The organism is Microlunatus flavus (genome assembly GCF_900110855.1).
In the GTDB taxonomy this organism is placed as follows: Bacteria; Actinomycetota; Actinomycetes; order Propionibacteriales; family Propionibacteriaceae; genus Microlunatus; species Microlunatus flavus.
This window is the reverse complement of the sequence record NZ_FOFA01000008.1, coordinates 68,521-126,191: the sequence shown is the minus strand read 5'-3', so window position 1 is coordinate 126,191 and position 57,671 is coordinate 68,521. Positions and strand designations below refer to the sequence as shown.

Below are 57,671 nucleotides of genomic sequence, written 5' to 3'. Positions count from 1 at the left end.
CTCCCGTCGCCGCGCCGGGCCGTCAGCGGGCGAGGAAGCCGCCGTCGACGACGAGCTCGGTGCCCGTCACGAAGGACGCGTCGGGGGAGAGCAGGAAGGCCACGGCGGCGGACAGCTCGGAGACGTGCGCGCGGCGGCCGAGCGGGGTGTCGGGGACGACCCCGCCCTCCTTCTCGTGCTCGTTCATCGGGGTGCTGACCCCGCCGGGCACGAGGGTGTTGACCCGGATCTTGTCGGGTGCGAGCTCGAGCGCCGCGACCTTGGTCAGGGCGGTGAGCGCGCCCTTGCTGGCGCAGTAGGCCGCGTAGCCGGGGGCCCCGACCGCGCCGAAGATCGACGCGACGTTGACGACGGCCGGACGGCTGCTGCGGCGCAGCAGCGGGAGTGCGGCCTGCAGCCCGAGCAGGGCGCCGGTGACGTTGACCGCGAGCAGCCCGTTCCAGGCCTCGAGGGTCTCCTCGGCGAGGGGGTTCACGTGGATGATCCCGGCGTTGTTGACGAGCCCGTCGAGGCGGCCGTGCGCGGTCTCGATCTCCGCGGCCACGGCGGCCCACGCCTCGGGGCTGGTGACGTCGAGGTGGCGGTAGCGCACGTCGAGGCCGTCGCCCTCGAGCCGGGCCGCGAGCGCCGCGCCGTCCTCGTCGAGCACGTCGCAGGCCCAGACCGTCGCGCCCTCGCAGGCCAGCCGCTGGGCGTGCGAGGCGCCCTGGCCCCGGGCGCCCCCGGTGACGAGGACGACGTGGCCCTCGAGTCGCTGCGCGCGGACGTCGGTGAGGGCGTGGGAGGCGGGCACGCGCGTAGCGTACGGGTGTCCGCCCTGGTCAAAGCAGGGGTGCGGTGCGATCGACCGGGCGAGGCGTCAGGACGGTTCGGCCGGCGCGTCCCCGGAATCGTGCTCGTCGCGCTCGGCCCACTCCAGCAGGGTGTCGAGCGCATACGGGTGGTCGTCGATGTCGGCGTGCAGGTCGCCGATGCGGGCGTAGCGCTCCGGCATGGTGGCGATGGTGAAGTCGTGCGGGTCGACGTCGGCGACCTCGTCCCAGGTGACCGGCGCGGACACGAGCCCCTCGGGCGTGCCGCGCACGGAGTAGGCGCTGGCGATCGTGTGGTCGCGGGCGTTCTGGTTGTAGTCGACGAAGATCGCGCCGGGGTCGCGGTCCTTGCGCCACCACGTCGTGTCGACCCCGCCCGCGCTGCGCCGCTCGACCTCCCGCGCGAACGCCCACGCCGCGCGCCGGACGTCGGCGAAGCCGTGGTCGGGGTGGATCCGGACGTACACGTGGAGCCCCTTGCCGCCCGAGGTCTTCGGGTAGCCGACCGCCCCGAGCTCGGCGAGCAGCTCGCGCACGATCCCGGCCGTCTCCTGCACGTCCGCGAACGTCGCCAGCGGCATCGGGTCGAGGTCGATGCGCCACTCGTCGGGCGACTCGACGTCGTCGCGCCGCGAGTTCCAGGGGTGGAACTCGACCGTGGACATCTGCACGGCCCAGACCACGTCGGCGACGTGGTCGACGCACAGCTCGTCGGCGTCACGGTCGTAGCGAGGGAAGTGCACGCGCACGGTCTGCACCCACGGCGGCGCCCCCTTGGGCAGCCGCTTCTGGTGGACCTTCTCGCCGTCGACCCCGTCGGGGAAGCGGTGCAGCATGCACGGGCGGTGCCGCAGCGCGTTGACGATCCCGTCGCCCACCGAGAGGTAGTAGTGCGCCAGGTCGAGCTTGGTCTCCCCGCGCGCGGAGAAGTAGACGCGACGGGGGTTGCTGATCGAGACCGTACGGCCGTCGACGTCGAGCTCCACGCGTTCGGTGGCCACGGGTGGAGCCTAGGCGGCGGCCCGGTCGGGCTCGCGGCGCGTCGCCGGCTCCGCCATCAGGGCGTGCAGCGTCAGGAACCGCACGCACGTCGCGATGCCCTGCGCCACGACGAGCACCGCCACCTCCGCGGCGCGGCCGGCACCCGGGTCGAGGTGGTGCAGCAGCCAGAGCGCCCCCGCCGAGAGGCCGAGCCCGAAGGCGAACGCGGCCAGCCCGCCCAGCTGGTGGCCCAGGGCGCCCTTCGAACCGCGGAGGCCGAAGGTGAGGCGCCGGTTGGTCGCGGTGTTGGCGACCTGCGTGGTCACGAGGGCGACGACGTTCGCGACCTGCGCCCCGACGAGGGTGCGGAGCAGGAGGTAGAGCAGCAGGTACGCCGCCGCGCTCGCCGCGCCGATCACCGCGAAGCGGACCAGCTGGCGGGACGTCGGACGGGTACGCACGAGGACCATCCTCGCTGCCACCACGACAACGGGTGAGTTCTTGCACCATGGTGGTGCAGGAACCCACCCGTTGTCGTCGCGGCGACGGCTCAGCGGCGGTGCGCCATCAGCTGCCGCAGCGCGAGGAACCGCACCAGCGTCGAGATCGCGTTCGCGAGGACGAGGACGGCGACCTCGAGCACGCGGTTCGGCTCGGGGGACAGCGTGTGCAGCGCCCACAGCGACCCGCTCGTCAGCCCCAGCCCCACGCCGAAGGCGATGAGGCCGCCCGCGTGGTGGCGCAGGGCGCCGTCGCTGCCCCGGACGCCGAACGTGACCCGACGGTTCGCGGCGGTGTTGGCGACGGCGGTCACGAGCAGCGCGACCAGGTTCGCGGCCTGGGGGCCGGTCCAGTCGCGCAGGGCGAGGTAGAGCACGAAGTAGGCGAGCGTGCTCAGCACCCCGACCCCGCCGAAGCGCAGCAGCTGGCCGAACATCCCGCGCGGCACCCCGGGCACCGCGGACGGCACCTCGGCGTCGCGGCCGAGCTCGGCCCGCAGCCGCGCCACCGGGATCCGGCCGCGGGCGAAGCCGCGGAGCAGCCGGACCACCCCGTGGAGGTCCTCCTTGGCGGTGGCGACGACGTCCACCCGGCTGTCGGGGTCGTCCACCCAGTCGACGGGCACCTCGTGGATCCGCAGCCCGGCCCGCTGCGCCAGGACGAGCAGCTCGGTGTCGAAGAACCAGTTCACGTCCTCGACGAGCGGGAGCAGGTCGCGGGCGACGTCGGCCCGGATCGCCTTGAACCCGCACTGCGCGTCGGAGAAGGACACCGACAGCGTCCCGCGCAGCAGCAGGTTGTAGGTGCGGGAGATGATCTCGCGCTTCGGCCCGCGCACGACCCGGCTGGAGCGCGCCAGCCGGGTCCCGATGGCGAGGTCGGAGTGGCCGGAGATGAGCGGCGCCACGAGGGGCAGGAGCGCGCGGAGGTCGGTGGACAGGTCGACGTCCATGTACGCCAGGACGGCTGCGTCGGACGCCGACCAGACCGCCTTGAGCGCGCGGCCCCGGCCCTTGGCGTCGAGGTGCACCGCCCGTACGTGCTCGAGCTCGGCGGCGAGGGCCTGGGCCTCCGCCCACGTCGCGTCGGTGCTGGCGTTGTCGGCGATCGTGATGCGGAACCCGTACGGCAGCTCGGCGGCGAGGAAGGCGTGCAGCCTGCTCACCGAGGGGCGCAGGTCGGTCTCCTCGTTGAAGACGGGGACGACCACGTCCACGACGACCTCGGTGGGCCGGTGGCCCTCGGCGGACCGGGACGGGAGGGGACGGATGGCCGCGGTGCGGCCGTCGACGAGCAGGTCGCTCATGGGTGTCTGCTTCCTGGGCATGGCGAGCGGGGCGGGAGTCGGTGCCGCTGACGGCTCAGGAGGCGGGCTTGGTGAGGTCGTAGACGGTGACCCCGCCGACCGTCGTGGCCGTGTAGTGCTCCGAGACCCAGGTGGAGATCTCCGCGGAGGTCCCGCGGTCGCGGCCGCCGCCCATGCCGCCGCCGGCGACGAAGTAGTGGACGTCTCCGGCCGCGACGTACGCCTGGAACTGCGCGAGGGTCGGGCTCGGGTCGCTGCCGGTGAAGCCGCCGATGGCCATCACCGGGCTGCCGCTCGCCAGCTGGTAGGTCGCCGCGCCCTGCGAGCCGATGGTGGCGGCGGCCCAGCGGTAGGACCCCGCGTCGTCCTGCAGCAGCTGGACGAGCTCGGTGCTGGCCGTGCCGCCCTCCGGGCCACCGCGGCCCGGCGCCTGCCCCTGCGTCGGCGCCTGGCCCGGTGCCTGGCCCTGCGGGAGAGTCCCGTCCGGGCGCTGCCCGTCGCGGGGGAAGCGGCCGTCCGCGCGGGCGCCGCCGAAGCCGTTCTCGGAACGCACGGGTCCGGCCGTGACGATCGAGCCGGTGTGCGGGGTGGCGACCGTGTTGAGCGTGTACGCCGTCGGCCCCGTCACCGCTCCGGCGAGCGCGACGGCCAGGACCACGCCGGAGACGGCCCGGGGGAGCCGGTGCGCCAGCAGGAGCCCGGCGGCGGCGAGGACGCCGACCACGAGCACCGGCCAGCGCAGCGCCTCGTAGACCCCGGTCGCCCGACCGAGCAGCACGAAGGCCCACACGGCGCTCAGCGCCGTCGCCGCGGTCAGGCCGCTCCGGCCGAGCCAGGTGTGCCGGCGACCCCAGAGGACGCTGCCGCCGACGGCGACCCCGGCCGCGATCGCCGGGGCCAGCGCCACGACGTAGTAGTCGTGGTAGGTCCCCTCCATCAGCGAGAAGGTCAGCCCCGTCACCACCGTCCAGGCGGTCCACAGCACCAGGGCGGCGCGGGTGCCGTCGGTGCGCGGCAGGCGACCGAGCGCGATCGCCGCGACGACCGCCAGCAGCAGCGCGGCCGGCAGCAGCCAGGTGACCATGCCGGCGGAGACCTGGTCGAAGAGCCGGGTGATGCCCGCCGACCCGCCGAACCCGCCCCCGCCGCCGAACCCGCCGGCCTGGCTCGTGGAGCCCGAGACGCTGACCGAGCGCCCGAAGATCCGGGCCAGCCCGTTGTAGCCGACGACGAGGTCGAGGACCGAGTCGTTCGTCGAACCGCCGACGTACGGGCGCCACGACGCGGGGACGAGCTCGACCACGGCGACCCACCAGCCGAGCGAGACGACCATGGCGGCGAAGGCGCCGAGCAGGTGGAGCAGCCGCCTGCGCAGCGTGGTCGGCGCGGCCAGGAGGTAGACGAGGACGAACGCCGGCAGCACGAGGAAGGCCTGCAGCATCTTGGTGAGGAAGGCGAGGCCGATCAGCACGCCGGCCCACGCGAGCGTCTTGCCGCTGGCCTTCTCGGTGGCCCGCAGCACCACGTACGCGGCGAGCGTCATGAGGAAGACGAGCAGCGCGTCGGGGTTGTCGAAGCGGAACATCAGCGCGGCGGCGGGCGTCAGCGCGAGCAGCGCACCGGCGACCAGCCCGGCCCGATGGGCGTCCGAGCGCCGCTCCTCAAGCGGTGCGTCACCCCGCCGCTCGAGGGTCCGGCGCACGGAGGCGTACGTGACGCCGACGGTGGCGACGCCCAGCAGCGCCTGCGGGGCGAGGACGCTCCACGAGCTGAGCCCGAAGACCCGTACGGACAGGGCCATCAGCCACAGCGAGGCCGGCGGCTTGTCGACGGTGATCGCGTTGCCTGCGTCGAGGGAGCCGAAGAAGAAGGCCTTCCAGCTCTGCGAGCCAGCCTGGACGGCCGCGGCGTAGAAGGAGTTGCCGTAGCCGGACGCCGAGAGGTCCCACAGGTAGAGCACCGCGGTCGCGGCAAGGAGCACCAGCACGGCCACGCCGCGGCCGCTCAGCGGTCGGCGGCGTCGTGCGGTCACCGCGGGGTCCGTCCCGTCCGGGTCGGAGGGAGGGATGGGCGCGCCCTCGGCGGCCTGCGTGGTCGTGGAGCCCGGACGGGTCGTCCCGGGGAGCGTCGAGAGCGTCATGCCCCACACCCTCGGAGCGCGCGCTGTGCTGACGACCGGGCAGCGCTATGGCGTCTCTGTGAGCAGGGGCTGAGCGTTCCGGAGTGCCCTCTGGCGGGTCCGAGGTGGCCCGTGGCGACCGGTCGAGGGGCCGTCCGCCCGGTTCCGTCGCCCCAGGCGGGAAGGACGGGAACGGTTCCGGGGTTGTCGATTCGTCAGTGCCGCCGCCTACCGTGAGGTCGGCGGTCGAGGGCGATCAGGAGGAGACCGGGCATGAGCATGGAGGGTGTGGCCTGGTCGGCCGTCTACCGGGTCTCGACGGCGCAGCAGGAGCGGCGTCCGTTCTCGTGGGCGACGGTGCGGCGGATCTGGGGCTTCGCGCGTGCGCAACGCGGCGTGCTGGCCGTGTTCCTGGTCCTGAGCGTGGTGACGGCGTTCCTCGCGATCGCGACCCCGCTGCTCGCCGGGCAGGTCGTCGACGCCATCAACACCCGCTCGGCGCCGGCCGTGGTCGTCCGCCTCGCGGTCCTCATCGCCGTCATCGCCCTGGCCGAGGCCGGGGTCGGGCTGGTGGTCCGCTGGCTCTCCTCGCGCATCGGGGAGACGCTCATCCTCGACCTGCGGCGCGCCGTCTTCGACCACGTGCAGACGATGCCCGTGGCCTTCTTCACGCGCACACGCACCGGCGCGCTGGTCAGCCGGCTCAACAACGACGTGATCGGCGCGCAGCGCGCCTTCTCCGACACCCTCTCGGGCGTCGTGACGAACATCGTCGCCGTCACCCTGGCCCTCATCGCCATGCTGTCGATCTCGTGGCAGATCACGGTGCTGGCGCTCGTGCTGCTCCCGGTCTTCGTGCTGCCCGCCCGCCGGATGGGCACGCGGCTCGCCCGCATGCGTCTCGAGGCGGCCAACCTCAACTCCGTCATGAGCACGCAGATGACCGAGCGCTTCTCCGCGCCCGGCGCGACGCTGGTCAAGCTGTTCTCCCGGCCCGAGCGCGAGTCGGCCGAGTTCAGCGAGCGGGCCAGCCGCGTCCGTGACATCGGCGTCCGCTCGACGATGCTGCAGATGGTCTTCGTCACCGCGCTGACCCTGGTCTCGGCCCTGGCGCTCGCCCTCGTCTACGGGCTCGGCGGCTGGTTCGCGCTGCGCGGGACGCTCGAGGCCGGCGCGGTCGTCACCATGGCGCTGCTGCTGACCCGCCTGTACGCGCCGCTCACGCAGCTCGCCGGCGCGCGGGTCGAGGTGATGAGCGCGCTGGTCAGCTTCGAGCGCGTCTTCGAGATCCTCGACCTCAAGCCCCTCATCACCGAGGCCGAGCACCCGGTCGCCGTGCCGCCGGGTCCCGTGTCGGTCACCTTCGACCACGTCCGCTTCGCCTACCCGACCGCCGACAAGGTCTCGCTCGCCTCGCTGGAGGAGGTCGCGGTCCTCGACAACCGGGGCGGCGTCGAGGTCATCCACGACGTGTCGTTCGCCGCCGAGCCGGGGCAGATGATCGCGCTCGTCGGGTCGTCCGGCGCGGGCAAGTCGACGATCGCGTCGCTGCTGTCGCGGCTCTACGACGTCGACGAGGGCTCGGTCCGACTGGGCGGCGTCGACGTGCGCGAGCTGAGCTTCGAGGCGCTCCGCACCACGCTGGGCATGGTCACCCAGGACGGGCACCTCTTCCACGACTCCATCCGGGCCAACCTGCTCCTCGCCAACGAGGACGCGTCCGAGGAGGAGCTGTGGTCGGCGCTGCGCCGGGCCCGCCTCGCGGACCTCATCGCCAGCCTCCCGGCCGGTCTCGACACCGTGGTCGGGGAGCGCGGCTACCGCCTCTCCGGCGGCGAGCGCCAGCGCCTCACCATCGCGCGGCTGCTGCTGGCCCACCCACGCGTGGTCATCCTCGACGAGGCCACCGCCTCGCTCGACTCGACCTCCGAGGCCGCGGTCACGGCCGCGCTCGGCGAGGCGCTCGAGGGGCGTACGGCGCTCGTCATCGCGCACCGGCTCTCCACCGTCCGGGCGGCCGACTCGATCGTCGTGCTCGAGGACGGTCGTGTCGTCGAGCAGGGGCGCCACGCCGAGCTGCTCGCGCTCGGCGGGCGCTACGCCGAGCTCTACCGCACCCAGTTCGCGACGAGCGAGGCCGAGGCCGAGCTCGAGCAGCAGGAGCTGCAGAGCCTGCGCTGAGGCCCGGCCGGTGTCAGGCCACGCCGGCCGTCGGGCGGCCCGCGAAGGCGTTGTCGGCGGGAGCGAGGGGGAGCGTCACCGTGAACTCGGTCCGCCCGGGCTCGCTGCGCACGCCGACGGACCCGTGGTGGGCCTCGACGACGGCCGCGACGATCGCCAGGCCGAGCCCGGTGCTGCGGCCGGTGGCGGCGCCCGGCGTACGGACCCGGCTGACCTCCGCACGGGTGAAGCGCTCGAAGACGCGCGACCGGATGTCCTCGGGGATGCCGGGACCGGTGTCGGCGACGACGATGACGGCGTCGGTCCCGTGCACGGCCACCGAAGCGCGGACCTGCGTCCCCGTCGGGGTGTGCGTGCGCGCGTTCGCCAGCAGGTTGGCCACCACCTGGTGCAGGCGGAAGCGGTCGCCGAGCGCGACCACCGGCTCGCTCGGCAGGTCCAGCTGCCACACGTGCTCCGGGCCCGCGGCCCGCGCGTCCGACACGGCGTTGATGACGACCTCGCTGAGGTCGACCGGGCGTACGTCGACGTCCGGCCCCGAGTCGAGGCGGGCGAGCAGCAGCAGGTCCTCGACCAGGTACGACATCCGCTCGGCCTCGGCCTCGACGCGGTTCAGGGCGAACGCGGCGTTCTCCGACATGGTGTCGCGCTCCCGGCGCGTCAGCTCGGCGTAGCCCCGGATCGCGGCCAGCGGGTTGCGCAGCTCGTGCGAGGCGTCGGCGACGAACTGCCGCACCTTGGTCTCGCTCGCCTGCCGGGCCGCCAGCGCGTCCTCGACGTTGTTGAGCATGTGGTTGAAGGCCTGGCCTACGCGCCCCACCTCGGACCTGGGGTCCGCGTCCTCGGGCGGGACCCTGACGGCGAGGGCCACCTCGCCGCGGTCGAGCGGGAGCTGCGACACCTGCTGAGCCGTCGCCGCGACGCGGTTGAGGGGCCGCAGGCTGCGCCGGACGACGGTGCGGGAGACGGCCACCGCCCCGACGATCGCCAGGAGGCTGAGCAGCGCCTCGAGGCCGACGACGTTGGCCATGAGGCGGTCGACGTCGCGCAGCGGCACGCCCACGACGGCCCGGCCCGACACGGTCTCGTTGGTGTTGACCACGTAGAGCTCGGTCTCGTACGTGACCACCCGGTAGCGGCCGAGGCCCGCGAGCTCGACGGACTGCTTGTGGTCGGTGACCTGCAGCTGGCCCAGCTGCACCACGACGGAGTCGGGCAGGGACGCGGGTCGGCCCGACCCGCCGTTGCGGGCGATGCCACTCGTGGAGCGTCCGTCGTCGGCGAAGCCCGCGAAGATCGAGTCCTGCGGGTTGCCGAGCTGGACGAGTCCGGCGCTGTCGCCGGGGCGCCCGTTCGGCGGCCCGGCCCGCAGCCGGCCGGCCACGCTGTCGACCTGCCGGTCGAGCTGCTGCAGGAGCAGCTCGCGCGTGGCGAGCGCCGTGAACGTGCTGATCAGGATCGCGGTGAGCGCGACGAGGGCGGTGACCCGGATGACGAGCCGGCGGCCGAGGGTGCCGCGGCCGAAGGGCTCGAGCGGCGCCATGGCCTGGGTGCCCGCCACCGGCGGCGGCCACGAGGCGGGGGATGCAGGGGAGCCAGCCCGGGGGGCAGAGGGAGTGGTCGGCGCTTCGGCGGGCGCGGGCGTCGGCGCGGCCGGACCGGTCCCGCTCGTCGCGCGGCCCGGCTCGAGGAACTCGGGTCCCGCCGACGCCATCAGCTCGCGGGGCGCAGCACGTAGCCCGCGCCCCGCATGGTGTGGATCATCGGCGGACGGTCGACGTCGATCTTCTTGCGCAGGTAGGAGATGTAGAGCTCGACGACGTTGGCCTGGCCGCCGAAGTCGTAGTTCCAGACGCGGTCGAGGATCTGGGCCTTCGACAGCACCCGGCGCGGGTTGCGCATGAGGTAGCGCAGCAGCTCGAACTCCGTCGCGGTCAGCGAGATCTCCGTGCCGCCGCGCGTCACCTCATGGCTGTCCTCGTCGAGGGTGAGGTCGCCGACGACCAGGGTCGAGTCGCTCCGGGCCGAGGTCGCCCCGCTGCGGCGCAGCAGGGCGCGCAGGCGGGCGATGACCTCCTCGAGGCTGAAGGGCTTGGTCACGTAGTCGTCGCCGCCGGCGGTGAGGCCGCCGATCCGGTCCTCGACCGCGTCCTTCGCCGTGAGGAAGATGACCGGCACGTCCGGGTCCTCCGCGCGGATGCGCCGCATGACCTCGAGCCCGTCGAAGTCGGGCAGCATCATGTCGAGCACGATCGCGTCCGGGCGCACCTCGCGCGCCGCCTTGACCGCGGTCGTCCCGGAGCTGGCGGTGGTGACCTGCCAGCCCTCGTAGCGCATGGCCATCGACAGCAGCTCGGTCAGGCTCGGCTCGTCGTCCACCGCGAGCACGCGGATGGGCGTGCCGTCGGGACGGGTGAGGGGCGCGGTGGCGGTGTCGGTGCGGGCCATGACCTCAGGGTGGCAGCGGGGGGTGGCGTTGGGCTGTGGTGATTCTGTCAAGTTCCTGTGACCTGTGCACCGCCTCGCCGTGGGCTGTCCACAGCGTGTCCCCGGCTGTCAGCCCGGCGGGTTAGCGTCACGGCGTGCCGGGGCTGCCGCCGTTCGACCGCGTGGTGGCCGAGCACGGCCCTGTGGTGCTGCGGGTCTGCCGTGCGGTGCTCGGGTCGGCGACGGACGCCGACGACGCCTGGCAGGAGACGTTCCTGGCCGCGCTGCAGGCCTACCCCCGCCTCGAGGCGGGCACCGACCTGCAGGCCTGGCTGGTGACGGTGGCGCACCGCAAGGCGGTGGACGTCGTGCGCGGGCGCGAGCGGCGGGGGACCCTGGCGGCCGACCCGGGTGCGGAGCGAGCCGACGAGCGCGACGACCCCGCGCGGGCGCCGGAGGTGCGCGAGCTGCGCTCGGCCGTGGCCGCGCTGCCGGAGCGTCAGCGTTGGGCCGTCGCGCTGCACCACCTCGGCGGGCTCACCTACGCCGAGGTGGCGGCGGTCGTCGGCGGGACGGAGGAGGCGGCCCGTCGGGCCGGGGCCGACGGGGTCGCCGCGCTGCGGCGTACGGGCGGGTGGCGCTGAGCCTGCTCGGCGCGCCGGCTCAGAGGCCGACGCGGACCGGGAAGGAGCTGGTCGTCTCGGTGGCGTCCGCCTCGGCGTCCTCGCCCTCGAGCTCGTCGGCGGCCGGCTTCTTGCGGCGGAACACGCGGTCCAGGCTCACCACGCCGCCCCCGAACACGAGGAAGAGCAGGCCGAGCAGGCCGAGGGCGACCGAGTACTCGAAGCCGCCGTGGTAGGTCCCGTCGGCGTTGAGGAGGTTCGGGCCCTTGTAGTAGCTGGTCCAGACCACGGTCAGCACCTGCTGCACCAGCACGCCGAGCCCGACGAGCGGGACGAGCGCGCCGAGGACGAGGAACACCCCGCCGACGATCTCGAACGTCGTCGCCCCGTACGCGGCGTAGCGCGCGTACGGCGTGCCGAACTGGGCGAGGTACTCGGCCTGGGCCGTCATGCCCGACTGCCAGCGCGCGGCACCGTGGAGCAGCAGGATGGCCCCGAGCCCCAGGCGCGCGACGAGCAGCGCGAAGTGACGCCAGAAGGCGACGAACCGGCTCATGAGGACCCCCTGTGCGGCACGACCGTGTGGGCGTTCACGCTAGTCAGCAGGCGTGTCGCGAGGGCTTCGCCACGCCGTGGGTGAGGTCGCCCGTGCGGATGGGCCTCTGCGGTCGTTCGGCCCCGGGCTCGGGCCGGCGGGGGACGCTGACCTCTTCGAGGCCCTTCGACAGGCTCAGGGAGCGTTCCCCGGCGTCCCGCCCAAGCTCAGGGAGCGTTCCCCGGCGTCCCGCCAAAGCTCAGGGAGCGTTCCCCGGCGTCCCGCCAAAGCTCAGGGAGCGTTCCCCGGCCTCCCGCCAAAGCTCGGTGGGCGTCTCGCGGGGTGGTGGCGGGCTCGAGGGTGCACCCTGGTTGAGCCCCGAGGACTCAACCTCGATTGAGGGAATGATCCTGCCGGTGGCATAGTTGAGCCAAGTGCACTCAAGGACCACCGGGCAGACCCGGGGCGGGTCCAGCAGCACCGGAACACAGCACCGGATCGACCACTCCCTATCTGGAGGAACACACACCATGGCTCGTGCAGTCGGCATCGACCTCGGGACGACCAACTCCGTCGTCGCCGTGCTCGAGGGTGGGGAACCCACCGTCATCCCCAACGCCGAGGGCGCTCGGACCACCCCGTCGGTGGTCGCCTTCGCCAAGGGCGGCGAGGTCCTGGTCGGCGAGGTCGCCAAGCGCCAGGCCGTCACCAACGTCGAGCGCACCATCCGTTCGGTCAAGCGCCACATGGGCACCGACTGGACGACGAAGATCGACGACAAGACCTACCGCCCGCAGCAGATCAGCGCGTTCGTGCTGCAGAAGCTGAAGCGGGACGCCGAGGCCTACCTCGGTGAGTCCGTCACCAACGCGGTCATCACCGTCCCGGCGTACTTCTCCGACGCCGAGCGCCAGGCCACGAAGGAGGCCGGCGAGATCGCGGGCCTGACCGTGGACCGCATCATCAACGAGCCGACCGCCGCCGCCCTCGCGTACGGGCTGGACAAGGGGGGCGCGGACCAGACCATCCTCGTCTTCGACCTCGGTGGTGGCACGTTCGACGTGTCGCTGCTGGAGATCGGTGACGGCGTCTTCGAGGTCAAGGCCACGAAGGGCGACAACCGCCTCGGCGGCGACGACTGGGACGGCCGCATCGTCGACTGGCTGGTCAAGCAGTTCAAGAACAAGAACGGCACCGACCTCAGCCAGGACAAGATCGCCAAGCAGCGCCTCCAGGAGGCCGCGGAGAAGGCGAAGATCGAGCTGTCGAGCGCGAGCGAGACCTCGATCAACCTGCCGTACATCACCCTCGGCGCCTCGGGCCCGCTGCACCTGGAGGAGAAGCTCACGCGCTCGGAGTTCCAGCGCCTGACCTCCGACCTGCTGGACCGCTGCCGCACGCCGTTCAACGCGGTGATCGCCGACGCGAACATCAGCGTGAGCAAGATCGACCACGTCATCCTGGTCGGCGGCTCCACCCGCATGCCCGCCGTCGCCGAGCTCGTCAAGGAGCTCACCGGTGGCAAGGACCCGAACAAGTCGGTCAACCCCGACGAGGTCGTCGCCCTCGGCGCCAGCCTGCAGGCCGGTGTCCTCAAGGGTGAGGTCAAGGACGTCCTGCTGCTCGACGTCACCCCGCTGAGCCTCGGCATCGAGACCAAGGGCGGCGTGATGACCAAGATCATCGAGCGCAACACGACGATCCCGACCAAGCGGTCCGAGGTCTTCACCACGGCCGACGACAACCAGCCGTCGGTGATGATCCAGGTCTACCAGGGCGAGCGTGACTTCGCCCGCGACAACAAGTCGCTCGGCAACTTCGAGCTGACCGGCCTGCCGCCGGCTCCCCGCGGTGTCCCGCAGGTCGAGGTCGCCTTCGACATCGACGCCAACGGCATCGTGCACGTCCACGCCAAGGACCTCGCCACCGGCAAGGAGCAGTCCATGACGGTGACCGGCGGTTCCGCGCTGGGCAAGGACGACATCAGCCGCATGGTGTCCGAGGCCGAGGCGCACGCCGAGGAGGACCGCAAGCGTCGCGAGGCCGTCGAGCTGCGCAACGAGGCGGACAACCTGGTCTTCCGCACCGAGAAGCTGATCAGCGAGAACGCCGACAAGATCGACGACTCGACCAAGCAGCCGGTCGAGGAGGCCATCGCCGAGGTCAAGACCGCGCTCGAGGGCACGGACGACGACGCGGTGAAGTCGGCCGTCGACAAGCTGAACACCGCCGCCGCCCAGCTGGGCCAGGCGATGTACGCGGCCGCCCAGGCCTCGCAGCAGCAGGGTTCCGCCGACGGTGGCAGCACCGACGGCGCGAGCACGGACGGCGCCCAGGGTGCGGCTGACGACGACGTCGTCGACGCCGAGATCATCGACGACGACACCAACGCCGGGACCGCCCGGTGAGTGATCACCCCGCTTCCGAGCACGAGGGCGAGCGCACCGGGCCCACGGTCCGCGACCGTCGCCGCATCGACCCGGAGACCTTCGAGGTGCGGGAGCCGCAGTCCGCGGCTCCCGCCCCCGCGGGGTCGACGGACGACACCACCAGCACCCCGGTCGACCAGGCCGGAGAGAAGGACACCCGCGTGAGCGAGCTGGAGACGGCCCTGGCCGAGCGGACCGCTGACCTGCAGCGGCTCCAGGCCGAGTACGTCAACTACAAGCGCCGGGTCGACCGTGACCGCGACGTGTCCCGCAAGACCGCGGTCGAGTCGGTCCTCAAGGACCTGCTCCCCGCGCTGGACGACATCCGGTCGGCCGGCGAGCACGGCGAGCTGACCGGTGCCTTCAAGGCCGTCGGCGACGCCGTCACCGGCGTCGCGGCCAAGCACGGGCTCGTCTCGTTCGGGGAGAAGGGCGACACCTTCGACCCGCACGTCCACGAGGCCCTGCTGCACTCGCTGTCGCCCGACGTCACGGGTCCGACCTGCGTCGAGATCCTGCAGCCCGGCTACCGCGTCGGCGAGCGGGTCCTGCGCCCGGCCCGCGTCGCCGTGGCCGAGCCGGACGGTTCGGCCCCGGCGGGCGACCCGGCGGCCGAGGCCCCCGGCGACGTGCCGGGCCAGCCCGGCCCGGCCGAGCAGGCCTGACCACCACACCAGCAGATCTCTGAGCGAAGGGAGGCGTCGAGATGAGCACCAAGGACTGGATCGAGAAGGACTTCTACAAGGTCCTGGGCGTGTCGAAGGACGCCAAGCCCGAGGAGATCAAGAAGGCCTACCGCAAGCTGGCCCGGGACAACCACCCGGACCAGAACCCCGGCAACCCGGCGGCGGAACAGCGCTTCAAGGACGTCTCCGAGGCGAACGACGTGCTCTCCAACCCGGAGAAGCGCAAGGAGTACGACGAGGCTCGCCGGCTCTTCGGCGGGGGCGGGTTCCGCTTCCCCGGGGCCAACGGCGGTGGGCGCACGAGCGGCGGCCCCTCGATGGAGGACCTGTTCCGCAACGCCTCCGGCGGTGACGCCGGGCTGGGCGACCTGTTCGGCGGCCTCTTCGGCGGCCAGGGCGGCGGCGCCGGCGGCCGTACGCAGCGCTACTCCACCCAGCGCGGCCCCCGTCGGGGCAGCGACGTGGAGGGCGAGGTGACTGTCGACTTCAGCGACTCCATCAACGGGGTCACGGTGCCGATGCAGATGGTGTCCGACGCCGCGTGCGACGCGTGCCACGGCACCGGCGCCAAGGCCGGGACGGTCCCGCGGGTCTGCCCGACCTGCGAGGGCAGCGGCATGCAGACCTCGGCGTCGGGCGGCGTCTTCGCCGTCACCGAGCCGTGCCGCGACTGCCGCGGCCGCGGCATGGTGGTCGACGACCCCTGCCCCGTGTGCCACGGCTCCGGCCGCGCCCGCTCGACGCGGACCATGCAGGTCCGGATCCCCGCGGGCGTGACCGACGGCCAGCGCATCCGGCTCAAGGGCAAGGGCGGGGCCGGCGAGAACGGCGGTGCGGCCGGCGACCTCTACGTCGTCGTGCACGTCAACCCGCACGCGATCTTCGGCCGCAAGGGCGACAACCTCACGCTCACCGCACCGGTGACGTTCAACGAGGCCGCCCTCGGGGCCGAGATCGAGGTGCCGACGCTCGACAGCGGTCCGGTCAAGCTCCGGGTCCCGCAGGGCACGCCCAACGGGCGCACCTTCCGGGTCCGCGGCAAGGGCGTGACCAAGCGCGACGGCGGCAAGGGCGACCTGCTCGTCACCGTCGAGGTGGTCGTGCCCCAGTCGCTGACCGAGCAGGCGCGCGAGGCCCTCACCTCGTACGGCGAGGCCGTCGGGGTCGGCAACCCGCGGGCCAAGCTGTTCGCCCGCACCTGAGCACCACCACGTAGCACCAGACGACACACCGGCGCGGAGGAGGAACGATGGCGGCAGAGCAGCACGCCGGGTCGCACCAGCTGCCCAGCCACATCGACCACGACGCGCCGGTGTTCGTCATCTCCGTCGCGGCGCAGCTCGCGGGCATGCACCCGCAGACGCTGCGGACGTACGACCGGATGGGTCTCGTCGTGCCGCGGCGCACCGCCAAGCGCGGCCGCCGCTACTCCCGGCGCGACGTCGCCCGGCTCCGGCTCGTGCAGCGCCTGAGCCAGGACGAGGGCGTCAACCTCGAGGGCATCCGGCGGGTGCTGGCCATGCAGGACGAGATCGACGACCTGCGGGCCAAGGTCAGCGACCTGACCCAGCTGCTGCAGCTCATCCGCAGCGCCCCGCCCGGCAGCCGGGTCTTCACGGCCGACCCCGCCGGCGGCGTGCACATGGGCGGTCCCGACCGCCCCTGGCGCGCCCCGCGCGCCATCGGCTCGCGCTGAGCCGCAGAGCAGCTCCAGCAACGGGAAGGCTTCCGCACCACCATGGTGCGGGAACCTTCCCGTTCCTGCTCCCGGCCGGTGACCGATACTCGAGGCATGGCCGACGAGGAGCGTGAGGGCGTCGCGCTGAGCCACCTCGACGCCGAGCTGTTCGACGGGGCCGGGGTCACCAAGCGCGACCTGGTCGACCACCTCGACGCGCTCGCCCCGCAGCTCCTGCCGGGCCTCGTCGACCGGCCGCTGTCCGTCGTGCGCGTGCGCCCCGGCTCGGCGCCCTTCATGCAGAAGAACCTCCCCGCGTACGCCCCCGCGTGGATCCGCCGCACCGCCTCCTGGGCCGAGGCATCCAAGCGCGAGGTCTCGTACGCCGTCGTCGAGGACCGGCGGGGGCTGGTGTGGTTCGCCAACCAGCGCGCGGTCGAGCTGCACGTGCCGCTGGTCCGGCTCGCCGACCCCGAGCACGTCGACTTCCTGGTCATGGACCTCGACCCGCCGGAGGGTGCCGGCTTCGCGCAGGTCGTCGCCGCCGCGCACCTGGTCCGCGCGACACTGGCCGAGGCGGGCCTGACCGGCGCGGTGAAGACCAGTGGGTCCAAGGGCGTGCACGTCTTCGTGCCGCTCGCCGGGACGCCGGTTTGGGATGCCGCAGCGGCCAGCCGCGCCGTCGCCGCGCGCGCCGAGCGGGCCGACCCGGCGCTCGCGACCACGGCGTACGTCAAGGACGAGCGCGAGGGCAAGGTGTTCCTGGACTCGACGCGCTCCGGCGGGGCGACCGTCGTCGCGACGTACAGCCCGCGGGCACGTCCGGGGCTGCCCGTGTCCTTCCCGGTGGCGTGGGACGACCTCGACGACGTCGCGCCCGCCGACTTCACCGTCCGCAACGCCGCTGCGCTCCTCGACGGCCGCGACCTCTGGCGCGAGCTGATGCCCCCGGCCCAGGGCCTGCCCGCCGACCTCGTCGCCGAGGGGAACGAGATCCCCGTCGCCCGCGTCGCCGCCATGCACGCCGGCAAGCGCCGTCGCCGGGCCGAGCGCGAAGGTTCCTGACCCCGGTTCCGCCGTCGTCCCGGGTCTGCCTGCTCGAACTTCCGGAGTCTGCGCGCTCAGCAGAGCGAGCAGGCTCGAGAAGGTCGAGCAGACGTGGCCGGGGGTGGCGGAGGGCCGACGGGCGTGGGAAGATTTAGCGTTCAACCAACGTTGGAGGCAGCATGAAGAAGATCGGCTTCCTGTCCTTCGGTCACTGGAACCCGTCGCCGCACTCGCAGACGCGGTCGGCCTCGGACGTCCTGCACCAGAGCATCGACCTCGCCGTCGGGGCGGAGGAGATCGGCGTCGACGGGGCGTACGTGCGCGTGCACCACTTCGCGCGCCAGCTCTCGTCGCCGTTCCCGCTGCTCGCCGCCATGGGTGCGCGCACCAAGACCATCGAGCTCGGCACCGGCGTGATCGACATGCGCTACGAGAACCCGCTCTACATGGCCGAGGACGCCGGCTCCGCGGACCTGATCAGCAACTCGCGCCTGCAGCTCGGCGTGAGCCGTGGGTCGCCCGAGCAGGTCGTCGACGGCTTCCGCTACTTCGGCCACGTGCCGCGCGAGGGCTCCGACGCCTCCGACATGGGCCGCGAGCACACGCAGATCCTCCTGCAGGTGCTGGAGGGCGAGGGCTTCGCCGAGCCCAGCCCGCGCCCGATGTTCGCGAACCCGCCCGGCCTGCTGCGCCTCGAGCCGCACTCCCCGGGCCTGCGCGACCGCATCTGGTGGGGCGCCGGCTCCCGCGCGACGGCCGAGTGGGCCGCCGAGCAGGGCATGAACCTCATGAGCTCCACGCTCCTCACCGAGGACACGGGCGTGCCGTTCCACCAGCTGCAGGCCGAGCAGATCCAGCGGTTCCGCGACGCGTGGAAGGCGGCCGGACACGAGCGCACCCCGCGGGTCTCGGTCAGCCGCAGCGTCTTCCCGATCGTCAACGAGATGGACCGGGCCTACTTCGGGCGCGAGACGCGCAGCGAGGACTCGGTCGGCTTCCTGGACGGCGGCAACGCGCGCTTCGGCAAGACGTACGCCGGCGAGATCGAGGACCTGATCCGCGACCTCAAGGAGGACGAGGCGGTCGACGCCGCGGACACCCTGCTGCTGACGATCCCCAACCAGCTGGGCGTGGACTACAACCTCCACATCCTCGAGTCGATCGTGAAGGACGTGGCCCCGGCCCTCGGCTGGCGCTGACCTCTCGACGCAGCTCACGCACGCAGGACCCGGCCGCGACCTCGCGGCCGGGTCCTTCGCGTCCTGCCGCCCGGCGCCGGACACGCCGGAACGTCGGCGGGGTCGGGCATCCTGGCGCCATGGGTCCCAGCGCCGTCGTCACCTCCGACGACCAGCCGTCGACGCGGGACCAGGCGTACGCCGTCCTGCAGGGCTGGAGCCGGGCGGCCGCCGGCTCGAACGTCCACCGGCTGCGCGCCGCGGTGGCTCACACCGTGCGGGGCGGCGACCCCGTGCTCCTGGCCGCCGTCGAGCGGCTGCTCGTCGACGAGCTGAGCGCCCGGGTCGCCCGGGCGTGGGAGGCCGGCTGGGAGCCGCGCGACCTGGTGCACGCCGCGAGCACCAGCTCACGGACGGGTGCGCACGTGCGGGCGCTCGTGGCGGTGCAGGCCGCGGCCGGCGGTGCGGTCGCGCGAGCGCCCCAGGCGTGGCGGGACCAGCTGGCCGACCTGGCGCCTGAGGACTGGTCGCCGGGGGGCTCGTGGCGGCCCGTGGACCCGGACGCGAGCACCAGCACGCGGATCCGGACCTTCACCGACCTGCTGCTGCTGCTCAAGCTGTTGGCCGGGCTGCGGCCGTTGGAGCCGCTGGGGCCGTCGCCCTCGCAGTGGGGACGCAGCCCGAGGTCGGCCGCGACGTCGACCGGATCCGCAGGGTCCGGGGCGGCGGCGTCGACCCCCGGGCGGGACCGGCTCCTCACGCGCATCCGCGGGCTGCTGGCCAAGGCCGAGGCCACCGACCACCCGGCCGAGGCCGAGACCTTCACCGAGAAGGCCCAGGAGCTGATGACGCGGCACGCCGTGGACGAGGCCGTGCTCCGCGGGCTCCAGCACGAGGACGTCCCGGTCGTCTCGCGCCGGGTGCACCTGCAGTCCCCGTACGCCAACGTCAAGGCCACCCTGCTGAACGCGGTCGCCGAGCCGAACCGCTGCCGGACCGTCCTGATGAGCGCGTACGACATCGCCGTGCTCGTCGGGACGCCGACCGACGTCGACCAGACCGAGCTGCTCTTCACCTCGCTGCTGGTCCAGGCCACCCGGGCCATGGGGGAGACGGGGCACCGCGGCGACGCCTCCTCCGACCGGTCGGCCACCTTCCGCCGCTCGTTCCTCCTCGCGTACGCCACCCGCATCGGCGAGCGGCTGCGCGAGGCGGACCGGTCGGCGGCGGCCACCTTCGGCACCGACCTCGTGCCGCTGCTGCGGCGCGAGGCGGACGCGGTGGACGCCGAGTTCGACCGGCAGTTCCCCCACGTGCGGCAGGGAGGCACCACCTCGGTCGACGTGCGCGGCTGGGAGGCGGGCCGGGCCGCGGCCGACCGCGCGAGCGTGGCCGGCGGGACCTCGGCCTGACGCGTCAGACCGGCTCGTGGCAGACGGCCTCGAGACTGACGCCGTCGGGGTCGAGGACGAACGCGCCGTAGTACGCCGGGTGGTACTCCTCGTGCACCGCCGGCGGCAGCTGAGGCCGCGCACCCGCGGCCAGCGCGGCGTCCCAGAAACGGTGCACACCGTCGCGGTCGTCGGAGGTGAAGGCCAGGTGCACGTTCTCGCCCATCCGGCCCTGCTCCACGAGCCAGAAGAAGGGCTTGTAGCCGACCCCGTAGCCGTGCATGGCCAGCTGGTCGTGGTCGGGGTCGGCGGGCACGGCGAGCAGGGTCGTGATGCCCAGCACCTCGAGCACCGGGGTGTAGAAGGCCACCGAGCGCTCGAGGTCGGGGACGGCGAGGTTGAGGTGGTCGATGCGCGAGCCGGCGAGGGATGCGGCCATGGTTCCTCCAAGCGGGTGGGCTGGCACGAGTCTGGCGGCGGGTCCTGACAGTTCTGCGAGCCGCGGCGACGACCCGCCCGAGGCGTCCGGGGCCACTCGTTACGGATGCTTCACCACACGTGGCAGCGATCGTCGCTTGTCGGCCCTCACCCTGCGCTGGCACGCTCCCGACCATGAGGGAGACGTTCGTCGTGCCGGGGGCGCCGCCACCCGCGGGCCACTACTCGCACGCGGTCCGGGTCGGGGACGTCGTCTACGTGTCCGGGCAGGTGCCGCGCGACAGCACCGGTGCCTACACCCCCGCCGACGTCGCGACGGAGACGAGGCTGACGCTGGGCAACCTCGCGACGGTCGCCGCTGCCGCCGGAGCCAGCCTGGCCGACGCCGTCAAGGTCACCGTCTACCTCGCCGACCTGGCGTACACGCCGGAGTTCAACCGGGCGTACGCAGAGTTCTTCCCCACCGCACCGCCGGTGCGGACGCTCGTGGCGGCCGGCTTGCGCGACGTCAAGGTCGAGGTGGACGCGATCCTGCACCTCGACCGCGGGTGAGCCGCGGGGAAGCCACCGCCCTGTACCTCGCACGGGCGCGGACCCTGTCGTCCTACCGCCTGCACCCCGATGACGGCGCGCTGTCCCCGCTCGCGGAGCTGGTGATGCCCAACGTGGTCCAGTCCGCCTGGGCGCACCCGAGGCTCCCGGTGCTCTACGTCAGCTGCGGCGAGCCGCCGCCCGGCTCGTCGGTCGGCGACTGGGTGTGCGCGGTCGCGCTCGATCCGGAGACGGGCGTCCGCGGCCTGCTCGGCGACCCCGTCCGGATCGCCGGTCGCGCGCTCGACCTCACGACGGATCCCGCGGGCGGGCACCTGCTCCTCGCGCACACCCGGCCGGCCTCGATCTCCGTGCGGCGCCTGGGCCCGGACGGGACGATCGGCGAGGTGGTCGAGCAGCAGACGGATCCCGGCCTCGGCGTGTTCCCGCACCAGGTCAGGGTGACGTCGGATGGTCGACGCTGTCTCTGCGTGTGCCGCGGGCTGGCGTCCCCGCACCCCTGGCGGGCGAGCCGCGACCCGCAGACCGAGCCCGGCTCGCTCCACGTGATCGACCTCGACGACGGCCGGCTCGGCGCGGCCACCACGCTGACCCTCGGCGACGGGCGGCACTTCGGTCCGCGCAACCTCGACACCGACGCGACCGGGACGACGTACTACCTCGGCCTGGAGACGCAGAACGAGGTCGTGGTCCTGAGCACGGCTGCCGGCGGCCGGCCCGAGCCCGTCCCGCGGCAGCGTCTGTCCACGCTCGCCCGCCCGGACGCCGAGATCCACCAGGGCCTCGGTCCGGTGCTGATGAACCCGGCGGGGACCGTGCTCTACGTCGCGAACCGCGCCTACCAGCCGCGACCCGACGCCGACCGGGTCCTCCCCGTGGACGCCGAGAACACGGTCGTCGTGTACGCCGTCGGCCCCCGGGACCGGCTGCTCACCGAGGTCCAGCGACTCGACTCCGGCGGGGTCTGCCCGCGCTCGCTGTCCCTGGACCTCGACGGTCGGACGCTCGTCGTCGCCAACTCCGAGACCTACCGGGTCGGCGACGTCACCGCGGCCGAGGTCGCGATGAACCTCGCGACGTTCCGGGTGCGCGACGACGGGCGGCTGGAGCCTCTCGCGCGCCACCCGGTCGGCGACGGTTCCGGAGCGCCGATCTCCTGGGCCGGCCTCGCCGCGACCTCCTGACCACCCGACCCGCGGGCCGTCGTGCCCGGCCGCAGAACGGAGCGCCATGCCGACCCCGAACTCCCCGTCCACCGAGGCGCGGGGCAGCCGACCCCCCTCCTGCGTCGTGACCGGCGCCGCTGACGGCATCGGCCGGGCCATCACGGAACGGCTGCTGGCCACCGGCTGGGGGGTCGCCGGGGTGGACGTGGACGCGGACCGGCTGGAACGCCTCGCCGAGGACCTCGGTGCGAGCAGCGCCTTCTCGCCCGTCGTCGGCGACGTCGCGGACCGGGAGACCCACCGCCGTGCCGGTGACGCCGCCGCTGCCCTCGGGGTCCTCGCCGGCTGGGTCAACAACGCCGGGGTCGAGATGGACGCGCCCGCACACCGGCTCGACGCCGACGCCGTACGCCGCCAGGTCGACGTCAACCTCGTCGGCACGATGTGGGGCTGCGCGGAGGCGGTGGAACGCTTCGTCGCAGCGCGCACCGGCGGGTCGGTGGTGTCGATCAGCTCGGTGCAGGGCATCCGCGGGTACCCCGGGGGCTTCGCCTACGCCGCGACGAAGGGCGGCATCAACGCGCTGACCCGGCAGCTCGCCGTCGAGTACGCCCCGCTCGGCGTCCGGGCGAACGCCGTGCTGCCTGGTCCGGTACGGACCACGATGAGCCTCACCGGCACGGTCCCCGAGGGCCACGACCAGGAGGCCCACGACCGGCAGCGCGCGGCCCGGCACCCCCGCGGCCGCATCGCCGAACCGGGTGAGATCGCCGCCGTCGTCGCCTTCCTGCTGTCGCAGGACGCCTCGTTCGTCTCGGGCCAGGAGGTCGGCGTGGACGGAGGGACGGCCGCCCGCTGCTCGGTCCTGCCGGTCGACCCTGACGTCCTCGCCGCCGCCGGCCGCTGAACCGCAGCGCGACGCGGCGCCCGGCCGCCGGTCCTGCGGAGAGGAGGCCTGACCGGGCTCGGCTGCGATGATGGCGCCATGCCCTCCCCTGTGCGTCGACGCGTGCCCGCACGCTGCGCCCCGGCCCCCTGGGCGGGAGGGTGAACGTCAGCCTGGCCGGTCTGCGGGCCATCGCGGCGCTGGCCGTGCACGGCTCGATGACGGCGGCGGCCGGCACCCTCGGCTACACCCCGTCCGCAGTCTCGCAGCAGATCGCCCGCCTGGAGCGCGACTCCCGCCAGGTCCTCATCGAGCGTCGCGGCCGCACCGTCACCCTGACCGACGCCGGGCGCATCATGGCCGAGTCAGCCGGACGGGTGATCAACGAGCTCGAGGCCATGGGCGCTCAGCTGCACGCCAACAGCGCGACGGTCCGCGGCGAGATGAAGGTGGCGGCCTTCGCGACCGCGGCCCGGGGGCTGCTGCCGGAGGCGGTCCGCGAGCTGACCCGCCGGCACCCCGAGCTCACGGTGCAGCTGCTCGAGGTCGACTCGCACCGCTCCGTCGAGCTCCTGACGCGCGGCTTCGTCGACCTGGCGATCGCGCACGACTGGCAGGGCGTGCCGCTGGAGCTGCCCGACGGCGCGGACGCGCGGCAGCTGGGTGACGACGTCTCCGACGTGCTCGTGCCGGTCGACCACCGGCTGGCCGGGGCCGACACCGTCGACTTCGAGGACCTGGCCGAGGACGCGTGGCTCTACGAACCGGGCTCGGTCGCCCACGACTTCCTGCTGCACGCCTACCGGCACGCCCCGCGGCAGGACCGGTTCGGTCACATGGTCACCGAGTACGCGACCCAGATCGCGATGGTCGACGCCGGGCTGGGCCTGGCGCTGGTGCCGCGGATGGGCCGTGGGCCGCTGCCCGGCGGCGTGCGGGCGCTGACCGTCTCCTCGGCCCCGGTGCGTCGCATCTACGGCGTCTGGCGGGTGGCCTCCGGCCCTCGTCCGGCGCTGCGAGCGACCCTCCAGACGCTGGCCGACGCGCTGCGCGTGCGGCAGCCGGCGGCGCCGGCCTGACGGGGCCGGTCGACGCTCGGTCGAGCTGACCTGTTAGCAGGACTTCATCCTGCGCGGAAGCAACCCGCGCTTGTGCACGGCCTGAGCGCGCCCTGAGGATGAGGGCATCGCGGCACCGACATCCTCCGGGAGGTGCGGGTACACCCCGTGGTGCAGGTGACGGTGACGTCGCCGAACGCCGGTCGTCGCCCCTGAACGCGGGCGACCGTCGGCCGGGTGCCCGGACGACCGGTGCTCCATCGAGGTCCTGCTCAGAGGAGAACGATCCGTGCCCCTCCGGTCCGCCGAGTCGGCCAGGCTGCGCCGCACCCACCTGCCCGAGCGCGCGTCGCTCATCGGGACGTCGGTCCGCGACGCCGACCTGTCGCTCCGGCTCGACGGCGCCGGGCACGGGCTGCTGGACACCACCCACTTCGACACGGTCCGCTTCCCGCCGCCGGCGTGGGCCCTGCCGACCTTCGGTGCCGCGGCCGAGGACGGCGCCCAGGCCTACACCGCCTACCGCGGGAACGACGAGGTCCGGCGGGTCTGCGCCGCCTCGGTGTCGGCCCTGCTGGGCGTCGAGGTCGACCCCGGACGGCACCTGGCGATGAGCACCGGCACCCAGGGCGGGCTCTTCTCCACCCTGAGCGCCCTGGTCGACGACGGCGACGTCGTGGCGCTGGCCGACCCCGAGTACCTCTTCGTCGAGCGGATGCTGCGCTTCCTCGGGGCCGAGGTCGTCCGGGTGCCGATGGTCGACTCGCCCGACGGCCCCCAGCTGGACCTGGAGGCGCTGGGCGCGCTGAGCGGCAGCCGGGGGATCCGGCTGCTCCTCTCCTCGAACCCGAACAACCCCACCGGCGCGGTCTACACCCCGGCGACGGTCGCCGGCATCGCGCGCCTCGCCGTGCGCGACGACTTCCTCGTCGTCGTCGACCAGCTCTACTGCCGCCTCGTCTACGACGAGGCGGTCTTCACCCACCTCGCGGCCCAGCCCGGCATGTTCGAGCGGACCGTCACGATGCTCGGCGGCTCGAAGACCGAGTCCCTGAGCGGCTACCGGGTGGGGGTCGTCGTCGCCGGCGCTGCCGTGATCGACGCCATCGAGCAGGTGATGGCGATGTCGTGCCTGCGGGCCCCCGCCTACGCCCAGCACGTGATGACCCGTTGGCTGGTGGACGACCACGACTTCGTCAACGACCGCGTCCTCGAGCTGAAGGCGATCCAGAAATCGACGGTCCAGGCACTGCTGGCCGTACCCGGTCTGCGGGTCGAGCCCGGCGCCGGCACCGCCTACCTGTGGCCGGACGTGTCCTCCCTCGGGATCAGCGACGTCGAGGTCGCGCGGGTGCTGCAGGCCGAGGCCGGTGTCGTCGTCAGCCCCGGCTACCAGTTCGGTCCGTCCGGGGCCGGCCACTTCCGGATCTGCTACGCCCGTGAGGAGGTCACCTGGGACGAGGCGCTGGACCGCATGGTCGCCGCCCTGACCCGCGTCGCCGGGAGCCGCGGATGAGCGCCGTCCCGACCGTCACCGTGGTGATCGCCTCCCCCCTCGAGGCCGAGCACGTCGCCACCATCAGGGCCGTCGACGAGCACCTCGAGGTGCTCTACGAGCCCGACCTGCTGGCGACGCCCCGCTACGTCTCCGACCACGGAGGCGAGCTGCCCGAGCTGACCGCCGAGCAGGACCGGCGCTGGCACGAGATGCTGGCGCGGGCCGAGGTGAGCTTCGACTTCGACCGGCGCGAGCCCACCCTGGCCGAGGTCAACTTCCCGAGGTTGCGCTGGGTCCAGGCGACCAGCGCCGGGGTCGGGCAGGTGGTCCCTCGGTTCTCCCTGGACCTGTCGCGGGTCGTCGTGACCACCGCCGCCGGCGTGCACGCCGTGCCCCTGGCCGAGTTCGCGGTCGCTTCCCTGCTGCACTTCGCGAAGGGCTTCCCGCAGCTGCGGGCGTGGCAGCAGGAGCACCGCTGGACCCGCTACACGAGCCGGAACCTCGCCGGGCAGCGGGTCCTGGTCGTCGGCCTCGGCTCGGTCGGCCGCGCGGTGGCCGCGAAGCTCGCGGCCCTGGACGTCCACGTCACCGCTGCGGTGCGGCCGGGAGGCACGAGCAGCGCCCCCGGGGTGGGTGCCGCCGTGGCCTTCTCCGACCTCCACCGGGTCCTGCCGGACATGGACGGCATCGTCCTGGCCTGCCCGCTGACCTCGGAGACCGAGAACCTCGTCGACGCCGCCGCCTTCGCGGCGATGAAGGCGGGTGCGGTGCTGGTGAACGTCGCCCGCGGTCAGGTCGTCGACGAGGAGGCCATGACCTCCGCGCTGGCCGACGGCCGGCTCGGCGGTGCCGCCCTCGATGTCGCCAGCCAGGAGCCGCTCCCGCCGACCTCGCCGCTGTGGGACTCCGACCGGGTCGTGATCTCCCCGCACTCGGCGTCGACCGTGGCGAGCGAGAACGCGCTCGTCACCGACCTGTTCTGCCGGAACCTCCGGCGCTGGCTCGACGGCGAGCCGCTCATCAACGTCTACGACCCGGAGCGGGGCTACTGATGCGCCGCCCGTCCGCACCTCCCGACGTCGACCACGCCCGCGCTCGTCCCTTCGCCCCGCACACAAGGAGCTCCATGCACACCTCCAGGCTGACCGCCGGCGTGACCGCACTGGTCGCGCTCGCCCTGCTGGCCACCGGTTGCTCGTCCGGCGACGAACCGCCGGGCGGAACGGAGGGCGGCGCCGGGGGAGCCGGCGGGACCCTGCGGATCTCGAACGCCATCACCACCGACCCGATCATCCCGATGACGGTGGACACCGCCACCACGCGCGTGATGGACATGGTGTGGACCGGGCTGGTCCGCTACGACGACAAGCTGGCGCCGTACAACGCCAACGCCGAGTCGATCAAGACCACCGACGCGACCACCTTCACGATCACGCTGAAGAAGGACTACACGTTCTCCGACGGCACCCCGGTCGACGCCGACAGCTACGTCGACGCCTGGAACTACTCGGCGTACGGGCCCAACGCGGCCCAGTCGGCCAGCTACTTCAGCCTCATCAAGGGCTACGACGCGGTGAATCCGGCCGCAGCGGACGGCTCGAGCACACCGCCCGCGCCGACGGCCAAGACCCTGTCCGGGCTGAAGAAGCTCGGGGACCTCGAGTTCTCGGTGACGTTGACGAAGCCGATGGCCAGCTTCCCCTCGATCCTCGGCTACTCGATCTTCTACCCCATGCCGAAGGCGTTCTTCGACGACCCGAAGACCTACGAGAAGCTGCCGGTGGGCAACGGGCCGTACACGATGAAGAGCCTGGTCCCCGGCCAGGAGGTCGACCTCGTCAAGACCCCCGGCTACAACCACGAGGACGCCGGCAAGGCCGACGGCATCAACTTCATCAGCTTCTCGGAGGACACGGCCGCCTACACCGCCGTGCAGGGCGACCAGCTCGACTACGCGCCGGTGCCGACCGCCTACCTTGCGACCTTCCAGAAGGACTTCCCGGACACCAGCGCCCTGGTCACCGGCACCAGCATGATGGACATGCAGGTCCCGCTCTACCAGCAGAAGTACGCCGACCCGAACGTCCGGATCGCGCTCTCGATGGCCATCGACCGCGAGAGCATCGTCAAGGCGCTGCTCCCCGGCGCGGCCACCCCGGCCGACGGCTGGGTCTCGCCGGCGCTGCCCGGCTACCAGAAGGGCGCCTGCGGCGAGAACTGCTCCTACAACCCGGAGAAGGCCAAGGAGCTGTGGGCGAAGGCGTCCTTCAGCGGTGACGTCGTGATCACCACGCTCGCGCCGCAGGCCACGCTGTTCACGTCGGTCTGCCAGAGCATCACCGACACCCTCGGCGTGGCCTGCAAGGTCAGCAACGTGGCCGACCGCACCACGTACAAGGGCATCGCGCAGGCGTTCGAGGCGCCGGGCCCGATCCGGTGGGGCTGGGCCATCGACTACCCGACGATGGAGAACATGCTGGTGCCCCGCTTCACCGCCGGCGGCTCCTCGAACTGGATGAAGTACGCGTCGCCGCAGTTCCAGGCCCTGATCGACAAGGCCAACGCCGCGACCGATCCCGCACAGGCGGCCACGCAGTTCAACGCCGCGCAGGCCGTGCTGGGGAAGGACATGCCCGACGTGCCGATCTACTTCCAGCAGGGTGCTGCGGTGTGGTCCGAGGGCACCGAGGGCATGGCCCTGACCGGCTTCGGCTGGCCGGACCTGCTCAAGGCCCACAAGACCGCCTGACCCGGTCGCACCTCGAGCGTGGGACGCGCCTGCCGTGCCGATCCGGTCCGGCAGGCGCGCGACGCGACCGGGTGCGTGCAGGGACGCACGGACGCACGGACGGTGGCGAGTGAGGAACAGGGGACGGGCGTGGTGACATGCTGAAGTACACGGGCCGACGGCTGGTGCAGTTCATCCCGGTGCTGATCGGCGCCACCATCATCTGCTGGGCGCTGGTCTGGGCGCTTCCAGGCGACCCGTTCCGGGGCCGCTGCGGCCAGGTCGCCTGCTCCCCGCAGTACATCCAGGCGATGACCGAGAAGTACGGCCTCGACAAGCCCCTCCCGGTCCAGTACCTGGTGTTCTTGAAGAACGTGTTCACGGGCAACCTCGGCCAGACGTTCTCAGGTCTGGAGATCTCCGACGTCATCGGTCGTGCGCTGCCGGTCACCGTGCGGCTCGCCCTGATCAGCGTCGCCATCCAGGTCGTGCTGTCCGCGGTCGTCGGCATCTGGTCCGGGCTGCGGGCCAACGGCGCGTTCGACGTGACCGCGCTCTTCACCTCGCTGATCTTGTTCTCGCTGCCCATCTTCGTCGTGGCGTTCATCGCGCAGTACGTGCTCGGGGTCCGGCTGGAGCTGGTCAAACCGACGGTGAGCACGGCGGCGCCGACCCGCGAGCTGATACTGCCGGCAGCCGTGCTCGCCATCGGGACCTTGGCGACGCTGATGCGCATCCTGCGCGCCTCGGTGGCCGAGGGCATGCACGCCGACTACCTGCGCACCGCCCGGGCGAAAGGCTTCACCGAGTCACGCGTCGTCGGCGTCCACCTCATGCGGAACGTGATGGCCCCGGCCCTGAACGTCCTCGGGCTCGAGTTCGCCGCGCTGCTCGGCGGCACCGTGATCGTCGAGGGCATCTTCAACATCAAGGGTGTCGGCGGGTTGATCTACCGCGCCATCCAGGACCGGGAGCAGCTCACCGTCTCCACGGTCGTCACCCTGGTCATCGTCTTCTACCTGGTGATCAACCTGGTCGTCGACGTCGCCTGCGCCCAGCTGGACCCGAGGAGCCGGAATGACTGACCCGGTCACCGTCGACGCGCTGGTCGACCCCGTCGCCGGCCTGGAACCCGCCACGACGACCACCGGGCCGGTCAGCCGCGCCGAGGCCGAGGCCGCCGACGACCGCAGCCACGGGGTCTGGATCGACGCCTGGCGGATCCTGCGCCGGAAGCCGGTGTTCCTGATCAGCGCCGGCGTGATCCTCCTCCTGGCGCTGATGGCGTTCTTCCCGGGCTGGTTCGCCTCCGGCGACCCCAACCGGGGGGTGCTCGCCCACAGCCTCCAGGGCCCGTCGGCGGACGGGTGGTTCGGCTTCGACGTCAACGGCCGCAACGTCTACACCCGCGTCGTCTACGGCACCCGCGCCTCGCTCACGGTCGGCTTCGCGTGCACCCTCGGCACCACGCTGATCGGCATCGTGCTCGGCGCGGTCGCCGCCTACTCGGGCGGTCTCGTCGACACGGTGATCTCGAGGGTCGCCGACATGCTGCTCGGCATCCCGTTCGCCCTGGCCGCGATCATCGTGCTGAGCACCCTGACGACCTTCACCACGCCGAACTGGCGGGTCGAGATCATCTTGATCCTGACCATCGTCGTCTTCGGGTGGCCCAGCATCGCGCGGGTCCTGCGGGCCACGGTGCTCACGACCCGCAACGCCGACTACGTGGTCGCTGGTCAGGCGCTCGGGCTGTCGGGGGTCCGGGTCCTCTTCCGGCACATCCTGCCCAACGCGGTGTCGCCCATCCTCGTGCTGTCGACCATGCGCGTCGGCGGCTACATCGCCACCGAGGCGTCGCTGTCCTACCTGGGTCTCGGCCTGCGGCCCCCGGCCGTCTCGTGGGGCCAGATGGTCAGCGACGGGCAGGCCTACCTGCGCACCGCGTTCCACGTCCTGCTGTTCCCCAGCATCTTCCTGGCCATCACGATCCTCGCGTTCGTGCTGGTCGGCGAGGCCTTGCGGGAAGCTCTCGACCCCGCCAACCGGAGGTGACCGTGCACACCCAGGACACGACCGGCCGGCGGGCCGGATCGACCGCGCCGGCCGCCTCGACCGACGGCCGCGACCCGCAGGAGCTGCTGTCGGTGCGCTCGCTCGGCGTCGAGATCCGTACGGGCGGCGAGACCATCGACATCGTCCGGGACGTCTCGTTCGACGTGCGGCGCGGCGAGACCGTCGCCATCCTCGGCGAGTCCGGCTCCGGCAAGACCATGACCGGCCACGCCGTGATGGGCATCCTGGACACGCCCCCGGCGTACGTCAGCGCCGGCTCGGTCCTGTTCCAGGGCCGCGACCTGCTGACCCTGCCCCGGCGCGAGCGCCGGGAGGTGTGCGGCCGCAACATCGGGATGGTCTTCCAGGACTCGCTCTCCGCGCTCAACCCGGTCTTCAGCGTCGGCTTCCAGATCGCCGAGCTCTTCCGCAAGCGCCAGGGGGCGAGCCGCCGCAAGGCCGACGCCAAGGCGGCCGAGCTGCTCGACCTCGTCGAGATCCCCAACGCCCGGCGGCGGCTCAGGGACTACCCGCACCAGTTCTCGGGCGGCATGCGGCAGCGGGTGATGATCGCGATGGCCATCGCGCTGGAGCCCGACCTCCTGATCGCCGACGAGCCGACGACCGCGCTCGACGTCACCATCCAGGCGCAGATCATGGACATGCTGGCGCGGCTGTGCGACGAGCGGCAGATGGGCCTCATCCTCATCACCCACGACCTGGGTGTGGTCAGCGAGTTCGCCGACCGCATCATCCTCATGTACGCCGGTCGGGTCGTCGAGTCCTCCTCGGCCGCCGCCCTCTTCACCGCCTCCGCGCACCCCTACTCACGGGCGCTGCTGGAGTCGGTGCCGAAGCTGGCCGACCAGCACAGCGGGCTGAAGGTGATCCCCGGGTCCCCGCCCGACCCGCGAGACGTGGGGCCGGGCTGCTCCTTCGCCCCGCGCTGCTCCCACGCAGTCCCGGCCTGCCTGGCCGGCGTGCCGCCCACCCTGCAGGTCGCCCCGGACCACCTGTCCGCCTGCCTGTTCGCCGAGGAGGTCGTCGCCCATGCCTGAGCAGCCGACGAGCACCGCCGCCGCGCCGGGCGGCGAGCCGGCGCTCGAGGCCCGCGACGTGGTCAAGCACTTCCACCCCGGTCGCAGCCTCTTCCCGTCGCGGAGGCAGACCCTGCGCGCGGTGGACGGCATCTCGTTCACCCTGGAGCGCGGCCAGACGCTGGGGATCGTGGGCGAGAGCGGGTGCGGGAAGTCCACCCTGGCCCGCATGGCTCTCGGGCTGGAGACCCCGACGGCGGGCGAGATCCGGCTCCAGGGCCGCGAGCTCTCGTCGGTGAGCCGGTACTGGCGCAGCAGCGTCATCCAGCTGGTGATGCAGGACCCCTACTCCTCGCTCAACCCCCGGATGACGATCTACGACATCGTCGCCGAAGCCTTCGTCGCCCACCCGGAGCTCGTGCAGGGGGCTCGACGGCGTGACCTGGTCGTCGAGATGCTGTCGCTCGTCGGGCTCGGCGCCCACCACCTCAACAAGTTCCCGCACCAGCTCAGCGGTGGCCAGCGGCAGCGGGTGGGCATCGCCAGGGCTCTGGCGCCGAAGCCGTCCATCGTCGTCTGCGACGAGCCCGTGTCGGCGTTGGACGTCTCGGTGCAGGCGCAGGTGATCAACCTGCTGGGGTCGCTGCAGGACGAGCTGGCGCTCTCCTACCTCTTCATCTCCCACGACCTGTCCATCGTCCGGCACGTGTCGGACCGGATCGCGGTGATCTACCTCGGCCGGATCGTCGAGGAGGGACCGGCCGAGGTGGTCTACAACGCCCCCGCCCACCCGTACACGCAGGCCCTGCTGGCGAGCATCGCCACGACCCGGCTCGACGCCGACGGCGCCGAGGTCGCCAAGCCGGCCCGGATCCGGGGCGAGCTGCCCGACCCGCTGAAGCCGCCGTCGGGCTGCCCGTTCCGCAGCCGTTGCTTCAAGGCCCGCGACCGGTGCGCCGCCGAGGTCCCGCTGCCGCAGCCGGTAGGCCCTGACGGGCACCTCACCCGCTGCCACTTCCCGACCGTCGAGGACTCGTCCCCGACCGCTGCAGTGGCCTAGGGACAGGGCTCGTCGAGCCGGACCGGGAGGGAGACCGGGCCCGGGTCGGCCACGGGTCGGGTCCATAGGAAGCCTCTGGAACCTTCCTGCCCCGACGCTCGTTCGACCGGTCGGCGTCCAGGGTGGGCCGAGCAGGTGTCCGAGAGGTGTCGTCATGGCACAGGTGGCAGCGGTTCGTGGGTCGGGTCGGTCGGAGCGGCAGGGGCTGCAGCGGACCGTCGGGTTCTGGGGGCTGACGTTCGTCTCCCTGGGCTCGATCATCGGGTCCGGCTGGCTCCTGGGGGCCCTGACCGCGGCGGGGTACGCCGGCGGCGGGGGCTCGCTCATCTCGTGGGTGCTCGCCGCGGTGATGCTCATCGTCCTGGCGCTCATCCACGCCGACCTCGGGGCGGCGTACCCGGTGGCCGGGGGCACCTCGCGCTACCCGGCGTACGCGTTCGGGACCTTCGGCGGCTTCACGGCGGGCTGGACGACCTACCTCCAGGCCGTGGCCATCGCGCCGCTGGAGGTCGAGGCGTCGCTGAGCTACGTGAACTCCGTGGGGTCGGTCCGCACGACCTTCCCGCTCGTGCACACCGACGGGACGCTCACTGGGCCGGGCGTCGTCATCGGCATCCTCGCCATGGCGCTGTTCGCCTTCATCAACCTCGGCGGGGCGCGCTGGCTGTCGGACAGCAACACCGGCATCGTGCTGTGGAAGCTCTTCGTGCCGGTCCTCACCATCGTCACGCTGCTGCTGATCGACTTCCACCCCGGCAACTTCACGGCCAACGGCGGCTTCGCCCCGTTCGGCTTCCACGGGGTCTTCGCCGCGCTGCCCGCGGGCGTCGTCTTCGCGCTGCAGGGCTTCGAGCAGGCCACGCAGATGGCCGGCGAGTCGGTCAACCCGAAGAAGCACGTCTCCCGCGCGATCATCCTGGCGATGCTCGTCGGCGCCGTCGTCTACATCGGCCTCGAGATCGCCTTCGTCGGCGCCCTCGACCCGCACCAGCTGACGACGCAGGGCTGGGCCCAGCCGATCGGCGCCGGGGACTACGGGCCCTACTACACGCTCGCCATCCAGTCCGGCGTCGCCTGGCTGGCCGTCGTCCTGATCGTCGACGCGGTGATCTCCCCGGGCGGCACCGGGCTGATCTACGTCGGCACGACCGCCCGCATCTCGTACGCGCTCGGCCTGCCGGACGCGCTGACGCGGGTGTCGAAGCGGGGCGTGCCGGTGTGGTCGGTCGTCGTCGCCACCGTCTTCGGCGTGGTCTTCCTGGCGCCGGCGCCGAGCTGGCAGCAGCTCGTCTCGCTGATCACCGGGGCGACGGCGATCATGTACGCCTTCGCGCCCGTCTCGCTGGGCGCCCTGATGAAGAACGACCCGGACCGGGAGCACCCGTACCTGGTCCCGTTCCCCCGGGTGCTGCTGCCGCTCGGGTTCGCGTTCGCGAACCTGATCATCTACTGGGGCGGCTTCGCGGCGACCTGGAAGCTCGCCCTCGGCCTGCTCCTCGGACAGCTGATCTTCGTCCTGGCCGCCCGGCTGCGCGCGCGCAACCTCGACGTCGGACGCGCCCGGGCGCTGCGCTTCAGCGCCTGGATGTGGCCCTGGCAGCTCGGCCTCGTGGTGCTCGGGCTCCTCGGCAACTACGGCGACGGCGCCCTGAAGATCTTCCCCGACGAGTGGGACGCCCTGGTCGTCGCGGTCTTCTCCGTCGTCGTCTACTACGTCGCCGTGCGCCAGGTCCAGCCCACGGCCGACATCGCGCCGATTGTGGAGGAGGACCTGCACGACCCGGACCGGGCGCTGACCGCGACGCCTGGCGTCTGAGGGCGACGGCCTCAGCGGACGGCCGCGGCGTGCGGGCCCGGAACCTCCCCGCTGCCGCGCTCGACGAGGCGCACGGGCAGGACGAGCCGGGCCGGCGTACCGGTCGACCCCGCCACCCGGGCGAGGAGCAGCTCCACGGCGGCCGCGGCCATCCGCTCGGGGTCGGTGGCCACGACGGTCAGCGGGACCGGGAGCAGGTCGGCGAGCGGGAAGTCGTCGAAGCCCACGACGGCGAGCGGGTGCCGCGGCCCCAGCGCGCGCAGCGCGCCCTGCGCGAGGAACCCCGTCGTGCAGAACAGCGCGGTGGGCGGGTCGTCGAGCGCGAGGAGCTCCCGGGTCGCCGCCTGCGCCTCGTGCGGCGTCCCGTGGCGCAGCGTGACCACGAGCCGCTCGTCGACGCCGAGCCCGGCCTCCCGCAGCGCCCGCCGGTAGCCGCGCAGGCGCCGCCCGGTCGTCCAGTACGACGGGGCCACCAGGACGGCGACACGGCGGTGGCCGTGGGTGACCAGGTGCGCCGTGGCCATCCGTGCCCCGCCCTCGTTGTCGAGCACGACGCTGTCGCCGTCCGCACCCGTGCTGGGCCGGTCGACGAAGACCACGGGCAGCGGCCGCCGCCCGGTCGCCTCGCGCAGGAAGCGGTAGTCGCCCTGGTCGGGCACGATCACCAGCCCGGCGATGCGGCGGCCCACGAGCTCGCCGATGGCCTGCCGCTCGACCTCGGGGTCCTCGTCCACGGTGCTGAGCACGACGGCGTACCGGGCGGCGTTGGCCGCGGCCACCGCGGCCTTGGCCAGGGTCGCGTAGAACGGGTTGGTCAGGTCGCCGAGCAGCAGGCCGACGGTCCGCGAGTGCTGGCCGGGTCGCAGGGCCCGGGCGACCTCGTCGCGCTGGAAGCCGAGCTCGGTGATGGCCGTGCGGACCCGCTCGGCGGTGGCCGGGCGCACCGAGCCGACCTCGTTGACCACACGCGAGACGGTGGCCAGGCCGACACCGGCCCGCTCGGCCACGTCGCGCATCGTCGGCACCGGCAGCGCGTCGGCGGCCGACGGGCCGGGGGTCCGGGGCACGCGGTCCCCTCTCCGGGCCGCACCCCGGCGGCCCTGGTCAGCGCCGGGGTGGAGCCGCATCGTACCGACCTCTTGACTTCCTCGTCGGTGCATGGATACGTTTCCAAAGCAGTTCTTGGATACGTTTCCATCCGTCGTGCTCCGGGGTCAAGACCCCGGGGCGGCAGGGCCAGCGGCCCGGAAGACGGCATCTCGACGACGAGAGGAAGCCCATGCCGCAGGGACGGGACCGGCGCGTGCGCCGGGGCCGGCAGGCCGTGACCGAGCAGGTCCTCGGCGCCGCTGCCCGTCCGCGCCCGTGCCCCGCGACCGGCCGCTGACCCACGCCGCCGCGAGCAGCACCCTCAGCAGCAAGCCGACGGCCGACACGCCCCACCGCAGCACCCCGCGCACGACCCACCCGAACGACGCCCGTCCCACCCGGACCGACCCCAGGAGTCGAAGATGATCTCCCGTCGCACCACCCTCGCCGCGGCCGCGCTCGCGGTCACCCTCGGCGCCCTGCCCGCCTGCTCCTCGTCCTCGTCCGGCTCCGGCAGCTCGGGCGGCGCGAGCGACGACGCGCCGAAGACGATCACCGTCGCGTACCAGAAGTTCGGCGCCTTCACCCAGATGGACTCCCACATGACCAAGGTCAAGGCGGAGTACGAGGCGGCGCACCCGGGCGTCACGGTCAAGCTGAACCCGATCCAGGCCGACGAGAACGACTACTACACCAAGCTCAACCTGATGAACCGCACACCGTCGACGGCGCCGGACGTCCTCTACGAGGACACCTTCCTGGTCAACTCCGACATCGACGCGGGCTACCTCGCCCCGCTCGACGACTACACGTCGAAGTGGGCGGACTGGAGCCAGTTCACCGAGTCGGCGCAGAGCGCCGGCAAGGGCGCCGACGGCAAGATCTACGGCATCCCGATGGGCACCGACACCCGCGCGCTCTACTACAACAAGGAGCTGTTCGCCAAGGCCGGGCTGCCGACCGACTGGCAGCCGAAGACGTGGGACGACATCCTCGCGGCGGCGCGGACGATCAAGGCCAAAGAACCGGACGTCCTGCCGTTCAACATCTACTCCGGCAAGGGTGCGGGCGAGGGCTCGACCATGCAGGGCCTGGAGATGCTGCTCTACGGCACCAAGAACACGCTCTACGACGACGCGTCGAAGAAGTGGATCACGTCCTCGCCGGGGCTGACCGACTCCTTCACCTTCCTCAAGACCGTCTTCGACGAGGGCCTGGCGCCCAAGCCGCAGGACGCGCTCGACCCGCAGTGGGGCACCAAGCTCAGCACCGAGCTGATCCCGAGCAGCAAGGTCGCGATCGCCCTCGACGGGTCGTGGCAGACCAGCACCTGGAAGAAGGACGGCGCGAAGCCGTGGGCCGACTACAGCAAGACGCTCGGCGTGGCGGCGATGCCGACGCAGCACGGTGACGCGCCGGGCGCGACGAGCATGTCGGGCGGCTGGCTGCTGTCGGTCGGGGCGAAGTCGAAGAACCCGCAGGCGGCCTGGGACTTCATCAGCACCGCGCTGAACAAGGAGAACACCCTCGCGTACGACACCTCGGCCAGCCAGATCGCCGAGCGCAAGGACGTCTCGTCCGACCCGGCCTACCTCGAGTCCGACCCGTTCGCGAAGACCTTCACCGACCTCGTCCAGTACACGCACTTCCGCCCGGCGTACTCGAAGTACCCGCGGGTCTCGGACGCGATCCAGCAGACGATGGAGACCGTCATGACCGGGCAGGCGCCGGTCGACCAGGCGCTGGCGCAGTTCCAGAAGACCGTCACCGCGGTCGTCGGCGCGGACGCCGCCACCACGGCCTGATGGCGGCCACCCTCACGGTCCCGCCGGGCGCCCGCGTGGCGTCCGGCGGGCGCCGCCGCCGCGGACCGGGAGCGGCGGCCAAGCTCGTGCCGCTGCTGCCCGCCGTCGTCCTGCTGCTGCTGTTCTTCGCCGGCCCGGTCGTGTGGAGCGTCTACACCGCCTTCACCAACCAGTCGCTGTCGGGCGCCGGCGCCTCGGACGCGCAGTTCATCGGGCTGGCGAACTTCTCCCGCATGATCGGCGACCCCGACTTCTGGCACTCGATCGTGCTGACGGTGGTCTTCGTCGTCGGCTCCGCGGTGATCGGCCAGAACACCCTCGGGCTGCTGATCGCCCTGCTGCTGCGTCACCGGCACCGGGTCACCCAGACCGTCGTGTCGCTCGTGGTCGTCGGCGCGTGGGTGATGCCGGAGATCGTCGCCGCGTTCTGCTGGTACGCGTTCCTCAACCCGGACGGCTCGCTGAACTCCTGGTTCGCCTGGGCCGGCTTCAGCCAGAACTGGCTCTACACGCTGCCGATGTTCGGCGTCATCCTCACCAACGTCTGGCGGGGGACCGCGTTCTCGATGATGGTCTACTCCGCCGCGCTGTCCGACATCCCGCCCGAGCTGGAGGAGGCCGCGTCGGTCGACGGCGGCAGCGGGTGGCGCCGGCTGTGGTCGATCACGCTGCCGCTGATCCGGCGCTCGATCCTGACCAACCTGATGCTGATCACGCTGCAGACGCTGGCCGTGTTCACGCTGATCTACGTGCTCACCGCGGGCGGTCCGGGCAACGCGAGCTCGACGACGCCGATCTACATGTACGAGCAGGCCTTCCAGTTCTACGACCTCGGCTACGGCACGGCGATGGCCCTGGTGCTGCTGCTGGTCGGCGCGCTCTTCTCGCTCGTGTACCTCAAGTTCGTCTCGGTGGACGAGCGATGAGCGCCCTTCGACAGGCTCAGGGAGCGGGTGCTCGTCCCGGCGGCCCTTCGACGAGCTCCGGGAACGTCCTCGCGTCGGAGAGGCGCCACGTCCTCGGCATCACCTCGCCCCGCCGGCTGCCCGCGTGGATCCTCGCGCACCTCGCGCTGCTGCTCGTGGTGCTCGCGTTCCTCGGTCCGATGCTGTGGCTGATCTTCGGTTCGCTGCACTCCGACTCGGCGCTGACCGTCGAGCTCGGCGGCACGTGGACGCTGTCGAACTTCCTCGCCGTCATGACGCCGGAGACGCTGTGGACCCCGCTGCTGAACTCGTTCATCCTCTCCGCCGGGACCGCCCTGCTCACCGTCGTCTGCTCGGCGCTGGCGGCGTACCCGCTGTCGCGCTACTCGATGCGCTTCCGCCGGACGTTCCTCTACACGATCGTCTTCTCCACGGGGCTGCCGATCACCGCGGTGATGGTGCCGGTGTACGTGCTGTTCGCGACGTTCACGCTCACCGACTCCCGCATCGCCACGGTGCTTTTCATGAGCGCCACGTCGCTGCCCTTCGCCATCTGGATGATGAAGAACTTCATGGACGGCGTGCCGGTGTCGCTGGAGGAGGCGGCCTGGACCGACGGGGCGGGCTGGTTCTCCTCGCTGCGCGGGATCGTCCTGCCGCTCATGGCCCCCGGCCTGGCCGTGGTGTCGATCTTCGTCTTCGTGCAGCAGTGGGGTGACTTCTTCATCCCGTTCGTGCTGCTGCAGAGCCCGGAGAAGCAGCCGGCGTCGGTGAGCATCTACACCTTCTTCAGCTCCTACGGCGCCGTCGCGTACGGGCAGCTCGCGGCCTTCTCGATCTTGTACACGGTGCCGATCATCGCCCTGTACGGCGTGCTGTCGAAGGCCCTGGGCGGCGGCTTCAGCTTCGCGGGCGGGCTGAAGGGCTGACCTCGTCCCTGCCTCCCGCCTGCCGCGCGCCACCCGGCGCAGACCAGACTGCTGATCACCCCGACCCCCCTCCCACCCCCCGATCTCGTCCGCACGCACACCCGAGGAGCGACACCCATGCCCGACCTGACCGACCCCGTCGAGGAGCGGCTGGCCCGGTTCCGCCACGAGCGGGTCCTGCCGGCGCTCTACCGCGAGCGCGTGCCGCTCGAGGTGACGGCCTGGGAAGCGCCGGGCGAGCCCGTCGCCTTCGAGGAGGCCGTGGCCCAGGACTTCGCGCCCTTCGAGGTCGGCTCGGCCTACGGCCCGCCGTGGGGCACGACCTGGTTCCGTGCCACGGGCGCCGTGCCGGAGGGCTGGGACGCGCTCGACGGCACGGCCGTGGAGGTCGTCGTCGACCTCGGCTTCAGCGACACCGAGCCCGGCTTCCAGTCCGAGGGCCTGGTGTGGACCGCGGACGGCACCGTCATCAAGGCCGTCGAGCCGATGAACCAGGCCGTGCCGCTGCCGACCTCGTCCCCGGCCCGGCAGGGGAGCGCGGTCGAGGTGCTCGTGGAGGCCGCGTCCAACCCGCACGTCCTCGAGCACATGCAGTTCAACCCGACGCACCTGGGCAGCCTGGCGACCGCGGGCAAGGAACCGCTCTACCGCCTGCGCCGCCTCGAGCTCGGCCTGCGCGACGTCGCCGTGTGGGAGCTCGACCAGGACCTCTTCGCCCTGGGCGGCCTGCTGCTCGAGCTGCCCGCGAACACCCAGCGCCGCGCCGAGGTGCGCGACGCCCTCGACCGCGTCGTCGACGTCGTCGACCCGTCCGACGTCTCGGGCACCGCGCAGGCGGGCCGCGACCTGCTGCGCACGGTGCTCGACAAGCCGGCCAGCGCCAGCGCCCACCAGCTGTACGCCGTCGGCCACGCGCACATCGACTCCGCGTGGCTGTGGCCGGTCCGCGAGACCGTGCGCAAGGTCGCCCGCACGTTCGCCAACGTCTGCGACCTCATCGAGCGCGAGGAGCAGTTCGTCTTCGCCGCCTCCTCGGCGCAGCAGTACGCCTGGCTCAAGGAGTTCTACCCGGGCCTGTTCGAGCGGGTGCGCGGCCACGTGCAGGCCGGCCGCTTCGTGCCGGTCGGCGGGATGTGGGTCGAGTCCGACACCAACCTCCCCGGCGGGGAGGCGATGGCGCGTCAGTTCGTGCTCGGCAAGGGCTTCTTCTCCCGCGAGCTCGGCGTGGACACCCAGGAGGTGTGGCTGCCCGACTCGTTCGGCTACTCCGGCGCGCTGCCGCAGATCATGGCCTCGGCGGGCGCGAAGTGGTTCCTCACGCAGAAGATCAGCTGGAACGACTCGAACCTGATGCCGCACTCGACCTTCCGCTGGGAGGGGATCGACGGCACCCAGGTCTTCACCCACTTCCCGCCGGTCGACACGTACAACTCCGACCTGTCGGCAGAGGACCTCGCCCGCGCCGAGCGGAACTTCACCGAGAAGGCCGACGCCCACCGGTCGCTGGTGCCCTTCGGCCACGGCGACGGCGGCGGCGGGCCCACCCGCGAGATGGTCGCGGCGGCACGGCGCACGGCCTCGCTCGAGGGCTCACCGGCGGTCCGGCTGGCCAGCCCCGTCGAGTTCTTCACCGACGCGCAGGCCGAGCTGCCGGAGGCGCCGGTCTGGAGCGGCGAGCTCTACCTGGAGTTCCACCGCGGGACGTACACGAGCCAGGCGCGCACGAAGCGCGGCAACCGCCGCAGCGAGCACCTGCTCCGCGAGGCCGAGCTGTGGGCGACGACCGCCACGGTGCGCAACGGGACCGACTACCCGTACGAGGCCCTGCGCCGCGCGTGGGAGACGGTCTGCCTGCAGCAGTTCCACGACATCCTGCCCGGCACGTCGATCTCCTGGGTCTACGCCGACGCCGAGGCCGGCTACGCCCGGGTGGCGGAGACCGCCGAGCGGGTCGTCGACGCCTCCCTCCGCGCGCTGCTCGGCGAGGGTTCCTCCTACGTCGCCGCGAACGCCGGCCCGTACGCCGTCGAGGGCGTGCCCGCGCTGGGCGTCGCCGCCGGGGCGCCGGAGCCGCGCGACGCGACGCCGCGGGCCGACGGAGACGGGTTCGTCCTCGAGAACGACCTCGTCCGGGTCCGCGTCAGTCACCAGGGCCTGATCACCTCGGTGGTCGACCTGCGGGTCGCGCGCGAGCTCGTGCCCGAGGGGCGTACGGCGGGTCTGCTGCAGCTGTTCCGCGACGTGCCCAACCGCTGGGACGCCTGGGACATCGACCGGACCTACCAGCGCACCGGGACCGACCTCGTCGAGGCGACCTCCGTCCAGGTGGTGGGCGACGCGCTGCGGGTGGAGCGACGGTTCGGCGAGTCGTCGCTCGTGGAGACGATCAGCCTGCCGGCCGACGCGGCCCGGGTCGACCTGGCCTTCACCGTCGACTGGCACGAGCGGCAGAAGCTGCTCAAGCTCGCCTTCCCGCTCGACGTGCACGCCGACCGGGCGACGTCGGAGATCCAGTTCGGCCACCTGCACCGGCCGACGCACGCCAACACCTCGTGGGACACCGCACGCTTCGAGACCGTCGCGCACCGCTGGGTGCACGTCGGCGAGCCGGGCTACGGCGTCGCGGTGTCGAACGACTCCACGTACGGCCACGACATCACCCGGGTGAGCGCCGGCGTGCGCGGTTCGACGACTGCTGGTTCGACGACGACAGTCCGGCTGTCGCTGCTGCGGGCGCCGCTGTTCCCCGACCCCGAGGCCGACCAGGGCGAGCACACGATGAACGTCTCGCTCGCCGTCGGCGCCGGGATCCCGGAGTCGGTGGCCGAGGGCTACCGCCGCAACCTGCCGCTGCGCGTGGTCGAGGGCGTCGGCGAGGGTTCGGTGGAGCCGCTCGTCGTCGTCGACGACCCGGCCGTCGTGGTCGAGGCGGTCAAGCTCGCGGAGGACGGCAGCGGCGACGTGGTCGTGCGGCTCTACGAGGCGTACGGGACCCGGGCCCGGACCCGGGTGACGGCGACGTTCGCCCTCACCGGCATCACCGAGACCGACCTGCTGGAGCGTCCGGTGGACGCGTCGGCGCTGCGGTCCGTGGACGGCGACGTGGCCGAGCTCGAGCTGCGGCCGTTCCAGATCGTGACGCTGCGCCTGGCCCGCTGACCCTGCTGACCCCGGAGCGGGGTGCTTCGCACCCACCCCCGCGCACGACGAACCGCTGGCTCCCGACAGCCCGGAACGCGATCTGGCTGTCGGGAGTGCGCGGTTCGTGGGGAGGTCGGGGTGCCGCGCGGCTCACCAGGTGAGGACGCGCGGCACCGGGAGACTCGTGATGGCGGCGTCGACCGTGACGAGCACGAGCTCCTCCAGGGTCGCCTGGGCGACGAGGATTCGGTCGAAGGGGTCGCGGTGGTCCCACCGCAGCGACCCGGCGAGCAGCCCGTGCTCCAGGGTCACCGGCAGGGTCTCCGCACCGAGGTCGGCCACGCGCCGTCCCAGCGACGTGGGCAGGCTGGGTGCGTCGAGCTTGCCGATGCGGACCTTGGTGCTGACCTCCAGGGCCGAGGCGGCCGAGACCCACAGGGCGTTGTCGCGGTCGGCCAGCTGCTCCCGCACCGGTCCGGGCACCCGCGCGGGAGCGCCCAGCAGCCACAGCAGGACGTGGGTGTCGAGGAGGTAGGACGCGCTCACCTCACTCCCACGCGGCCAGCTCGCCCTCCGGCAGAGCTGCGTCGAAGTCCTCCGGCACGTCGAGCTCCATGATGCCGAAGCGGCGCGGCGGCACCTGCTCGAGCGGCACCAGGCGCGCCACCGGCCGCCCGGACCGCGCGATGATGATCTCCTCGCCGCGCTCGCTGCGCGCCAGGAGGTCGCTCAGACGCGTCTTCGCCTCCTGCACGTTCACCTGCGCCATGGTCCCGAGGATAGAGCCCCTGGCCAACCTGACCAGACCAACCCACCCTTGCGCCCGGTTGGGCGGAGCTCAGACGCCGAAGCCGCCCGACAGGCGCCGGTGGAAGCCGGTGCTGCGCTCGTCGAGACCGTCGATCGTCACGGTCGTGCCGTGGTCGCGGTACCTGGTCTCGATCGAGTCGAGGGCGGCGACGGACGACGCGTCCCAGATCTGCGCCCGGGTGAGGTCGATGCGGACCCGGGCCGGGTCCTCGGCGTAGGCGAAGCGGTCGACGAGGTCGTTGCTGCTGCCGAAGAACAGCGGCCCGTCGACCGTGTACGACGCCACCGCCCCGTCGTCGGCCAGGACCCGGTCGACGGTGATCACGTGCGCGACGCGGCGGGCGAAGAGGACCATCGCGAGGACGACGCCGACCGCGACACCGAGGGCGAGGTTGCTGGTCACCACGACGACCGCGACGGTGACGACCATGACCGAGGTCTCGGGCAGCGGCATCCGCCGCAGCGTCGACGGCCTGACGCTGTGCCAGTCGACGGTGGTGATCGCCACGACCATCATCACGGCCGCGAGCGCGACCATCGGGATCTGGCCCATGACCGAGCTCAGGCCGGTGACCAGGGCGAGCAGGAAGACCCCGACGACGACGGTCGAGATGCGCGTCCGGGCCCGGCCGGTCTTCACGTTGAGGACGGTCTGGCCGATCATCGCGCAGCCGGCGATGCCGCCGTAGAAGCCCGCGGCGATATTCGCGACGCCCAGCGCCCACGACTCGCGGCCCTTGCGGGACGGCGTGTCGGTGAGCTCGTCGACGAGCTTGGCCGTCAGCAGCGACTCCATCAGCCCGACGAAGGCGACGCTGAGCGCCGTCGGCAGGACCAGCCGCAGCGTCTCCAGGTCGAGCGGGACGAGGAACGGGGTCAACCCCGGCAGCCGGCCGGTGAGGGGGCCCTCGTCCGCGACGTCCGGCACGGCCAGCCGCGCCAGGACGACGACCGCGGTGACGGCGATGATCGCCACCAGCGGGGAGGGCACGGCGGTCGTGAAGCGAGGCAGCACGACGATGATCAGCAGCGTCGCCGCGAAGAGCGCGTACGCGAGCCACGGCACCCCGACGACGTGGCGCACCTGGGCGACGAAGATCAGGATGCCCAGAGCGTTGACGAAGCCGATCATGACCGATCGCGGGATGAAGCGCATCAGGCGGGCGAGGCCGGTGACCCCGAAGACGATCTGGACCACCCCGGCCAGGACGACCGTCGGCAGCACGTAGCCGACGCCGTGCTCGTGCACGAGCGGCGCGATGACCAGGGCCACCGAGCCGGCCGCCGCGGTCACGACGCCGGGTCGGCCGCCGAGGAAGGACATGGTCAGGGTCAGCACGATCGAGGCGACCAGGCTGACCATGGGGTCGACGCCGGCGACGATCGAGAAGGAGATGACCTCGGGCACCAGCGCGAGCGTCGTGACCAGTCCCGCCAGCACCTCACGGGTGAGCTGCGGGGGCGAGCGGAGGGCGCTCGCCACGGTGAAGCGGGGAATGGCACCCGTGGGTTCGTGACGGGGCAAGGTGTGCTCCTGCAGATCGGGTCGTGGGAGCACGCCGGCGTCGTCGCCGTCCTCGTCGAGGGGTGCTGCACCTGAAGATGCGCGGGCGGGCGACGCGGACCCGAGGTGGGTCCGCGTCCGGTCCGGCGCCTCCAGTCTCCCAGACCTCGGGCCCTGCTCCCTCCCGCGACGGCTAGGACGCGACCGGCGACTCCTGGCCCCGCCGGTCCGCCCCGGAACGGTGCGTGTCGGCCGTGCGGAACTCGGTGTAGGTGTACGGGTTGTCGAGCACCTTCGTCGGCGGGACGTCGGGGTTCATGCCCTGCGCCCAGACCTCGTCGCCGAGCGTCGCCTGCAGGTAGGAGACCGTCTCGTCGATCTCGCGCCGCGCGCTGGCGAGGTCCTCGATCAGCCGGCCCTCGTGCTTGGCGACCCTGCCGTCGACGAGGACCGTCCGCACGTCGCCACGGTTGGCCTGCAGCGCGATGTGGCCGTACGGGTTGAGGACCGGGAAGAGCGTGGGCGACAGGTCGTTCTTGATCAGCACGACGTCTGCCCGCTTGCCGACCTCGAGCGAGCCGACCAGGTCGCCCATCCCCAGGGCCTCGGCCCCGCCGCGCGTCGCCCAGGCCACGACGTGCTCGGCGCGCAGGTGCGCGTGCGTGATCGTCTCGCCGACCTCGTGCGCCTTGACGTGCTCCCACGCCCGGTCCGCGCCGAGGGTGGAGCGCATGGCGGCGAACAGGTCGCTGGAGAACCACACGCTCGTGTCGACCGAGAGCGACACCGGGATGCCGTGCTCGCGCAGCGCCCACGAGGGCGGGTAGCCCTGCCCGCAGCTCTGCTCGCTCTCCGTCGACAGCGACACCGAGCCGCCCGTCGCCGCGATGCGGTGGTAGGAGTCGTCCGACAGCGTCGCCGCGTGGACGTAGACGGTGTCGGGCGCCATGAACCCGGCGTCGTGCATCAGCCGGATGCCGGCGTCGTTCGTCGCGCCCCACACCCCGGCGTGCGTGGTGACGGGCAGCCCCAGCTCGCGGGCCACCTCGAAGGCCGCGCGCTCGGGGAAGGCCGGGTCGCCGGTCACGTCGAAGGCCATCTGCAGGCGCAGCGAGTCCGAGCCGGACGCGTGCTCGCGCAGGAAGCGCTGCACCGCGGGGTCGGCCGACCACTCCCAGGGCCCGGCGAAGATGTCGCCGTACGCGAGCACGTAGCGCCCCGTCGAGGAGACCAGGGCGTCGAGCGCGGCCTCGGCGTGCTCGAGGGTGCGCAGTCCGTGCGACCAGTCGACCGTCGTCGTCACGCCGGCGTCGATCGCGTCGAGCGCGGAGAGCCGGTTGCCGGCGTGGACGTCCTGTGGCCGGAAGCTCTTGCCGTGCTCGAGGTAGTACCAGACGAAGTACTGCGTGAGGGTCCAGTCGGCGCCGTAGCCGCGCATCGCGGTCTGCCACATGTGCCGGTGGGTGTCGACCATGCCCGGCATGACGATGCCCCCGGTGGCGTCGATCTCGAAGGTCCCGTCGGGAACCGTCAGGCTGGGTCCGATGGCGGCGACGTCGGTCCCGACGACGAGGACGTCGGTGTCGGGCAGCACCCGCCGCTCGTCGTCGACGGTGACGACGGTGCCGTGGCGCAGGACGACCGGCTGGCCGTCGGCGGGGAGCGGGGTGGAGACGGGCGTGGTCATGGCGACTCCTTCGTCGGGCACGAGCGGTGGGGCCGGGTCGCTAGAGCGCGACGGGCGGGTAGGACTGGCCGAGCCAGTGCGAGAGCTTGGCGGCGTACTCGCGCTGGAAGGAGAGGGGACCGCTGGCGGCCGCGTAGTCCTCGTCGTAGAGGGCGATCATGATCGTCAGGGTCAGGAAGAAGTGGGCGCCCATCTCGAACAGGGCGACGTAGTCGTGCTCGACGAGGGCCGTCCGCTCGGCGTCGGTGAACGACAGCCAGGTCGTGCGCTCGACGTGGTTGTTCACGCCGAGGTAGCGCCCGTACTCGTCCTCCCACCGGGTGACCAGGGCGGCGGGGTCGGCCTTGTACGCCGCGAGGAGCTCGGGGTCGCCGTCGACCTGGTAGAGGAACTTGTTGACGTAGTAGCGGCTCATCGCGCCGCCTCCGCGAGCGCGGCCCTGCCGAGGGCGGGAGCGTCCTGCTCCGGGGTCCAGGTCATGTACATCTCCCGGGTGTGGAAGAGGTCGAGCTCGTCGACGTAGGACGCCTCGATCGGCCCGGCGATGCCCATCATCAAGATCAGGTCCATGAAGCCGTGGGTGGCGTTCCCGGCTCCCGACATCGACTCGAACGTGACGTTCTCGAGGATCGCCTCGACGTCGCCCTTCGACAGCCAGTCGATCGCCTGCCGGTCGAAGGCCGGGTCCGGCCCGGTCTCGCCGAACTGGCGCGGCCCGCCGAGCTCCAGGGAGAGGTGGCCGGAGCCGACCGCGGCGACGCTGAGGTCGCTCGGCCACGCGTCGATGACCTCGCGGATGGCCCGGCCCAGCTGCCAGAAGCGCGTCGGGCTCGGTAGCGGCGGCGCGAAGATGTTGGTGTAGATCGGGACCACGGGCAGGTCGGCGTCCGGCCGGGTCGTGATGATCGGGCAGATGATCGAGTGGTCGAGCTTGAGCTCGTGGCTCACGGCCATGTCGAAGCCGCGGTCGAGCAGACCCTGGAGCAGGAAGCCGGACAGCTCCTCGTGGCCCTGCAGCAGGAACGGCGGGATCGAGAACTCGCGCTCCTCGTTGTAGAAGGTCGCGTCGTACGTCGGCTGCTTCCCGATCAGGAACGCCGGGTAGTTGTCGGCGAAGAACTGGTGGAAGTGGTCCGCGCCGACCATGACCAGCACGTCGGGCCGCGCGGCGGTCAGCGTCTCCCGGTACGCCTCCACCTTGCGCCGCCACTCGTCCGCCTGCGGCATGCGCTGCTCGGGCGGCGTCAGCTGCGTCGCCTTCAGGTAGAAGGGGTGGTGCGTCGTCGCGAGCACCGCGCTCAACCTCGCCATCGAGGCTCCGTTCCGGTCGGTGGATGTGTCGGTGGATCTGTCGGGTGGGTCGTCGGCGGCGTCAGGCAGACCCGGCGTCGGGCAGCGGCACGTACACGGCGTTGCGGTCGACCTCGGCGTAGACCGCGGGGGCGATCGGCGACTCGCGCTCCTCGGCGAGGTGGCCGATCAGCCCGGCCGTCCGGGCGAGCAGGGCGAACGCGCGCAGCAGCTCGATCGGGAGCCCGAGGTCCGCGAGCGCCGCGCCGGCCACACCGGCGCCGTTCAGGGGGAGCCGGCGTCCGAGCACCTGCTCGTGCACCCGCCCGACCGCGGCGAACAAGCGCAGGTGGGCGCCCAGGCTGCCGCTGTCCTCGGCGATGGCGAACATCACCGGCACCCGAGGGTCGGCCTCCTTGTGAACGGGGTGGCCGATCCCGGGCACCTTCTCCCCGGCCGCACGGGCGGCGCGCACCGCCTCGAGGGCGACCGCGTCCCAGTCGTCGTCGCTGCGGCTCTCGGCGTCGTCGAGGCCCTCGAGCACCCGGTGCAGCCACCGTCCGGTGTCCTCGGTGACGCCGAGGAAGCGGGAGCCGCCGCCGAGGATCCCGGCGGCCAGCGCGCCCTGGACCGAGTCGGGGGCGCTGTAGTACGTGAGCCGCGCGGCGATGGCGGTCGGCGTGAAGCCGTGGTCGGTCAGCGACACGAGCACGGCCTCGAAGAGCCGCACCTCGCCCGCGCTCGGCCGGCGGCGGGCCGCCAGCCAGAAGGCCAGCTCGCCGAAGCCGACCTGGCCGAGCAGCTCGCCCGCGAGGTCGTGGCCGAGCAGCCGGATCGTCGTCGGGTCGCTCGTCCCGATCGAGGTGGGGAACTCGGGCATCAGGCGTCCTCCCCTTGCTGCGCTGGGTCCGGACCGGGGTCCGGTCGCCCGTCCCGCAGCCACGCGCGGACCTGGTCGGAGTCGGCGCCGAGGGCCGGGGCGGGCGTCGAGTACTGGGCGGGCGTGGCGGAGAAGCGGATCGCGTTGCGGATCATCGGCACCGCGTCCTCACCCTCGCCGACCTGCACGACGGGGTCGAGGCCGAGCCGTTCGGCGAGCGCGACGCCGCCGTCGATGGTGTTGATCGGGCCGCACGGGACGCCGGCCGCGGTGAGCCGGTCGAACCAGCCCTCGGCGGTGTCGGTGGAGAGCGGTTCGAGCAGCAGCGGCCGCAGCGCCTCCCGGTTCCGGTTGCGCAGCGGGGTCGTCGCGAACCGCTCGTCGTCGGCGAGCTCCGGTCGCCCGAGCGCTGTCGCGAGCTTGCGGAACTGCGGGTCGTTGGCGGCGACGACCACGAGCTCGCCCTCGCCGCACGGCAGCGGCTCGTACGGGAACAGGCTCGGGTGGGCGTTGCCCATGCGGAAGGGCACGCTGCCCGCCGCCACGAAGGTCGAGGAGTGGTTGGCCATCGCCGCGAGCGCCGTCGACAGCAGGTTGACCTCGACGTGCTGGCCCTCGCCGGTCGCGTCGCGGTGCCGCAGCGCGGCCAGCACGCCGATCACGGACTGCAGCCCGCTCATGATGTCGAAGACCGAGACCCCGCTGCGGTACGCCTGCCCGTCGGGGTCGCCGGTGAGGCTCATCAGCCCGGACGCCGCCTGCACGACCAGGTCGTAGCCGGGCAGCGTCGCCCCCTCGGCCGAGCCGAAGCCGCTGATGGAGGCGTACACGACCCCCGGGTTCGTCGCGGCGACGCTGTCGTAGTCGAGGCCGAAGCGCGCGAGGCCGCCGGGGCGGAAGTTCTCGATCACGACGTCCGCGCGGCGGCACAGCTCGGCCGCGTCGGCCCGGTCGTCGGCGTCGCGGAAGTCCAGCACCACGTCGCGCTTGTTGCGGTTGATGCCGAGGTAGTAGGTCGACACGCCGTCGCGCTCGGGCGGGCGCCAGCCCCGGGTCTCGTCGCCGGAGGGGGCCTCGACCTTGACGACGGTGGCGCCCAGGTCGGCCATGATCTGCGTCGCGTACGGGCCGGCCAGGACCCGCGAGAGGTCGGCGACCAGGAGCCCGGTGAGCGGCCCGACCCCGTCGTGCACCGCGAGCGCGGCCGGCGACCCGGTCTCCACGGACATCGGCGCTCCTCGCACGAATGCTGGTCGGACACTTGTCCGTCCAGCGGACATGGGGCATCCTGACCCGCGTGACGCCAGGCCGTCAAGACCCCCCGGGACCCGGTCCCGAGCCGGACCCCGCCTCGGCCCGTCGTGGGCGGGGGGACGCCGGTCCGGACTTCATCGAGGCGCTCGCGCGCGGGCTCGACGTCATCCGGGCCTTCGGGACGACGGGTGCCCCCGCGTCGCTGAGCGACCTGGCGCAGGCCGCCGGGTTGAGCCGCCCCACGACCCGGCGCATCCTGCTCACGCTCGTCGACCTCGGCTACGTCCGCAGCGACGGCGGGCTGCACCGGCTCACGCCGCGGGTGCTGGAGTTGGGCCTGGCGTACGTCTCGGCCAGCGACCTGTGGACCCTCGCCCGGCCGCACCTGGAGCGGCTCAGCGCCGCGACCCACGAGTCCTGCTCGGTCGCCGAGCTCGACGGGAGCGACATCGTCTACGTGGCCCGGGTCGCGGTGCCCAAGCTCGTGGCGCTCTCGGTGGGCATCGGCACCCGCTTCCCGGCCGTCGTCACGTCGCTCGGCAAGGTCCTCCTGGCCCACCTTCCGCCCGCCCAGCGCGACGCGGCGCTCGCCGAACCGACCCGCTCCGGCGTCGAGCCGGCCCGCGTGCCCGCGCGCGGCGAGCTGCTCGAGGAGCTCGCCCGGGTCCGGGACCAGGGCTGGGCCGCCACGGACCAGGCGCTCGCGCCCGCCGTGCGCTCGGTCGCTGTCCCCGTGCTCGACGCCGACGGCCGCGTCACCTGCGCCATGAACGTCAACGCGCACGCGATGGAGACGTCGATGGACGTGCTCGTGTCGCAGCACCTGCCCCTGCTGCGGGAGGCGGCCGCCGAGCTCGCGGCGGACCGGGCCCTGCTGGCGGCCCGGCCGGTCACCACGCTGCCGCGTCGCTGAGCGCGGGCCCGACGCGGCGCGTGCGGGGTTCTCGGCGCGCGACGTCGACCCCGAACGGTCCCGCGCGGCACCCCGTACGGCCCCGGGTCCCTCTGGTCTGCGCGGCGTCCTGCGCGCACGCTGTCGTCAGGGAATAGCCCGTCCGGAGGTCAGGTTGAGCCTATGACGCTCAAGTCTTGCTTGCGCCCCTGACCGGCGGCGCGGCACACTTGAGCCGAGGACACTCAACCCGGAGGTACCTGCTCCTTCCATGGACACCAACAAGCTCACCACCAAGAGCCGCGACGCCGTCTCGTCCGCGCTCCGGCTGGCGCTCACGGGGGGCAACCCGTACGTCGAGCCCAGCCACCTCCTGCACGCCCTGCTGCTTGTCCCCGGCAACGCCGTCGCCCCGCTGATCACCGCGGTGGGCGCGGACCCGGCCGTGGTCGACGCGGCCGCCCGGGGCGCCATCAGCAAGCTGTCGTCGGCGACCGGTTCGTCGGTGTCGCAGCCGCAGCTCTCGGGTGCGTTCGCCCGCGTGCTCGCCGACGCCGAGACCCGGGCCGAGCAGCTCGGCGACTCCTTCGTCGCGACCGAGCACCTGCTCATCGCCCTGGCGGCCGTCGCCTCCGACGCCCAGTCGGTGCTGCGTGACCTCAAGGTCACGCCGGACGCGCTGAGCGCGAAGTTCAACGAGCTGCGCGGCAGCAAGCGGGTCACCAGCGCCGAGGCCGAGGGCACCGAGTCGGCGCTCGACCAGTACGGCGTCGACCTCACCGCCACCGCGCGCGCCGGCAAGCTCGACCCGGTCATCGGTCGCGACACCGAGATCCGCCGCGTCGTTCAGGTGCTGGCCCGGCGCACCAAGAACAACCCCGTCCTCATCGGCGAGCCCGGCGTCGGCAAGACCGCCGTCGTCGAGGGCCTGGCGCAGCGCCTCGTCGCCGGCGACGTCCCCGACTCCCTCAAGGGCCGCCGGCTCGTCTCGCTCGACCTGAGCGCGATGCTCGCCGGGGCCAAGTACCGCGGCGAGTTCGAGGAGCGGCTCAAGGCCGTCCTCACCGAGATCCGCGACGCCGAGGGCCAGGTCATCACCTTCATCGACGAGCTGCACACGGTCGTCGGCGCGGGCGCGTCCGGCGACTCGTCGATGGACGCGGGCAATATGCTCAAGCCGATGCTCGCCCGCGGCGAGCTGCGCATGATCGGCGCGACCACGCTCGACGAGTACCGCGAGCGCATCGAGAAGGACCCGGCGCTGGAGCGGCGCTTCCAGCAGGTCTACGTCGGCGAGCCCAGCGTCGAGGACACCGTGGCGATCCTGCGCGGCCTGCGCGAGCGCTACGAGGCGCACCACAAGGTCGCCATCACCGACGCCGCGCTCGTGGCCGCGGCGACCCTGTCGAACCGCTACATCACGTCGCGCCAGCTGCCCGACAAGGCCATCGACCTGGTCGACGAGGCGGCGTCGCGGCTGCGCATGGAGATCGACTCCTCGCCCGAAGAGATCGACCAGCTGCGCCGTTCCGTGGACCGGATGACCATGCAGCGCCTGGCGCTGGAGAAGGAGACCGACGCGGGCTCGGTGGCGCGGCTGGAGCGGCTCGAGGCCGAGCTCGCCGACGCGAGCGAGGAGCTGCGTGGGCTCGAGGCGCGCTGGGAGGCCGAGAAGAAGGGCCTCAACGAGGTCGGCGAGCTGCGTTCGCAGATCGACGAGCTGCGCATCGCCGCCGACCGTGCGTTGCGCGAGGGCGACCTCGTGCGGGCCAGCGAGATCAGCTACGGCGAGATCCCCGCGCTGCAGGAGCGACTGTCGCGCGCTGATGAGGCCGAGCGGAACACGACGCCGATGGTCAGCGAGGAGGTCAGCGCGCAGGACATCGCCGAGGTCGTGGCGAACTGGACCGGCATCCCCACCGGCCGCCTGCTCGAGGGCGAGACCGAGAAGCTCCTGCACATGGAGGAGCGCCTCGGCGAGCGCCTGATCGGTCAGCGCCCTGCGGTCAAGGCCGTGTCCGACGCCGTACGCCGCTCCCGGGCCGGCATCTCCGACCCCAACCGCCCGACCGGGTCGTTCCTGTTCCTGGGGCCGACCGGTGTCGGCAAGACCGAGCTGGCCAAGTCGCTCGCCGCGTTCCTCTTCGACGACGAGCACGCCATGATCCGCATCGACATGAGCGAGTACTCCGAGAAGCACTCGGTCTCGCGCCTGGTCGGCGCCCCTCCCGGCTACGTCGGCTACGACGAGGGCGGCCAGCTCACCGAGGCCGTGCGGCGGCGCCCGTACGCGGTCGTCCTGCTCGACGAGGTGGAGAAGGCGCACCCCGAGGTGTTCGACATCCTGCTGCAGGTGCTCGACGACGGGCGGCTGACCGACGGCCAGGGCCGCACGGTCGACTTCCGCAACGTCATCATGATCCTCACCTCGAACCTCGGCTCGCAGTACCTGGCGGACCCGAAGCTCGACGACAAGATCAAGAAGGACGCCGTGATGGGCGTCGTACGGCAGGCGTTCAAGCCGGAGTTCCTCAACCGGCTCGACGAGGTCGTGCTCTTCGACGCGCTCGGCACCGACGAGCTCGCGAGGATCGTCGAGATCAACCTGTCGCGGCTGAACGAGCGCCTGGCGGACCGGCGGATCGCCGTGGTGGCGACCCAGGCCGCGAAGGACTGGCTCGCCCTCACCGGCTTCGACCCGACCTACGGCGCCCGGCCGCTGCGCCGGCTCGTGCAGACGACGATCGAGGACCAGCTGGCCCGGCTCGTGCTGTCCGGCCAGGTCCTCGAGGGCGACACGGTCACGTTCGACCTCGACCCCGAGGGCGACGCCCTCCGGGTCGTGAGCGAGGCGCCGGTCGCGGTCTGACGTCGCCACGTGAAGAACTTCTGCGCGGTTGACCACCTGTGAGGTGGTCAACCGCGCAGAAGTTTTCAGGGCTCGTCGCCGTCGACGTAGACCCAGCGCGGTCCGCGACGGACGAACCGGCTCCGCTCGTGCAGCGTGCCGGGACCCTCGGCGGTCTCGTACGCGGCCTCGAACTCGACCGTGCCCTCGGCGTCGTCCGCACCGCCGGCCTCAGCCGCGAGCACGGTCAGGCCCGTCCAGCGCAGCCCGGGAGTCGGCTCCACGTCGGCCGGCCGGGTCCGTGGGTGCCAGGTGCGGAACACGTGGTCCGTGCGCCCGACCGCGTACGCGGCGTAGCGCGAGCGCATCAGCCGCTCGGCCGTCTCGGCCCCGGCCCGCCCGTCGTGAAGCGGCTCGCAGCAGTCCGCGTAGGTGAGCCCGCTGTCGCACGGGCAGGGCCCCTCCACCGGCGTCACCACCAGCCCTGCCGCTTGGCCCAGCGCAGCAGCAGCATCGCCAGCGTGAACATCAGCGCCAGCAGGACGATCAGCAGCGGCCAGTGCGTGGACTCGTTGACGATCACGTTCATGCCCATGACCGACGAGATGGCGGTCACCGGCAGCGTCAGCGCCGCGATGACGGCGAGCTTCTCGCCGGCGATGGTCATCTTCGTGTCGGTGCGCGCGCGGTAGAACTCGGTCACGCCTTGCAGGAACTCCAGCTGGCTCTGCGCGATCGAGGCGACCCGCTCGTACTGGTCGAGGACGTCGCGCATCTGCTGCAGCCCGTCGGGCGGCGCGAAGTCGACGATGGACACCGCCCGCCGGTAGATCTCGCCGGCCTGGGTCGCCATGGTCTTCACCGTCAGCAGCTCGTGGCGGGCCATGAACAGCTTGCCCAGGAACTCCTGCGGCTCCTCGTCCACCGCCGAGGTCACCGCCTGCTCGAGCAGGCCCACCTCGCGGGCGAGCTCGTTGACCAGGTCGGACTCGTGCCGCACGATCGTCGAGACGATCGCGTACGTGAGGGCGAAGGGTGACGACGGCCGCAGCCGGCCGCGTTCCATCCGGTCGGCGACCTCGCGGGTCTCGCGCAGCGCGTCCTCGAGGGGGACGACGGGGTTGAGCGGGCCGTGCACGGTGACGAGGAAGCGCTCGCCGATGTACTGGTCGAGCTCCAGGTAGTGCACGTGCCCGCGCGCGCCGATCTTGGGCGCGTGGATGGCGATGAAGAGGTGGCCGGGGTAGCGGTGCACCAGGGCGATGTGGTTGCGCTCGCGCGTGTGCGCGAGGGCGAGCGGGTGCGCCCCGAACGTCCCGGCGAGCAGCGCCTCGGCCTCCTCGTCCCACTGCGGCACGTCGACCCAGACGAACCCGTCCTCGCGGCCCAGGAGCTCACCCACCTCGGCGGGCGGACGTACGCAGACGCCCTCGTCGCTCACCCAGCGCAGCTCCACGGGCCGGCCCTCCCGGTGCCGCTGCGCGCCGGTCCGTCCGTCGCCACCTCGCGTCGCCACGCCTATCCTGCCTCCGGGCCGTGTCCCCGACGACGCCCGGGTAAGGGAGACGCGTGCGGAGCGACGAGCTGGTCCTGCGGGGTGGCGACACCCCGGTCGTACTCGTCCCGGACGTGGGTCGCCGCTCGGCCTACCTGCTCCGCGTCGGGCGGACCGACCAGTCGTACGTGGACCTCGACGACCCGTCGCACCTCGAGTTCGACTACGTGCAGCGCGTCGCTGACCTCGTCGAGTCGTCCTTCGAGCCGGGCGTCCCGCTGCGGGCCGTGCACGTCGGCGGCGCCGGGCTGACCCTGCCGCGCTACGTGGCGGCGACGCGACCCGGGTCGACGCAGACGGTGCTGGAGCCGGACGAGGAGCTGACCGACTTCGTCCGCTCGCGGCTCCCGCTGCCGCGCTCCAGCGGCATCAAGGTCCGCGCCGTCGACGGCCGCTCGGGCCTGCCGCAGCTGCGCGACGGCATCGCGGACCTCGTCGTCCTCGACGCCTTCGCCGGGGCCCGGGTGCCGGCCGACCTGACCACGCGCGAGGCGATCGCGGAGCTGCACCGGGTGCTGCGCCCGGACGGCGTGCTGGCCCTCAACATCACCGACAGCGGCGGCCTGCGCTACACGCGCCGGGTCGTCGCCGGGCTGCGCGCCGAGCTCGGCTCGGTCGGCCTGTGCACCGAGCCGAGCACGCTCAAGGGGCGACGGTTCGGCAACGTGGTCCTCGTCGCGAGCGACCGTCCGCTCGAGGACGGCACCTGGACCGACCTCGCCGACCGGGCCGGCCGCCCGCCGTTCCCGTACCGGGTCGTGCACGGCGCCCGCCTGGACCAGCTGGTCGGGAGCGCCCCGGCCTACAGCGACGAGGACGCCGAACCGTCGCCGCCGCCGCCGTCGGAGCTCTTCGGGCTGTGACGACTCCGCCCGGGAGCGACCCCGTCCGCCCTACGCTGGTCGGGTGACGAGCGGCGAGACCTCCCCGTGGGGTCCGGGCCCGTCCTCGGGGCCCGGCCCCGCCTACCCGGCCCCGTACGGGAGCCCCTGGCCCCCGGGACCGGCCGGGCCCGCGTCCTACCAACCCGTCCCGTCCTGGGGCCCTGCCCCGGGGGTGACCGACGAGCAGCTGCGCCAGCTCCCGCCCCCCGTGCCGTCCCTCCCGCTCGCGGCCGGCGGTGAGCAGCGGCCCGCGGTGGTCGGGCTGGCCGTCACCCTCGCGGTCACGGCCGCGATGCTGTGGGTGTGCGGGCTCAGCCTGTTCCTGCTCGTCGCGGCCGCGGGCACCCGGGCGCTGGGTCCGTCCGGCGACGACGGCGTGATCTTCCACCTGCTCGACGAGGCCGTCCTGCGGATGGGTGATGGGCTGTGGCTGCCGCTCTACGGCTTCCCGGTCGCCTCCGTCGTCACGGCCTTCTGCCTGCTCGCGCGCCGGCCCTGGACGCGCATCGCCCACACCGCCGTCGGCGTCGTGGCCCTGGCCTGGGCGGCCTGGTGGCTGCGCGAGTCGTGGCTGACGTGGTTCGTGGTGGCGGTCTACGTCGGGACCGCCGTGGGCGTCCTGTGGGTGCCGTCGGCGAACCGCTGGTACGGCCGACGGGATCGCCGAGCGCGGGCCGAGGGCTTCAGGCTCGAGGGCTGACGAGCGCGCCGAGGCGCTCGACCGCCTCGTCGATCACCTCGCGGCGCTTGCAGAAGGCCCAGCGCACGTAGGGCCGCCCCGCCTCCTGGCGGTCGTAGAAGACCTGGTGGGGGATGGCGACGACCCCCGCACGGTGCGGCAGGTCGCGGCAGAACGCGACGCCGTCGTCGTAGCCGAGCGGGCGGACGTCGGTGGTCATGAAGTAGGTGCCCTGCGGGACGACGGGATCCAGGCCCATCGAGACCAGGCCCGCGGCGAGCTGGTCGCGCCGGTCCTGCAGGTCGCGGACCGACTGCGCGACCCACGCGTCCCCCTCGTCGAGGGCCTGGGCGACCGCCGGCTGGAAGGGAGCCCCCGACACGTACGTGAGGAACTGCTTGACCGCCGTCACCTCGTCGACCAGCGCCGCGGGGCCCATGGCCCAGCCGATCTTCCACCCCGTCGCGGAGTACGTCTTGCCCGCCGAGGAGATGCGGATCGTCCGTTCGCGCATGCCCGGGAACGACGCCAGCGACCGGTGCCGAGCGCCCTCGAAGACGAGGTGCTCGTAGACCTCGTCGGTGACCACGAGGACGTCGTGCTCGACGGCGAGGCGCGCGATCGCCGCGAGGTCGTCCTCGCCCAGCACGACCCCGGTCGGGTTGTGCGGGGAGTTGATCAGGACGAGCTTCGTGCGCGGGCCGAAGGCCGCCTCGAGCTCCGCGTGGTCGAGGTGGAAGTCGGGCCCGAAGAGGCCGACGCCGACCCGCTTGCCGCCCGCGAGGTCGATCGAGGCCGCGTAGGAGTCGTAGAAGGGCTCGAGGGCGATGACCTCGTCGCCCGGGTCCACGTACGCCTCGATGGTCGCGGCCAGGGCCTCGGTCGCCCCCGTCGTCACCAGCACCTCGGTGTCCGGGTCGTACTCGAGCCCCTGGTGCCGGCGCGCGTGCGCGGCGATGGCCTGCCGCAGCGGGGCGATGCCCCGACCGGGCGGGTACTGGTTGACGCCCTCGGCGATCGCCCGGCGGGCCGCCTCGAGCATGAAGTCCGGGCCGTCGGTGTCGGGGAACCCCTGACCGAGGTTCACGGAGCCGGTCGCGACGGCGAGCGCCGACATCTCGGCGAAGATCGTCGTGGTGGACGAGGCGAGTCGCTGCGCTCTCCACGGCGAGGCCATGGCCACGACCCTAGCCGCAGGTCGGTGAGGAACCGGGCGGCACCCGTGGGGGACCGGTCGGTGGTCGCGACCGGTCCTCGCAGGCGTGCTCGTCACCCGACCAGCGGCCCCGCGCTCAGCTGGTCGGTCGGAC

50 protein-coding genes are annotated in these 57,671 nt (G+C 72.7%); 29 read left to right on the top strand and 21 right to left on the bottom strand.

What is annotated here, in order from left to right:
- Nucleotides 1–22 precede the first annotated feature (22 nt).
- The 5 genes from BMY04_RS17140 to BMY04_RS17120 form a co-directional block, all read right to left on the bottom strand.
- The gene (locus BMY04_RS17140) at nt 23–793 is read right to left on the bottom strand and encodes an SDR family NAD(P)-dependent oxidoreductase (RefSeq protein ID WP_091183887.1); all 771 of its coding nucleotides are present in this window, start codon (nt 791–793) and stop codon (nt 23–25) included.
- Between the two features lie 66 nt (nt 794–859).
- Complete coding sequence (gene ligD, locus BMY04_RS17135; RefSeq protein WP_091183883.1) at nt 860–1,813, bottom strand: non-homologous end-joining DNA ligase; 954 nt, start codon at nt 1,811–1,813, stop codon at nt 860–862.
- 9 nt (nt 1,814–1,822) lie between these two features.
- Nucleotides 1,823–2,254, bottom strand: coding sequence for a GtrA family protein (locus BMY04_RS17130; RefSeq protein WP_198410229.1), 432 nt, complete (start codon nt 2,252–2,254; stop codon nt 1,823–1,825).
- A gap of 89 nt (nt 2,255–2,343) precedes the next feature.
- Nucleotides 2,344–3,600 carry a glycosyltransferase gene (locus BMY04_RS17125; RefSeq protein ID WP_091183877.1) on the bottom strand — a complete coding sequence of 419 codons (1,257 nt, stop codon included), beginning with the start codon at nt 3,598–3,600 and terminating at the stop codon, nt 2,344–2,346.
- Between the two features lie 55 nt (nt 3,601–3,655).
- Nucleotides 3,656–5,740 (bottom strand): ArnT family glycosyltransferase, encoded by a 2,085-nt coding sequence (locus BMY04_RS17120; RefSeq protein ID WP_091183874.1) that lies wholly within the window; start codon nt 5,738–5,740, stop codon nt 3,656–3,658.
- A 252-nt stretch (nt 5,741–5,992) separates the two neighbouring features.
- Here BMY04_RS17120 and BMY04_RS17115 point away from each other — a divergent pair, with 252 nt between their 5' ends.
- A complete protein-coding gene (locus tag BMY04_RS17115; protein ID WP_091183870.1) occupies nt 5,993–7,900 on the top strand; it encodes an ABC transporter ATP-binding protein in 1,908 nt (635 codons plus the stop codon).
- Nucleotides 7,901–7,913: 13 nt separating this feature from the next.
- On the opposite strand, the gene BMY04_RS17110 is transcribed toward BMY04_RS17115, so the two are convergent.
- Both BMY04_RS17110 and BMY04_RS17105 read right to left on the bottom strand, forming a co-directional pair.
- Nucleotides 7,914–9,461, bottom strand: a complete 1,548-nt coding sequence (locus BMY04_RS17110; protein WP_232506470.1) for a sensor histidine kinase — start codon at nt 9,459–9,461, stop codon at nt 7,914–7,916.
- 152 nt (nt 9,462–9,613) lie between these two features.
- A complete protein-coding gene (locus tag BMY04_RS17105) occupies nt 9,614–10,348 on the bottom strand; it encodes a response regulator transcription factor (RefSeq protein WP_091183866.1) in 735 nt (244 codons plus the stop codon).
- 134 nt (nt 10,349–10,482) lie between these two features.
- On the opposite strand from BMY04_RS17105, the gene BMY04_RS17100 reads away from it, so the two are divergent.
- Entirely contained in the window at nt 10,483–10,971 is a 489-nt protein-coding gene (locus tag BMY04_RS17100) for an RNA polymerase sigma factor (protein WP_232506469.1), read from the top strand.
- Nucleotides 10,972–10,990: 19 nt separating this feature from the next.
- Here the strand turns inward: BMY04_RS17100 and BMY04_RS17095 are convergent, their stop codons facing one another.
- A complete protein-coding gene (locus BMY04_RS17095) occupies nt 10,991–11,506 on the bottom strand; it encodes a DoxX family protein (protein WP_091183863.1) in 516 nt (171 codons plus the stop codon).
- 509 nt (nt 11,507–12,015) lie between these two features.
- On the opposite strand from BMY04_RS17095, the gene dnaK reads away from it, so the two are divergent.
- The 7 genes from dnaK (at nt 12,016) to BMY04_RS17060 (ending at nt 19,915) form a co-directional block, all read left to right on the top strand.
- A complete protein-coding gene (dnaK, locus tag BMY04_RS17090) occupies nt 12,016–13,893 on the top strand; it encodes a molecular chaperone DnaK (RefSeq protein WP_091183859.1) in 1,878 nt (625 codons plus the stop codon).
- On the top strand, nt 13,890–14,579 hold the full coding sequence (gene grpE, locus BMY04_RS17085; protein WP_091183855.1) for a nucleotide exchange factor GrpE: 690 nt from the start codon (nt 13,890–13,892) through the stop codon (nt 14,577–14,579). Before dnaK ends, grpE begins: the two co-directional genes overlap by 4 nt.
- Nucleotides 14,580–14,620: 41 nt before the next feature.
- Entirely contained in the window at nt 14,621–15,802 is a 1,182-nt protein-coding gene (dnaJ, locus tag BMY04_RS17080; RefSeq protein ID WP_091183852.1) for a molecular chaperone DnaJ, read from the top strand.
- A 47-nt stretch (nt 15,803–15,849) separates the two neighbouring features.
- A complete protein-coding gene (locus tag BMY04_RS17075) occupies nt 15,850–16,296 on the top strand; it encodes a heat shock protein transcriptional repressor HspR (RefSeq protein ID WP_091183848.1) in 447 nt (148 codons plus the stop codon).
- Between the two features lie 96 nt (nt 16,297–16,392).
- Entirely contained in the window at nt 16,393–17,343 is a 951-nt protein-coding gene (ligD, locus tag BMY04_RS17070; RefSeq protein WP_198410228.1) for a non-homologous end-joining DNA ligase, read from the top strand.
- Nucleotides 17,344–17,504: 161 nt separating this feature from the next.
- Nucleotides 17,505–18,524 (top strand): LLM class flavin-dependent oxidoreductase, encoded by a 1,020-nt coding sequence (locus tag BMY04_RS17065; RefSeq protein ID WP_091183841.1) that lies wholly within the window; start codon nt 17,505–17,507, stop codon nt 18,522–18,524.
- 119 nt (nt 18,525–18,643) lie between these two features.
- A complete protein-coding gene (locus BMY04_RS17060; protein ID WP_091183837.1) occupies nt 18,644–19,915 on the top strand; it encodes a DUF2786 domain-containing protein in 1,272 nt (423 codons plus the stop codon).
- Nucleotides 19,916–19,919: 4 nt separating this feature from the next.
- On the opposite strand, the gene BMY04_RS17055 is transcribed toward BMY04_RS17060, so the two are convergent.
- Nucleotides 19,920–20,333 carry a VOC family protein gene (locus BMY04_RS17055; RefSeq protein WP_091183833.1) on the bottom strand — a complete coding sequence of 138 codons (414 nt, stop codon included), beginning with the start codon at nt 20,331–20,333 and terminating at the stop codon, nt 19,920–19,922.
- 173 nt (nt 20,334–20,506) lie between these two features.
- Here BMY04_RS17055 and BMY04_RS17050 point away from each other — a divergent pair, with 173 nt between their 5' ends.
- From BMY04_RS17050 to BMY04_RS16995, 12 genes are all read left to right on the top strand, one after another.
- Nucleotides 20,507–20,884: a RidA family protein gene (locus tag BMY04_RS17050; protein ID WP_091183830.1), complete on the top strand. Its 378-nt coding sequence runs from the start codon at nt 20,507–20,509 to the stop codon at nt 20,882–20,884.
- Nucleotides 20,881–22,068, top strand: coding sequence for a lactonase family protein (locus BMY04_RS17045; RefSeq protein WP_091183827.1), 1,188 nt, complete (start codon nt 20,881–20,883; stop codon nt 22,066–22,068). The genes BMY04_RS17050 and BMY04_RS17045 overlap by 4 nt, the downstream gene beginning before the upstream one ends.
- Before the next feature lie 106 nt (nt 22,069–22,174).
- Complete coding sequence (locus BMY04_RS17040; RefSeq protein ID WP_170854195.1) at nt 22,175–22,957, top strand: SDR family NAD(P)-dependent oxidoreductase; 783 nt, start codon at nt 22,175–22,177, stop codon at nt 22,955–22,957.
- 140 nt (nt 22,958–23,097) lie between these two features.
- Complete coding sequence (locus BMY04_RS17035) at nt 23,098–24,015, top strand: LysR family transcriptional regulator (RefSeq protein ID WP_198410227.1); 918 nt, start codon at nt 23,098–23,100, stop codon at nt 24,013–24,015.
- 268 nt (nt 24,016–24,283) lie between these two features.
- Nucleotides 24,284–25,510 (top strand): aminotransferase class I/II-fold pyridoxal phosphate-dependent enzyme, encoded by a 1,227-nt coding sequence (locus BMY04_RS17030; protein ID WP_091183820.1) that lies wholly within the window; start codon nt 24,284–24,286, stop codon nt 25,508–25,510.
- Nucleotides 25,507–26,544: a D-2-hydroxyacid dehydrogenase gene (locus tag BMY04_RS17025; RefSeq protein WP_091183817.1), complete on the top strand. Its 1,038-nt coding sequence runs from the start codon at nt 25,507–25,509 to the stop codon at nt 26,542–26,544. The genes BMY04_RS17030 and BMY04_RS17025 overlap by 4 nt, the downstream gene beginning before the upstream one ends.
- Before the next feature lie 74 nt (nt 26,545–26,618).
- Nucleotides 26,619–28,241, top strand: coding sequence for a peptide ABC transporter substrate-binding protein (locus tag BMY04_RS17020; protein ID WP_170854194.1), 1,623 nt, complete (start codon nt 26,619–26,621; stop codon nt 28,239–28,241).
- A 137-nt stretch (nt 28,242–28,378) separates the two neighbouring features.
- Entirely contained in the window at nt 28,379–29,305 is a 927-nt protein-coding gene (locus BMY04_RS17015) for an ABC transporter permease (protein ID WP_091183805.1), read from the top strand.
- Nucleotides 29,298–30,275 (top strand): ABC transporter permease, encoded by a 978-nt coding sequence (locus BMY04_RS17010; RefSeq protein ID WP_091183803.1) that lies wholly within the window; start codon nt 29,298–29,300, stop codon nt 30,273–30,275. The genes BMY04_RS17015 and BMY04_RS17010 overlap by 8 nt, the downstream gene beginning before the upstream one ends.
- An 83-nt stretch (nt 30,276–30,358) precedes the next feature.
- Nucleotides 30,359–31,333 (top strand): ABC transporter ATP-binding protein, encoded by a 975-nt coding sequence (locus BMY04_RS17005; RefSeq protein WP_091184344.1) that lies wholly within the window; start codon nt 30,359–30,361, stop codon nt 31,331–31,333.
- Nucleotides 31,326–32,372 (top strand): ABC transporter ATP-binding protein, encoded by a 1,047-nt coding sequence (locus BMY04_RS17000; protein ID WP_091183800.1) that lies wholly within the window; start codon nt 31,326–31,328, stop codon nt 32,370–32,372. The genes BMY04_RS17005 and BMY04_RS17000 overlap by 8 nt, the downstream gene beginning before the upstream one ends.
- Before the next feature lie 154 nt (nt 32,373–32,526).
- Nucleotides 32,527–34,188: an APC family permease gene (locus tag BMY04_RS16995; RefSeq protein ID WP_091183796.1), complete on the top strand. Its 1,662-nt coding sequence runs from the start codon at nt 32,527–32,529 to the stop codon at nt 34,186–34,188.
- 11 nt (nt 34,189–34,199) lie between these two features.
- Here BMY04_RS16995 and BMY04_RS16990 read toward each other — a convergent pair whose 3' ends face one another.
- Nucleotides 34,200–35,255 (bottom strand): LacI family DNA-binding transcriptional regulator, encoded by a 1,056-nt coding sequence (locus BMY04_RS16990; protein ID WP_232506468.1) that lies wholly within the window; start codon nt 35,253–35,255, stop codon nt 34,200–34,202.
- A 444-nt stretch (nt 35,256–35,699) separates the two neighbouring features.
- Between BMY04_RS16990 and BMY04_RS16985 the strand changes: the two genes are divergently transcribed.
- The 4 genes from BMY04_RS16985 to BMY04_RS16970 all read left to right on the top strand — a co-directional run bounded on the left by BMY04_RS16985 (nt 35,700) and on the right by BMY04_RS16970 (nt 42,096).
- Entirely contained in the window at nt 35,700–37,082 is a 1,383-nt protein-coding gene (locus tag BMY04_RS16985; protein WP_091183793.1) for an extracellular solute-binding protein, read from the top strand.
- Entirely contained in the window at nt 37,082–38,008 is a 927-nt protein-coding gene (locus BMY04_RS16980) for a carbohydrate ABC transporter permease (RefSeq protein ID WP_091183791.1), read from the top strand. The genes BMY04_RS16985 and BMY04_RS16980 overlap by 1 nt, the downstream gene beginning before the upstream one ends.
- Nucleotides 38,005–38,937, top strand: a complete 933-nt coding sequence (locus BMY04_RS16975; RefSeq protein WP_091183788.1) for a carbohydrate ABC transporter permease — start codon at nt 38,005–38,007, stop codon at nt 38,935–38,937. Before BMY04_RS16980 ends, BMY04_RS16975 begins: the two co-directional genes overlap by 4 nt.
- A 117-nt stretch (nt 38,938–39,054) precedes the next feature.
- A complete protein-coding gene (locus BMY04_RS16970) occupies nt 39,055–42,096 on the top strand; it encodes an alpha-mannosidase (protein ID WP_091183785.1) in 3,042 nt (1,013 codons plus the stop codon).
- Between the two features lie 132 nt (nt 42,097–42,228).
- Here BMY04_RS16970 and BMY04_RS16965 read toward each other — a convergent pair whose 3' ends face one another.
- From BMY04_RS16965 to BMY04_RS16930, 8 genes are all read right to left on the bottom strand, one after another.
- A complete protein-coding gene (locus BMY04_RS16965) occupies nt 42,229–42,624 on the bottom strand; it encodes a type II toxin-antitoxin system VapC family toxin (protein ID WP_091183779.1) in 396 nt (131 codons plus the stop codon).
- 1 nt (nt 42,625) lies between these two features.
- Complete coding sequence (locus tag BMY04_RS16960) at nt 42,626–42,847, bottom strand: type II toxin-antitoxin system Phd/YefM family antitoxin (RefSeq protein WP_091183777.1); 222 nt, start codon at nt 42,845–42,847, stop codon at nt 42,626–42,628.
- A 69-nt stretch (nt 42,848–42,916) separates the two neighbouring features.
- Nucleotides 42,917–44,371 carry a SulP family inorganic anion transporter gene (locus BMY04_RS16955; RefSeq protein ID WP_232506467.1) on the bottom strand — a complete coding sequence of 485 codons (1,455 nt, stop codon included), beginning with the start codon at nt 44,369–44,371 and terminating at the stop codon, nt 42,917–42,919.
- A gap of 214 nt (nt 44,372–44,585) precedes the next feature.
- Nucleotides 44,586–46,079, bottom strand: coding sequence for an amidohydrolase family protein (locus BMY04_RS16950; RefSeq protein WP_091183769.1), 1,494 nt, complete (start codon nt 46,077–46,079; stop codon nt 44,586–44,588).
- 40 nt (nt 46,080–46,119) lie between these two features.
- A complete protein-coding gene (locus BMY04_RS16945) occupies nt 46,120–46,494 on the bottom strand; it encodes a hypothetical protein (RefSeq protein WP_091183766.1) in 375 nt (124 codons plus the stop codon).
- Nucleotides 46,491–47,390: a DODA-type extradiol aromatic ring-opening family dioxygenase gene (locus BMY04_RS16940; RefSeq protein ID WP_091183763.1), complete on the bottom strand. Its 900-nt coding sequence runs from the start codon at nt 47,388–47,390 to the stop codon at nt 46,491–46,493. The genes BMY04_RS16945 and BMY04_RS16940 overlap by 4 nt, the downstream gene beginning before the upstream one ends.
- Before the next feature lie 61 nt (nt 47,391–47,451).
- Nucleotides 47,452–48,249 (bottom strand): citryl-CoA lyase, encoded by a 798-nt coding sequence (locus BMY04_RS16935; protein ID WP_091183758.1) that lies wholly within the window; start codon nt 48,247–48,249, stop codon nt 47,452–47,454.
- Nucleotides 48,249–49,478: a CaiB/BaiF CoA transferase family protein gene (locus BMY04_RS16930; protein WP_091183754.1), complete on the bottom strand. Its 1,230-nt coding sequence runs from the start codon at nt 49,476–49,478 to the stop codon at nt 48,249–48,251. The genes BMY04_RS16935 and BMY04_RS16930 overlap by 1 nt, the downstream gene beginning before the upstream one ends.
- 68 nt (nt 49,479–49,546) lie before the next feature.
- Between BMY04_RS16930 and BMY04_RS16925 the strand changes: the two genes are divergently transcribed.
- Nucleotides 49,547–50,416 carry an IclR family transcriptional regulator domain-containing protein gene (locus tag BMY04_RS16925; RefSeq protein ID WP_198410225.1) on the top strand — a complete coding sequence of 290 codons (870 nt, stop codon included), beginning with the start codon at nt 49,547–49,549 and terminating at the stop codon, nt 50,414–50,416.
- 250 nt (nt 50,417–50,666) lie between these two features.
- Nucleotides 50,667–53,264 (top strand): ATP-dependent chaperone ClpB, encoded by a 2,598-nt coding sequence (gene clpB / locus BMY04_RS16920; RefSeq protein ID WP_091183749.1) that lies wholly within the window; start codon nt 50,667–50,669, stop codon nt 53,262–53,264.
- Nucleotides 53,265–53,329: 65 nt separating this feature from the next.
- On the opposite strand, the gene BMY04_RS16915 is transcribed toward clpB, so the two are convergent.
- Together BMY04_RS16915 and BMY04_RS16910 are read right to left on the bottom strand one after the other, a co-directional pair.
- On the bottom strand, nt 53,330–53,722 hold the full coding sequence (locus BMY04_RS16915) for a YchJ family protein (protein WP_232506466.1): 393 nt from the start codon (nt 53,720–53,722) through the stop codon (nt 53,330–53,332).
- On the bottom strand, nt 53,716–54,759 hold the full coding sequence (locus BMY04_RS16910) for a magnesium transporter CorA family protein (RefSeq protein WP_232506465.1): 1,044 nt from the start codon (nt 54,757–54,759) through the stop codon (nt 53,716–53,718). Before BMY04_RS16910 ends, BMY04_RS16915 begins: the two co-directional genes overlap by 7 nt.
- 53 nt (nt 54,760–54,812) lie before the next feature.
- On the opposite strand from BMY04_RS16910, the gene BMY04_RS16905 reads away from it, so the two are divergent.
- Complete coding sequence (locus BMY04_RS16905; protein WP_232506464.1) at nt 54,813–55,661, top strand: spermidine synthase; 849 nt, start codon at nt 54,813–54,815, stop codon at nt 55,659–55,661.
- Nucleotides 55,662–55,704: 43 nt separating this feature from the next.
- Nucleotides 55,705–56,382, top strand: coding sequence for a hypothetical protein (locus BMY04_RS16900; RefSeq protein WP_139209925.1), 678 nt, complete (start codon nt 55,705–55,707; stop codon nt 56,380–56,382).
- Here BMY04_RS16900 and BMY04_RS16895 read toward each other — a convergent pair.
- Entirely contained in the window at nt 56,366–57,538 is a 1,173-nt protein-coding gene (locus tag BMY04_RS16895; RefSeq protein ID WP_091183742.1) for a pyridoxal phosphate-dependent aminotransferase, read from the bottom strand. The genes BMY04_RS16900 and BMY04_RS16895 overlap by 17 nt on opposite strands.
- Between the last annotated feature and the right edge of the window lie 133 nt (nt 57,539–57,671).

Excerpts from the sequence above, each read along its gene's own strand:
- BMY04_RS17125 (WP_091183877.1), bottom strand. The coding sequence starts at position 3,600 with ATGAGCGACCTGCTCGTCGACGGCCGCACCGCGGCCATCCGTCCCCTC.
- BMY04_RS17120 (WP_091183874.1), bottom strand. The coding sequence starts at position 5,740 with ATGACGCTCTCGACGCTCCCCGGGACGACCCGTCCGGGCTCCACGACC.
- BMY04_RS17115 (WP_091183870.1), top strand. The coding sequence starts at position 5,993 with ATGAGCATGGAGGGTGTGGCCTGGTCGGCCGTCTACCGGGTCTCGACG.
- BMY04_RS17105 (WP_091183866.1), bottom strand. The coding sequence starts at position 10,348 with ATGGCCCGCACCGACACCGCCACCGCGCCCCTCACCCGTCCCGACGGC.
- BMY04_RS17095 (WP_091183863.1), bottom strand. The coding sequence starts at position 11,506 with ATGAGCCGGTTCGTCGCCTTCTGGCGTCACTTCGCGCTGCTCGTCGCG.
- dnaK (WP_091183859.1), top strand. The coding sequence starts at position 12,016 with ATGGCTCGTGCAGTCGGCATCGACCTCGGGACGACCAACTCCGTCGTC.
- dnaJ (WP_091183852.1), top strand. The coding sequence starts at position 14,621 with ATGAGCACCAAGGACTGGATCGAGAAGGACTTCTACAAGGTCCTGGGC.
- BMY04_RS17075 (WP_091183848.1), top strand. The coding sequence starts at position 15,850 with ATGGCGGCAGAGCAGCACGCCGGGTCGCACCAGCTGCCCAGCCACATC.
- ligD (WP_198410228.1), top strand. The coding sequence starts at position 16,393 with ATGGCCGACGAGGAGCGTGAGGGCGTCGCGCTGAGCCACCTCGACGCC.
- BMY04_RS17065 (WP_091183841.1), top strand. The coding sequence starts at position 17,505 with ATGAAGAAGATCGGCTTCCTGTCCTTCGGTCACTGGAACCCGTCGCCG.
- BMY04_RS17060 (WP_091183837.1), top strand. The coding sequence starts at position 18,644 with ATGGGTCCCAGCGCCGTCGTCACCTCCGACGACCAGCCGTCGACGCGG.
- BMY04_RS17055 (WP_091183833.1), bottom strand. The coding sequence starts at position 20,333 with ATGGCCGCATCCCTCGCCGGCTCGCGCATCGACCACCTCAACCTCGCC.
- BMY04_RS17050 (WP_091183830.1), top strand. The coding sequence starts at position 20,507 with ATGAGGGAGACGTTCGTCGTGCCGGGGGCGCCGCCACCCGCGGGCCAC.
- BMY04_RS17025 (WP_091183817.1), top strand. The coding sequence starts at position 25,507 with ATGAGCGCCGTCCCGACCGTCACCGTGGTGATCGCCTCCCCCCTCGAG.
- BMY04_RS17020 (WP_170854194.1), top strand. The coding sequence starts at position 26,619 with ATGCACACCTCCAGGCTGACCGCCGGCGTGACCGCACTGGTCGCGCTC.
- BMY04_RS17015 (WP_091183805.1), top strand. The coding sequence starts at position 28,379 with ATGCTGAAGTACACGGGCCGACGGCTGGTGCAGTTCATCCCGGTGCTG.
- BMY04_RS17010 (WP_091183803.1), top strand. The coding sequence starts at position 29,298 with ATGACTGACCCGGTCACCGTCGACGCGCTGGTCGACCCCGTCGCCGGC.
- BMY04_RS17000 (WP_091183800.1), top strand. The coding sequence starts at position 31,326 with ATGCCTGAGCAGCCGACGAGCACCGCCGCCGCGCCGGGCGGCGAGCCG.
- BMY04_RS16995 (WP_091183796.1), top strand. The coding sequence starts at position 32,527 with ATGGCACAGGTGGCAGCGGTTCGTGGGTCGGGTCGGTCGGAGCGGCAG.
- BMY04_RS16985 (WP_091183793.1), top strand. The coding sequence starts at position 35,700 with ATGATCTCCCGTCGCACCACCCTCGCCGCGGCCGCGCTCGCGGTCACC.
- BMY04_RS16980 (WP_091183791.1), top strand. The coding sequence starts at position 37,082 with ATGGCGGCCACCCTCACGGTCCCGCCGGGCGCCCGCGTGGCGTCCGGC.
- BMY04_RS16975 (WP_091183788.1), top strand. The coding sequence starts at position 38,005 with ATGAGCGCCCTTCGACAGGCTCAGGGAGCGGGTGCTCGTCCCGGCGGC.
- BMY04_RS16970 (WP_091183785.1), top strand. The coding sequence starts at position 39,055 with ATGCCCGACCTGACCGACCCCGTCGAGGAGCGGCTGGCCCGGTTCCGC.
- BMY04_RS16960 (WP_091183777.1), bottom strand. The coding sequence starts at position 42,847 with ATGGCGCAGGTGAACGTGCAGGAGGCGAAGACGCGTCTGAGCGACCTC.
- BMY04_RS16950 (WP_091183769.1), bottom strand. The coding sequence starts at position 46,079 with ATGACCACGCCCGTCTCCACCCCGCTCCCCGCCGACGGCCAGCCGGTC.
- BMY04_RS16945 (WP_091183766.1), bottom strand. The coding sequence starts at position 46,494 with ATGAGCCGCTACTACGTCAACAAGTTCCTCTACCAGGTCGACGGCGAC.
- BMY04_RS16940 (WP_091183763.1), bottom strand. The coding sequence starts at position 47,390 with ATGGCGAGGTTGAGCGCGGTGCTCGCGACGACGCACCACCCCTTCTAC.
- BMY04_RS16935 (WP_091183758.1), bottom strand. The coding sequence starts at position 48,249 with ATGCCCGAGTTCCCCACCTCGATCGGGACGAGCGACCCGACGACGATC.
- BMY04_RS16930 (WP_091183754.1), bottom strand. The coding sequence starts at position 49,478 with ATGTCCGTGGAGACCGGGTCGCCGGCCGCGCTCGCGGTGCACGACGGG.
- clpB (WP_091183749.1), top strand. The coding sequence starts at position 50,667 with ATGGACACCAACAAGCTCACCACCAAGAGCCGCGACGCCGTCTCGTCC.
- BMY04_RS16895 (WP_091183742.1), bottom strand. The coding sequence starts at position 57,538 with ATGGCCTCGCCGTGGAGAGCGCAGCGACTCGCCTCGTCCACCACGACG.